This is a genomic window from Escherichia sp. Lx600-2, from assembly GCF_036662595.1.
GTDB lineage: Bacteria > Pseudomonadota > Gammaproteobacteria > Enterobacterales > Enterobacteriaceae > Escherichia > Escherichia coli.
Genome location: NZ_JAYQWM010000008.1, coordinates 1 through 57,671, shown reverse-complemented (window position 1 = coordinate 57,671; position 57,671 = coordinate 1). Strand labels below are relative to the sequence as shown.

Here is a 57,671-nt window from a genome sequence, read left to right as displayed (position 1 = left end):
GTTTGCCGGTCTGGATAAAGTGATTTCCCATCGTGTAGAAACCGGCTCCGGCATTGGTTTTGGCGCGACGGTAAAAGCGAAGTCCGACAAAGCAAGCGAAGGCGAGCTGCTGGCGCAGGTTGAACCGGAAGATCTGATCAAGTTTGGTCTTATCCCTGAGTTTATTGGTCGTCTGCCGGTTGTCGCAACGTTGAATGAACTGAGCGAAGAAGCTCTGATTCAGATCCTCAAAGAGCCGAAAAACGCCCTGACCAAGCAGTATCAGGCGCTGTTTAATCTGGAAGGCGTGGATCTGGAATTCCGTGACGAGGCGCTGGATGCTATCGCTAAGAAAGCGATGGCGCGTAAAACCGGTGCCCGTGGCCTGCGTTCCATCGTAGAAGCCGCACTGCTCGATACCATGTACGATCTGCCGTCCATGGAAGATGTCGAAAAAGTGGTTATCGACGAGTCGGTAATTGATGGTCAAAGCAAACCGTTGCTGATTTATGGCAAGCCGGAAGCGCAACAGGCATCTGGTGAATAATTAACCATTCCCATACAATTAGTTAACCAAAAAGGGGGGATTTTATCTCCCCTTTAATTTTTCCTCTATTCTCGGCGTTGAATGTGGGGGAAACATCCCCATATACTGACGTACATGTTAATAGATGGCGTGAAGCACAGTCGTGTCATCTGATTACCTGGCGGAAATTAAACTAAGAGAGAGCTCTATGAATCCTGAGCGTTCTGAACGCATTGAAATCCCCGTATTGCCGCTGCGCGATGTGGTGGTTTATCCGCACATGGTCATCCCCTTATTTGTCGGGCGGGAAAAATCTATCCGTTGTCTGGAAGCGGCGATGGACCATGATAAAAAAATTATGCTGGTCGCGCAGAAAGAAGCTTCAACGGATGAGCCGGGTGTAAACGATCTTTTCACCGTCGGGACCGTGGCCTCTATATTGCAGATGCTGAAACTGCCTGACGGCACCGTCAAAGTGCTGGTCGAGGGGTTACAGCGCGCGCGTATTTCTGCGCTCTCTGACAATGGCGAACACTTTTCTGCGAAGGCGGAGTATCTGGAGTCGCCGACCATTGATGAGCGAGAACAGGAAGTGCTGGTGCGTACTGCAATCAGCCAGTTCGAAGGCTACATCAAGCTGAACAAAAAAATCCCACCAGAAGTGCTGACGTCGCTGAATAGCATCGACGATCCGGCGCGTCTGGCGGATACCATTGCTGCACATATGCCGCTGAAACTGGCTGACAAACAGTCCGTTCTGGAGATGTCCGACGTTAACGAACGTCTGGAATATCTGATGGCAATGATGGAATCGGAAATCGATCTGCTGCAGGTTGAGAAACGCATTCGCAACCGCGTTAAAAAGCAGATGGAGAAATCCCAGCGTGAGTACTATCTGAACGAGCAAATGAAAGCTATTCAGAAAGAACTCGGTGAAATGGACGACGCGCCGGACGAAAACGAAGCCCTGAAGCGCAAAATCGACGCGGCGAAAATGCCGAAAGAGGCAAAAGAGAAAGCGGAAGCAGAGCTGCAGAAGCTGAAAATGATGTCTCCGATGTCGGCAGAAGCGACCGTAGTGCGTGGTTATATCGACTGGATGGTACAGGTACCGTGGAATGCGCGCAGCAAGGTCAAAAAAGACCTGCGTCAGGCGCAGGAAATCCTTGATACCGACCATTATGGTCTGGAGCGCGTGAAAGATCGAATCCTTGAGTATCTTGCGGTTCAAAGCCGTGTCAACAAAATCAAGGGACCGATCCTCTGCCTGGTAGGGCCGCCGGGGGTAGGTAAAACGTCCCTGGGTCAGTCCATCGCCAAAGCCACTGGGCGTAAATATGTCCGTATGGCGCTGGGCGGCGTGCGTGATGAAGCGGAAATCCGTGGTCACCGCCGTACTTACATCGGTTCTATGCCGGGTAAACTGATCCAGAAAATGGCGAAAGTGGGCGTGAAAAACCCGCTGTTTCTGCTCGATGAGATCGACAAAATGTCTTCTGACATGCGAGGCGATCCGGCCTCTGCACTGCTTGAAGTGCTGGATCCAGAGCAGAACGTAGCGTTCAGCGACCACTACCTGGAAGTGGATTACGATCTCAGCGACGTGATGTTTGTCGCGACGTCGAACTCCATGAACATTCCGGCACCGCTGCTGGATCGTATGGAAGTGATTCGCCTCTCCGGTTATACCGAAGATGAAAAACTGAACATCGCCAAACGTCACCTGCTGCCGAAGCAGATTGAACGTAATGCACTGAAAAAAGGTGAGCTGACCGTCGACGATAGCGCCATTATCGGCATTATTCGTTACTACACCCGTGAGGCGGGCGTGCGTGGTCTGGAGCGTGAAATCTCCAAGCTGTGCCGTAAAGCGGTTAAGCAGTTACTGCTCGATAAGTCATTAAAACATATCGAAATTAACGGCGACAACCTGCATGACTACCTTGGTGTTCAGCGTTTCGACTATGGTCGCGCTGATAACGAAAACCGTGTCGGTCAGGTAACCGGTCTGGCGTGGACTGAAGTGGGCGGTGACTTGCTGACCATTGAAACCGCATGTGTTCCGGGGAAAGGCAAACTGACCTATACCGGTTCGCTCGGCGAAGTGATGCAGGAGTCCATTCAGGCGGCGTTAACGGTGGTTCGTGCGCGTGCGGAAAAACTGGGGATCAACCCTGATTTTTACGAAAAACGCGACATCCACGTCCACGTACCGGAAGGTGCGACGCCGAAAGATGGTCCGAGTGCTGGTATTGCTATGTGCACCGCGCTGGTTTCTTGCCTGACCGGTAACCCGGTTCGTGCCGATGTGGCAATGACCGGTGAGATCACTCTGCGTGGGCAGGTACTGCCGATCGGTGGTTTGAAAGAAAAACTACTGGCAGCGCATCGCGGCGGGATTAAAACAGTGTTAATTCCGTTCGAAAATAAACGCGATCTGGAAGAGATTCCTGACAACGTAATTGCCGATCTGGACATTCATCCTGTGAAGCGCATTGAGGAAGTTCTGACTCTGGCGCTGCAAAATGAACCGTCTGGCATGCAGGTTGTGACTGCAAAATAGTGACCTCGCGCAAAATGCACTAATAAAAACAGGGCTGGCAGGCTAATTCGGGCTTGCCAGCCTTTTTTTGTCTCGCTAAGTTAGATGGCGGATCGGGCTTGCCCTTATTAAGGGGTGTTGTAAGGGGATGGCTGGCCTGATATAACTGCTGCGCGTTCGTACCTTGAAGGATTCAAGTGCGATATAAATTATAAAGAGGAAGAGAAGAGTGAATAAATCTCAATTGATCGACAAGATTGCTGCAGGGGCTGATATCTCTAAAGCTGCGGCTGGCCGTGCGTTAGATGCTATTATTGCTTCCGTAACTGAATCTCTGAAAGAAGGGGATGATGTAGCACTGGTAGGTTTTGGTACTTTTGCCGTTAAAGAGCGTGCTGCCCGTACTGGCCGCAACCCGCAGACCGGTAAAGAGATCACCATCGCTGCCGCTAAAGTACCGAGCTTCCGTGCAGGTAAAGCACTGAAAGACGCGGTAAACTAAGCGTTGTCCCCAGTGGGGATGTGACGAAGTTCAAGGGCGCATCTACTGATGTGCCTTTTTTATTTGTATTCGGTGACTTTCTGTGTCTTGTGGGCTGACAATTGCCCCCGTTTCTTGTCACAATAGGCCTTTGCGCGCATCGATACGTTGCGTGAGGTACACAGTCATCTACAGCGGAGTGTTGTTACACCATGATGGACAGCTTACGCACGGCTGCAAACAGTCTCGTGCTCAAGATTATTTTCGGTATCATTATCGTGTCGTTCATATTGACCGGCGTGAGTGGTTACCTGATTGGCGGAGGCAATAACTACGCCGCAAAAGTGAATGACCAGGAAATCAGCCGTGGGCAATTCGAGAACGCCTTCAACAGCGAGCGTAATCGCATGCAGCAACAGTTGGGCGATCAATACTCCGAGCTGGCAGCGAACGAAGGCTATATGAAAACCCTGCGTCAACAGGTGCTGAATCGTCTGATCGACGAGGCGCTGCTGGATCAGTACGCACGTGAGCTGAAACTGGGTATCAGCGATGAGCAGGTTAAACAGGCGATTTTCGCGACCCCAGCCTTCCAGGTTGACGGCAAATTTGATAACAGCCGCTATAACGGTATCCTCAACCAGATGGGGATGACCGCCGATCAGTACGCCCAGGCGCTGCGTAACCAGCTCACTACCCAACAGCTGATTAACGGCGTTGCCGGTACCGATTTTATGCTGAAAGGTGAAACCGACGAGCTGGCGGCACTGGTCGCTCAACAACGCGTGGTACGTGAAGCGACTATCGATGTTAACGCGCTGGCGGCGAAGCAGCCTGTGACCGAACAGGAGATTGCCAGCTACTACGAACAAAACAAAAATAATTTCATGACGCCGGAACAATTCCGCGTGAGTTACATCAAGCTGGATGCCGCAACGATGCAGCAACCGGTTAGCGATGCGGATATCCAGAGCTACTACGACCAGCATCAGGATCAATTCACCCAGCCGCAGCGTACCCGCTACAGCATCATCCAGACCAAAACTGAAGATGAAGCGAAAGCTGTACTTGATGCGCTGAACAAAGGCGGTGATTTTGCCGCGTTAGCAAAAGAAAAATCTGCTGATATTATCTCTGCCCGTAACGGCGGTGATATGGGTTGGTTAGAAGACTCCACCACCCCAGACGAACTGAAAAATGCCGGTCTGAAAGAAAAAGGCCAGCTTTCTGGTGTGATCAAATCCTCGGTAGGTTTCCTGATTGTCCGTCTGGATGACATTCAGCCAGCAAAAGTGAAGTCGTTAGACGAAGTTCGTGACGACATCGCAGCGAAAGTGAAACACGAAAAAGCGCTGGATGCATACTACGCACTGCAACAGAAAATAAGCGATGCAGCAAGCAACGACACTGAATCTCTGGCTGGTGCAGAGCAGGCTGCGGGCGTTAAAGCTACTCAGACTGGCTGGTTCAGCAAAGATAAGCTGCCGGAAGAGTTAAACTTCAAGCCGGTTGCAGACGCTATCTTTAACGGCGGTCTGATTGGTGAAAACGGCGCTCCGGGCATCAACTCTGACATCATCACCGTAGACGGCGATCGTGCATTCGTGCTGCGCATCAGCGAGCACAAACCGGAAGCGGTGAAACCGTTGGCAGATGTTCAGGAACAAGTTAAGGCACTGGTTCAGCACAACAAAGCTGAACAACAGGCGAAAGTGGATGCTGAGAAACTGCTGGTTGATTTGAAAGCCGGCAAAGGTGCGGAAGCTATGCAGGCTGCCGGTCTGAAATTTGGCGAGCCGAAAACCTTAAGCCGTTCCGGTCGTGACCCGATTAGCCAGGCGGCGTTTGCACTGCCACTGCCAGCGAAAGACAAACCGAGCTACGGTATGGCGACCGATATGCAAGGTAATGTGGTTCTGCTGGCGCTGGATGAAGTGAAACAAGGTTCAATGCCGGAAGATCAGAAAAAAGCGATGGTGCAGGGTATCACCCAGAACAACGCACAAATCGTCTTTGAAGCTCTGATGAGTAACCTGCGTAAAGAGGCGAAAATCAAAATTGGCGATGCGTTGGAACAGCAATAATCCTGAAGCCGCCTCGCAAAAAAATGCTTTGCAGCTGTAACAAGAAAAGGTCGCTTTCGCGGCCTTTTCCATTTCTGAACATTGCCATTTGTTTACTGTTTTCACTGCCGTTAAGGTGATTCCACTGTTAACAAACAAGGAGAAAACAGTATGAAACACGGAATTAAAGCACTGCTCATTACCCTGTCTCTGGCTTGTGCCGGAATGTCTCATAGCGCGCTGGCGGCAGCTCCTGCGGCGAAACCGACAACGGTAGAAACCAAAGCGGAAGCTCCTGCAGCACAAAGTAAAGCAGCAGTACCGGCGAAAGCCAGTGACGAAGAAGGCACCCGGGTCAGCATTAATAATGCCAGCGCGGAAGAGCTAGCCCGCGCGATGAATGGCGTTGGCCTGAAGAAAGCGCAGGCGATTGTCAGTTATCGCGAAGAGTACGGTCCGTTTAAAACGGTGGAGGATCTAAAGCAGGTGCCGGGGATGGGCAATTCGCTGGTGGAACGTAATCTGGCGGTATTAACCCTGTAATTAATTTGCATAGTGGCAATTTTTTGCCAGACTGAAGAGGTCATACCAGTTATGACCTCTGTACTTATAACAGTTTTTATAAAAACAACGTAAGGTTATTGCGCTATGCAAACACAAATCAAAGTTCGTGGATATCATCTCGACGTTTACCAGCACGTAAACAACGCCCGCTACCTTGAATTTCTCGAAGAAGCCCGCTGGGATGGGTTGGAAAATAGCGACAGTTTTCACTGGATGACGGCCCATAACATCGCTTTCGTGGTGGTGAATATCAATATTAACTATCGTCGCCCGGCGGTATTAAGCGACTTGTTAACCATTACGAGCCAGTTACAGCAATTAAACGGTAAAAGCGGCATCTTAAGCCAGGTCATTACACTGGAGCCGGAAGGGCAGGTAGTAGCGGATGCGCTTATTACGTTTGTTTGTATTGATCTTAAAACGCAGAAAGCATTAGCTCTGGAAGGGGAATTGCGCGAAAAGCTGGAGCAGATGGTTAAGTAAACGTTTTGTGTTGCCGGATGCTCAAGCCGCATCCGGCAACACTTGGAATAATTACTTCAACCCGGTTTTCTGCTTCATCGCTGCCATCACCGTCGGTTTATCGGCCAGATAATGATTCAAACCGTTGGCGCGTAAATTACATGCCGCACAATGACCGCAACCGTCGCCTTTAATGCCGTTATAGCAGGTCAACGTTTCGTTACGGACTAAATCCAGTTTGCCGTAATAATCTGCCAGCGCCCAGGTTTCCGCTTTATCAATCCACATCAGCGGCGTTTCAAAACGAATATCTTTCGCCATGCCCAAACTGACGGCATGGTTTAGTGCTTTCACAAACTCATCGCGGCAATCCGGGTAGCCAGAGAAATCCGTTTCGCAGACGCCGGTAATTACGGCTTCTGCTTTTACCTGATACGCATATATTGCCGCCAACGTCAGGAACAAAATATTACGCCCTGGGACAAACGTATTCGGGATGCCATCAGCTTCAGGTTCATAATCAGGCACCGGAATGCTGTCACGCGTCAGGCTGCTGACCGCCAGCTCGTTGAGCAGCGTTACATCAAGAACCTTATGCGCGCGTGCCCCCAGTTTCAGCGCCAGTTCGCGTGCCACGTCGATTTCTGCGCGATGGCGCTGACCGTAATCGAACGTCACGCAATGGACTTCATCATATTGTTGTAATGCCTGCACCAGACAGGTGGTGGAATCCTGGCCTCCACTGAACACAACGACAGCACGTTTCATAGATAATCCTGCTTGAACAATAAAAGCGTTATGGTAACGCCTGCGATTAACCCGGACCAGCTATTCATTGCGACGGCGCGGGAAGCCAGGCTTCGGTAAATTCAAACCAGCCGCGCGGTGTCAGTCGCACACCGTTCACGCCGGGAGGGGCACTAATGCGATAGTGATAGTTGAATAGCGGCGTCAGCGTCGCGTCTGCCATTAACTGGCTAAAAACCGCTTTCAGGGCATTAAATCGGTTTTCCTCATCAGGCATTACTTGCACCGCGTCCAGTGTCGATTGCAAATGGGCATATGCTGGAGCGTCGAAAACATGTGGCCACAGTGGATCGCAACGTAGCCATTGCTCCAGAGTATATTCCGGTGCTTCGCCAATTAATCTGTCGCCCATCATGAGGTCTGCGTGTGCCAGTAGGGTCGTGTCGTCCCAGTTTTTTGCGTTATGAAAAATAATTGTGAGTTCACAGCCTTCCGCTGCCAGTGTCGCCTGTAGGCGTTCTGCCATGGTATGAAGTTCTATCGGTAGGTGATAAACCAGCGTCAAGGTTTTCGGTAGTTTGACTTCATCCGGTACGTGCCAATGCGGAATAGTCCAGCCTGGCAGTAATGCATGACTGGCGGTGATCAGGTTTTCTCCGACTTCTAACGTTTGTAATAAACCGGATTGATGAATAATGGAGATCACTTTTCGCGCCTGCCAGAGGGACAGTCGGGGACTTTTGCGCAACGTTAAATAGCAAAAACCTAAACTGATGCCACTACTGACCTGGCTGACCCGTTGCAGCTCCTCCGGTTTGCCGATGGTGATTTGCACGGGATGCCGACAACTGGTTCCCAAATCTTTTTCGAAAAGCGGCGGAGTTATCCAGTACTCAACCGCTTTAAGCAGCGGATGACGTAAATGGTAATAATCATGGCTTTCCAGGCGCACCAGCTCCGCTGTGAATTGTGTTAAGCGAAAAGGACCCGTGCCGATCAGTGGGAATTGCGGATGCGCCAGATGGCTGCAATAGCTCGCCAGCCGGTGCGCAAGCCAGTAATCAGGGCGATGTAAAAAGAAGGTCAGACACTGCGGATGGGTGACCTCAATACGCTTCACGCTAATAAATAATTGATCCAGTGCTGGCAGTTGTAACAGCATCAATAATCGCTGGTGTAAGTGTGAGGCTTTTACTGCATCGCCGTTATGCCAGTGTAGGGTTGAACGAAGATAAAAGTCCCAGCGTAACCCGTCAGCAGAGGTTTCCCAGTGATGCGCTAAATCGCCAATCGGGCGCTGGGTATTATTATCGAAGCGGGTCAGGCCGGAAAATATCTGTCCGGCGAGATGCTGCTCGGCACGGCCGGGCAAAAAGCCCGGTTGTAGCGGTTCGAGCGGGCGATAGTAGGGAATACGCAACGTGGGTGTATCGTTTTGCCATTGTCCGCCCATAAACGGCTGTAACAGAGTGCGCAGCTCACCTGGGGCCAGTTGCGCCAGCTCCAGCACATCTTGCTGCTTTCCGGTTTCCAGTGCCTTTTCCATCATCGCATTGCGTAGCGATTCTGGCGTGACCAGAAAGCGTAATTGTCCGCGCTTTCCGCGTCCTGACTGCGCCTGCCACTCCAGCCATCCCGCCTCCTGTGCCTGACGCAACAGCGTACGAACATGGCGTTCGCTGCAAAAACAGCGTTCGGCCAGTTCGCTGACGGTGACGGTTTGCGGCTTTCCGGCGGAAGGTTGCCACAGACGTTGATACTGGTTAAGACGGTTGAGCAGTCGCATATAAACCCGGAACAATATTATTTAACTATTCACTATTACTTCCGTATATATCAGGTGATACTCAATCACCATTAACCGTGTCACAGAGTGGAGAAAGAAATGGCTCGTCTGGCAGCATTTGATATGGATGGCACTTTATTGATGCCTGACCATCATTTAGGTGAGAAAACCCTCTCTACTTTGGCGCGACTGCGTGAACGCGACATTACCCTCACTTTTGCCACGGGGCGTCATGCGCTGGAGATGCAGCATATTCTCGGGGCGATATCGCTGGATGCGTATTTGATTACCGGCAACGGAACGCGCGTGCATTCTCTGGAAGGTGAACTTTTACATCGTGATGATTTACCTGCGGATGTCGCGGAGCTGGTGCTGTATCAGCAATGGGATACCCGAGCCAGCATGCATATTTTCAATGACGACGGTTGGTTTACCGGGAAAGAGATCCCTGCGTTGTTGCAGGCATTTGTCTATAGCGGTTTTCGTTATCAAATAATCGATGTCAAAAAAATGCCACTCGGCAGCGTCACCAAGATCTGCTTCTGTGGCGATCACGACGATCTTACACGCTTGCAGATCCAGCTACACGAAGCATTATCCGAGCGTGCACATTTGTGTTTTTCCGCCACGGATTGCCTCGAAGTGCTGCCGGTGGGCTGCAATAAAGGCGCTGCACTGACGGTGCTGACCCAACATTTAGGTTTATCGTTGCGCGATTGCATGGCCTTTGGTGATGCGATGAACGATCGCGAAATGTTAGGCAGCGTCGGTAGCGGATTTATTATGGGCAATGCGATGCCGCAACTGCGCGCGGAGCTCCCGCATTTACCGGTGATTGGACATTGCCGAAATCAGGCTGTCTCTCACTATTTGACGCACTGGCTGGACTATCCACATCTACCTTATTCCCCCGAATAACGAGATCCCTTCCAGCACCGGGCAATTGCCCGGTTTTTTTTGCGTTGAATTTGTCATTTTGTGCCGTGGTGTTTAAACCGCACAGAATAAATTGTCGTGATTTCACCTTTAAAATAAAATTAAAAGAGAAAAAAATTCTCTGTGGAAGGGCTATGTTAGATAAAATTGACCGTAAGCTGCTGGCCTTACTGCAGCAGGATTGCACCCTCTCTTTGCAGGCACTGGCTGAAGCCGTTAATCTGACAACCACCCCTTGCTGGAAGCGCCTGAAACGGCTGGAGGACGACGGTATCCTTATCGGCAAAGTCGCCCTGCTGGATCCGGAAAAAATAGGCCTCGGTCTGACCGCCTTTGTGCTGATAAAAACGCAACATCACAGCAGCGAATGGTATTGCCGCTTTGTCACGGTGGTTACCGAAATGCCAGAAGTGCTGGGGTTCTGGCGCATGGCTGGTGAATACGATTATCTGATGCGCGTCCAGGTTGCCGACATGAAACGCTACGACGAGTTTTATAAGCGTCTGGTAAACAGCGTGCCGGGGCTGTCGGACGTCACTTCCAGCTTCGCGATGGAACAGATTAAATACACCACTTCTTTACCCATCGAATAAATATCCAGAATCAGGTCAGGACACAACGCGTGCGATTATTTGCTCAATTAAGCTGGTATTTCCGTCGGGAATGGCGTCGCTATCTCGGGGCTGTCGCCTTGCTTGTCATTATCGCGATGCTGCAACTGGTTCCGCCAAAAGTGGTTGGTATTGTTGTCGATGGCGTAACAGAACAACACTTTACTACCGGGCAGATCCTGATGTGGATCGCCACCATGGTGCTGATTGCCGTTGTGGTTTATCTCCTGCGTTACGTCTGGCGCGTATTGCTGTTTGGTGCGTCTTATCAACTGGCTGTTGAACTGCGTGAAGATTATTACCGTCAGCTAAGCCGGCAGCATCCTGAGTTTTACCTGCGTCATCGCACGGGTGACCTCATGGCTCGTGCGACTAATGACGTCGATCGCGTCGTGTTTGCCGCCGGAGAAGGGGTGCTGACGCTGGTGGATTCACTGGTAATGGGCTGCGCTGTGTTGATTATGATGTCTACGCAAATTAGCTGGCAGTTGACCTTATTTGCCCTGTTACCGATGCCAGTGATGGCGATCATGATTAAGCGCAACGGCGATGCTTTGCATGAACGCTTTAAGCTGGCACAGGCGGCGTTTTCCAGTCTTAATGACCGCACCCAGGAAAGCCTCACCAGTATCCGCATGATCAAAGCCTTTGGTCTGGAAGATCGCCAGTCGGCGTTATTTGCCGCGGATGCCGAAGATACCGGCAAAAAAAACATGCGGGTGGCGCGTATTGATGCTCGTTTCGACCCGACCATCTATATCGCGATTGGTATGGCGAACTTGCTGGCGATTGGCGGCGGTAGTTGGATGGTGGTGCAGGGCAGTTTAACGCTGGGCCAGCTCACCAGTTTTATGATGTATTTAGGTCTGATGATTTGGCCAATGCTGGCGCTGGCATGGATGTTTAACATTGTGGAACGTGGTAGTGCTGCGTACAGCCGTATTCGCGCGATGCTGGCGGAAGCGCCGGTGGTGAACGATGGTAGCGAACCCGTGCCGGAAGGGCGTGGCGAACTGGATGTAAATATTCACCAGTTCACGTATCCGCAGACTGACCATCCTGCGCTGGAAAACGTCAATTTCGCCCTGAAACCCGGTCAGATGCTGGGTATCTGCGGGCCGACTGGTTCCGGCAAAAGTACCCTGTTGTCGCTCATTCAGCGTCATTTCGACGTCAGCGAGGGGGATATTCGCTTTCATGATATTCCTCTGACGAAGTTACAACTCGATAGCTGGCGTAGCCGCCTGGCGGTAGTTAGCCAGACGCCATTCCTTTTTTCTGACACCGTGGCGAATAACATCGCGCTGGGTTGCCCGAATGCCACCCAGCAAGAGATTGAGCATGTCGCGCGGTTAGCCAGCGTACATGACGATATTTTGCGTCTACCGCAAGGTTACGATACAGAGGTGGGCGAGCGCGGTGTGATGCTTTCCGGCGGGCAAAAACAGCGTATCTCCATTGCTCGTGCGTTATTAGTCAACGCGGAAATCCTCATCCTTGATGATGCGCTTTCGGCGGTGGACGGACGCACAGAGCACCAGATCCTGCATAACCTGCGTCAGTGGGGACAGGGAAGAACGGTAATAATCAGTGCCCATCGCCTTTCTGCACTGACGGAAGCCAGTGAAATTATTGTGATGCAGCACGGACATATCGCCCAGCGTGGCAATCATGATGTGCTGGCACAACAAAGCGGCTGGTATAGCGATATGTATCGCTATCAACAACTGGAGGCGGCGCTCGACGACGCTCCGGAAAATCGCGAGGAGGCCGTCGATGCGTAGTTTTAGCCAACTGTGGCCAACTCTCAAGCGCCTGTTAGCGTACGGTTCACCGTGGCGTAAACCGCTGGGGATTGCGGTCCTGATGATGTGGGTTGCGGCGGCGGCAGAAGTCAGTGGGCCGCTGCTTATCAGCTATTTTATCGACAATATGGTAGCGAAAAATAACCTGCCGTTGAAAGTGGTTGCAGGGCTGGCTGCGGCGTATGTTGGGCTACAACTGTTTGCCGCCGGGCTACATTACGCGCAGTCGCTGCTGTTTAATCGGGCGGCAGTAGGCGTAGTGCAACAGTTGCGTACCGACGTGATGGATGCTGCGTTACGCCAGCCATTAAGCGAGTTTGATACCCAACCCGTCGGGCAGGTGATTTCCCGCGTCACTAATGACACTGAAGTGATCCGCGATCTCTACGTTACCGTAGTGGCAACTGTCCTGCGCAGTGCCGCACTGGTGGGCGCGATGCTGGTGGCGATGTTCAGCCTCGACTGGCGAATGGCGCTGGTGGCGATAATGATTTTCCCGGTGGTGCTGGTGGTAATGGTGATATATCAGCGTTACAGCACGCCGATTGTCCGTCGTGTGCGCGCTTATCTGGCAGATATCAACGACGGCTTTAACGAAATCATCAATGGCATGAGCGTTATCCAGCAGTTCCGTCAGCAGGCGCGATTTGGCGAACGCATGGGTGAGGCCAGTCGTTCACACTATATGGCGAGGATGCAAACCCTGCGCCTCGACGGTTTTCTGCTGCGTCCGCTGCTGAGTCTGTTTTCATCGCTCATTCTTTGTGGCTTGTTGATGCTGTTTGGCTTCTCCGCCAGCGGCACCATTGAAGTGGGCGTGTTGTATGCGTTTATCAGCTATCTTGGGCGACTTAACGAACCCTTAATCGAACTGACCACGCAGCAGGCGATGCTGCAACAGGCTGTTGTTGCTGGTGAGCGCGTGTTTGAGCTGATGGACGGACCGCGCCAGCAATATGGCAATGATGATTGCCCGTTACAGAGTGGCACCATCGAAGTCGATAACGTGTCATTTGCTTATCGCGATAACAATCTGGTGCTAAAGAACATTAATCTCTCTGTGCCTTCGCGCAATTTTGTGGCGCTGGTCGGGCATACCGGCAGTGGCAAAAGCACCCTCGCCAGTTTATTGATGGGCTATTACCCGCTAACGGAAGGTGAGATTCGCCTTGATGGTCGTCCATTAAGTTCGCTAAGTCACAGCGCGCTGCGCCAGGGCGTGGCAATGGTGCAGCAAGATCCGGTGGTGCTGGCGGATACCTTCCTCGCCAACGTGACGCTGGGACGTGATATCTCCGAAGAACGCGTCTGGCAGGCGCTGGAAACCGTGCAACTGGCGGAGCTGGCGCGTAGCATGAGCGACGGTATTTACACGCCGCTGGGCGAGCAGGGGAATAATCTCTCAGTCGGGCAAAAGCAACTGCTGGCACTGGCACGCGTGTTGGTGGAGACGCCGCAAATCCTGATCCTTGATGAGGCAACCGCCAGCATTGACTCCGGTACTGAACAGGCGATTCAACATGCTCTGGCGGCGGTGCGTGAACATACCACGCTGGTGGTGATTGCTCATCGCTTATCGACCATTGTTGATGCCGACACCATTCTGGTGCTTCATCGTGGGCAAGCCGTGGAGCAGGGCACTCACCAGCAACTGCTGGCGGCCCAGGGACGCTACTGGCAGATGTATCAACTGCAACTTGCGGGCGAAGAGCTGGCAGCCAGCGTGCGTGAAGAGGAATCATTGAGCGCCTGAATAGCGCAATATTTCATCGTTGGTGCAAAAATGTAACGCACTGTGCACTGTCATAGTGCGTTTTCATTTTCAAACTTCTTAACTTCCTGCTCTCTTTCTCATTTTTCATTTCTGGCACACCGCTTGCAATATCTTCTTCGTGTAGCAGAACCATTACCGAATTCTGACCGGAGGGGATCTATGAAGCTGGTGACCGTGATAATCAAACCATTCAAGCTGGAAGACGTTCGTGAAGCGTTATCTTCCATTGGTATTCAGGGCCTGACCGTCACCGAAGTGAAAGGTTTCGGGCGTCAGAAAGGGCATGCCGAGCTGTACCGGGGGGCGGAATACAGCGTCAACTTCCTGCCAAAAGTAAAAATTGATGTGGCGATTGCTGATGACCAACTCGATGAAGTGATCGATATCGTCAGTAAGGCGGCTTACACCGGAAAAATTGGCGACGGCAAAATCTTTGTCGCTGAATTGCAACGCGTCATTCGTATTCGTACCGGCGAAGCCGACGAAGCGGCGCTGTAATCTCTGGCACACAGCAACAGGAACGAAAAATGAAGATAGCGACGATAAAAACTGGGCTTGCTTCACTGGCGATGCTGCCGGGACTGGTAATGGCTGCACCTGCGGTGGCCGATAAAGCCGACAATGCGTTTATGATGATCTGTACTGCGCTAGTGCTGTTTATGACTATTCCGGGGATTGCCCTGTTTTACGGTGGGTTGATTCGCGGCAAAAACGTGCTGTCGATGCTGACGCAGGTGACGGTGACATTTGCACTGGTCTGTATTCTCTGGGTGGTTTACGGTTACTCGCTGGCGTTTGGTGAGGGCAACAACTTCTTCGGCAACATTAACTGGTTGATGCTGAAAAACATCGAACTGACGGCGGTGATGGGCAGCATTTATCAGTATATCCACGTGGCGTTTCAGGGATCGTTTGCCTGCATTACCGTAGGCTTGATAGTTGGGGCGCTGGCGGAACGAATCCGCTTCTCAGCTGTGTTGATTTTCGTGGTGGTATGGCTGACGCTCTCTTACATTCCGATTGCGCATATGGTCTGGGGCGGTGGTTTGCTGGCTTCTCACGGTGCGCTGGATTTCGCGGGTGGCACCGTGGTGCACATTAACGCCGCAATCGCCGGTCTGGTGGGCGCGTATCTGATAGGCAAACGCGTGGGCTTCGGCAAAGAGGCGTTTAAACCGCACAACCTGCCGATGGTCTTCACCGGGACTGCCATTCTCTATATCGGTTGGTTTGGCTTTAACGCCGGGTCAGCGGGCACGGCGAATGAAATCGCGGCACTGGCATTTGTGAATACTGTGGTCGCAACGGCGGCGGCAATTCTTGGCTGGATCTTCGGTGAATGGGCGCTGCGTGGTAAGCCTTCACTGCTGGGGGCGTGTTCTGGCGCGATTGCCGGTCTGGTCGGCGTGACGCCAGCGTGTGGCTACATTGGTGTTGGCGGCGCGTTGATTATCGGCGTGGTAGCTGGTCTGGCGGGCTTGTGGGGCGTTACCATGCTCAAACGCTTGCTGCGGGTGGATGATCCCTGCGATGTCTTCGGTGTGCACGGCGTTTGTGGCATTGTCGGCTGTATCATGACCGGGATTTTTGCCGCCAGCTCGCTGGGCGGCGTGGGCTTCGCTGAAGGTGTGACGATGGGCCATCAGTTGCTGGTACAGTTGGAAAGCATTGCCATTACGATCGTCTGGTCCGGTGTGGTGGCATTTATTGGCTACAAACTGGCGGATCTGACGGTTGGCCTGCGTGTGCCGGAAGAACAAGAGCGAGAAGGGCTGGACGTCAACAGTCACGGCGAGAATGCCTATAACGCGTAACAAGCACTGCAAAAAACAGCCGGACGGTTTTCACCTCCGGCTATTTTTTTAATTGTGATTACGCATCACCCCTTCCTGAACGGTCGAGGCAACCAGTACGCCGTCCTGGGTATAAAACTCACCGCGCACAAAGCCACGTGCGCTGGACGCCGAGGTGCTCTCCACGCTATACAGCAGCCATTCATTCAAATTAAACGGGCGATGGAACCACATGGAATGGTCAATGGTGGCAATCTGAATCCCCGGTTCGAGAAAACCGATGCCGTGCGGCTGTAGAGCTACCGGCAGGAAGTTAAGATCAGAAGCGTAACCGAGCAGATACTGATGAACGCGCAGGTCATCCGGCACGCTACCATTTGCGCGGATCCACACCTGACGATGTGGTTCTGCGACGTGACCTTTCAGTGGGTTATGAAACTCCACCGGACGGACTTCCAGCGGACGATCGCAGATGAATTTATCTTTCAGCACTGGCGGCAGCAGGTGCGCCAGCGACTGGGCGATTTGCGTTTCCGAAGGCAGGCCATCAGGCGCTGGCGCGGACGGCATTGTTTTTTGATGTTCGAAACCCGCTTCTGGTGCCTGGAAAGAGGCCGTCATATAAAAAATCGGTTTGCCGTTTTGAATAGCAGCAACCCGGCGGGCGCTGAAGCTGTTACCGTCACGCAGCGTTTCGACATCATAAATAATCGGCTTCTTACTATCGCCAGGGCGAAGAAAGTAGCTGTGAAACGAATGTACCAGCCGCTCTTCAGGGACGGTCTCTTTTGCAGCATACAAGGCCTGACCCACGACCTGGCCGCCAAACACCTGGCGTAAACCTAAATCTTCACTCTGGCCGCGAAAGAGTCCTTCCTCAATTTTTTCCAGATTTAACAATGTCAGTAAATTTTTTAGCGCCTGACTCATATAACTCTCCAGTAACAAAGCTGCCGCAGCAAGCCAAAGTGAGTTGAGTATAACGCAAATTTGCTACTGGTCCGATGGGTGCAATGGTCTGAATTACGGGCTAATTACAGGCAGAAATGCGTGATGTGTGCCACACTTGTTGACGTTACTATTTTGTTAACCACTCTTCCGGCGAGGAAAGTTAGCCCGCTGGTGCATTGATAATAAGGAGAAATGAATGAAACTCGTGCACATGGCCAGTGGTTTAGCGGTTGCGATTGCGTTGGCGGCTTGCGCAGATAAAAGCGCGGATATTCAGACGCCAGCCCCGGCTGCAAATACGTCTATTTCAGCAACACAACAACCTGCTATCCAGCAACCGAATGTCTTCGGTACCGTCTGGATCCGTCAGAAAGTCGCACTGCCGCCTGATGCTGTGCTGACCGTGACACTTTCTGACGCGTCGTTAGCCGATGCACCGTCAAAAGTGCTGGCGCAGAAAGCGGTGCGTACTGAAGGTAAACAGTCACCATTCAGCTTTGTTCTGCCATTTAACCCGGCAGATGTTCAGCCGAACGCGCGTATTCTGTTGAGTGCGGCGATTACCGTGAATGACAAACTGGTATTTATCACCGATACCGTTCAGCCGGTGATCAACCAGGGCGGAACTAAAGCCGACCTGACATTGGTGCCGGTACAGCAAACCGCCGTGCCGGTTCAGGCCAGCGGTGGCGCAACGACTACCGTACCTTCGACTTCACCAACTCAGGTGAATCCGTCTTCGGCAGTTCCAGCTCCTACGCAATATTAAGCGACGTTAACCCTCTCCGCCCGGAGAGGGTTAGTAGTTCCAGCGATAACGCTGCAAGTCGATTTGCCCGCTTCCCGATACCATCACACCTTCTGCCAGTAATGCCTGTCGCTGACGCTGTAAATCCGGTCCGGTTAGCGAAATTGTGCCGTGGCGATTAACCACCCGGTGCCAGGGTAAGGTGCTGCCTTCAGGGAGACGCTTTAACACACCGCCCACCTGGCGCGCGGCGCGGGGCGATCCCGCCAGTTTCGCCACATCACCGTAAGTGGTTACATAGCCTTCGGGAATAGCGGCGACGATTTGCCAGACGCGTTGGGGAAATGAATCTTCTTTTTCCATCTTTTCTTCCTGAGTTAATTTTTCAGCATAATCTGGAAAAACGCCCGAGTGAAGCCGCATTGCGCAAGAAACCAGCATCTGGCACGCAATGGGTTGCAATTAGCCGGGGCAGCAGTGATAATGCGCCTGCGCGTTGGTTCTCAACGCTCTCAATGGGGGCTCTGTTGGTTCTCCCGCAACGCTACTCTGTTTACCAGGTCAGGTCCGGAAGGAAGCAGCCAAGGCAGATGACGCGTGTGCCGGGATGTAGCTGGCAGGGCCCCCACCCATTTCTGCCTCCCACCGTTTCGTCAAAAAATCCCAACATGGCTAAACTTTAACCACAACTGACGTCGCAAGAATTGTCTGGCTGCGCAGTACGCTTCGGAGGTATGTCTGATGAAGTATGTTGATGGTTTTGTGGTTGCCGTTCCTGCCGATAAAAAGGATGCCTATCGGGAAATGGCCGCTAAGGCCGCGCCATTGTTTAAAGAGTTTGGCGCGCTTCGTATTGTCGAATGCTGGGCCAGCGATGTACCGGATGGCAAAGTGACCGATTTTCGTATGGCGGTGAAAGCGGAAGAGAATGAAGAGGTTGTCTTTAGCTGGATTGAATACCCTTCAAAAGAGGTCCGCGACGCAGCTAATCAAAAGATGATGTCGGACCCACGGATGAAAGAGTTCGGCGAGTCCATGCCGTTTGACGGCAAGCGAATGATCTATGGCGGATTCGAGTCAATCATCGACGAATAGGTAGCGTGACGGGCTGTGCGGCGTGCCGTCAGCCCAAAAATTCACAAATGTTGCTCGGCCCAGCGTAAGAAATCTTCTTTCGGTAATGCCTTGCTGTAGAGCCAGCCCTGACCGTAGTGCACGCCATGCTGGCGTAGCCACTCTTCTTGTTTACTGGTTTCGATTCCCTCCGCTACCATTTTCAGTTTCAGTGTTTTTGCCATTTCGATGATATGCGGCGTGACATTTTTATATTCCAGCGCATCAACGAAAGATTTATCGATCTTCAGAATGTCGACATCCAGATCCTGTAAATAACTTAAACTTGAATACCCCGTACCAAAATCATCAAGATAAATTTCATGGCCCGCCTCCCGGTAGCGAGAAATTATCGGGGCGCTGGTTTTCGGATCGGCAAACTCGCGTTCAGTGAGTTCAAGCGCGATCTGTCTGGGATTAACCTGATAGTGATTGATCATTTCACGCAGCAATTGCGGGATTTTTTCCGAGGTGAGCACGGTGGATTCAAGATTGATCGAAATATGCTGCTGTGGATGCTGACGCAGCCAGTCGCCCATATCTTCAAAGACGCTTCTTATAATCAGTAGCGTCAATGGCTCAGAAAGGCCCGTTTGCTGTGCCAGCGGAATAAAACTATCTGGTGACAACCAACTACCGTCTGTCTGCGGCCAGCGCGCCAGTGCCTCAGCACCGACAATTTTGCCATTGGCTAAGGAGACAATCGGCTGATAGTGCACGCAAATATCACGATTTTCGATAGCATCCTGCAGCCGATGATGCGGTGACTGGATGCGGCGCAAAATGCGCAGCACAAACATCGCTGCCAGCAGGCCAATCACCAACCCGAGCGGTAACCAAATAAAGACTTGCCGATGCCAGCCTTTCTGCAACATTTTCGATGAAGCCCAGGTGATAATTGAAATATTCATCTCCGGGAAGGGCAGGATATCGTAAATGATTCCATTATTTTCGATATGCTCACCGGGTGTTTTTTGTAGCCTGGTAATAATTCCCTGACCAATTTCATCGCTGCTGGTTATGACAACGTTATGGGCATTGCCAATAATGGCGGCATCAATTTGCCATGAGCTATAGGGAATGACATCAATAAAGGAAGCGGGGTCGATCATGACGACATAATGTGCCGTTCCCATGGCGACCATGTAACGGATAATGCCTAAATCGTTATGTGATGTTAACCAGACACGATAACCATCTTTCGAAATTTTACCTGGCTCGGGGAAGGTATCGGGCGGACTTTCATGCTCCAGAGACGAACACTGGGGAACGTTGTTATCGATATAAACCACTTCCTGAATATAGCGATAACTGTAAGATACCCGACGCATTTCCATGAGATGGGCTTCGCTACAGGCAGCGCCTTGCCATCTTTCCAGCTCTTGCATCGCATCTTTCCCTTGTGTCGCCACCTTATTGGCCCGAATAGCGACGCGGGAGGAATAGGTATCCAGCTCTTCAATAAACGATGTTTCTACCTGCTGATGGGCCAGCCAGATGCTTAAGCCGACAGGCAGCAATACTGAAAGAATCAGTACTCCCGAAATAAGGCCGACCAGATGTCGTGTTCTCACCAGCATATCCTTATTAACACAGTGTAGGGAAAGTATATCTGATTGTGGAAAAAGGCTGGCAGGAGATAAGGAGGTAGAGCTGGTATTTCATGAAGTGATGGGTGGAAACGATCGTTGTCATTTGACCAGGCGCAGAGCTTTACGCCTGGTATGTAATCCTAACTTAAGATGTTGATTCGGCGCGAGCGAGGGTAAAAATATCGTAAAAAGACAATTCACCTTTACGGACGATCATTTTTTGCAGTTGTTCCTTATGAACATCCGCGACACGCGGAGAGTTCAAGATGGCTTCAACCAGCGCGGCAGGTACAAAGCGCGTGTTGTACCATTCGCCGTTATAGCAAACGCGGAAATCCAACACGTCGATATCTTCATAGCGGTAGCGTGGGTAGACATCGAAAAAGAAGAAACCATTAAGCAGGATAAATAATACAACCAGTAGCCAGACAGAGCCTGAAAGCGTTTCGGACTGCAACATCACCGCCAGGGTGGCAAAAAAAGCAACGTACATACCGATAAACAGCCCCGGATGTTTACGGATAAAACTGATACTAAAGCGGGGTTTGTTGTCGCGTTTTTCGCGGGTATTCAGAGACTCAATCGTTTCGGTCAGCAGGCGTTGTATTTCGGTCATCGTTTGCCTTCGTGGTATCTGCAACTTTCCAGGGAACACCCTATTTTAACGTGGGAATAGTAGAGGGAAAGTAACAGATTTACCACAATTTTGCATAACAGTTGCGAAAAACCGATTACAATTTTTTAATTATTCTGGCTGGATTACCGCCCACGACAACGTTGTCCGGGACATCTTTTGTGACAACTGCACCTGAGGCTACCACGACGTTATCACCAATGGTCACACCAGGGTTAATGACCGCGCGTCCGCCAATCCAGACGTTATTACCGATGGTGACGGGTTTCCCCAGTTCAGCACCGCTATTACGTGCTACAGGGTCGATGGGATGTGTTGCCGTGTAGATATGAACGCCTGGTGCCAACATACAGTTATCACCGATGCGAATAGGGCAGACATCAAGCATCACGCAATCGAAGTTGGCGAAAAAATTATTACCGAGAAAAATGTTATAGCCATAGTCACAGCGAAACGTTGGCTCAATATAAGCCTCTGTCACCTGACCGAATAAATCAGCGAGAATTTGCTGGCGTAATGTGTGCTCTTCCGCCAGGGAATGATTGTATCGGTGAATAAGCTGACGAGCGCGCAGGCGATCGCGAGATAACGTCTCATCTGCCGAGCGATACAACTCACCAGCAATCATCTTTTCTTTTTCTGTGCTCATTACTGACCTCCGGTTGCTGAAAATGCGGCAACACAGTAAGACGAAAAGTCAGTGAAGAGAACGTTCCCATTACATCTGTGTGATAAAGATCACATAGGGTATGTCTTCATGGCGAAAAAGTATAAAATTCTTAATAAACAGCCGGTTATAGCTCCGAAAGCGAATTATTTATTAGCGAATAAATTTCCATACTGAGGAAGGGATCTTGTCGTACAGTTTATTCATGGTCAATTCGGCGAGGCGGTGATCTGCGGCTGAGTAAAATACCGCCAGTTCATTATCTGATAATTCGTATTTATTTTTCTCGATAACACGCTCCAGCGTGTCAATTGTCTGGCAACGACGTAAACGCATTAAATAATCGGTTTTCGTTAAAGGTTTTTCGGACATACTTCTACCCATGGTTGTAATAATTCTAACAAGATAAACTCGCAGGATTCTCTTTCGTCGCATTGACAAAACAACGGAATAGTCGATTACCTGACTTCCGCCATTTCTGAAGATCCTGCATATTAATACCATAACTGCTGAACAACATAAAGGTGTCATCCAGATATTCGTCGATCTGCTCAATGAGCTTATTGTCTTCATTATACTTAATTTTGTAATTAAGTGCGAAGGTCGCAATATGCTCAATCAGTTCATTCAACTGGAGGTTGATCGCCGAGGTTGGGTCGTTAACCCAGCCATGATTGCTTTCTTCAAGGTTTGCAAGGCAGTCATGATACAGAGTTTCACAGAGAAACTTAAGCTGTGCGATATCATGTCTTTTGGGTGAGTATTCATCCATAACGCGTCCCCTTCTTAGCGGTTGAACTAACGGACACCTTTCGGGATGGAAAAAACTTACTGACCTGGACTTGCCCTCTCGTTTGTTAGCTTAACTATAAGCCACTCTTTGCAGGTTTTCATCGCATTATTACGAAAAATTACAATTAGGAAGGAAGCGGGACAGGGCTCACTTTTTCATACTAGCACCAACCCGCAGCAGGTAAAAGCAGTTTGCTCGAACTGTTCATAACATTTCAGGATTATCGCCAGATGAAATTGGTGACACTAATACCAGGATTGCTCTGAATATGACGTAATAACCGAGGAATGAATAAAGAATTACCGCAAATAATTAAGAATAGCCTCTAAATGATTATGGATTATTAAATCTATTAGCGCTACTTAATATAAATTAACTAACAATCAGTATTTTTTATGAATTTTATACGTGGTTAATACTGGTTTTCGTATGAGATCCTGAGTTGGTGGTTCAATTACTCCTTAATGTTCGTAGGTTATGCATAAAAAAGGCCGCTTACGCGGCCTTAGTGATTACACGTTGTATCAATGATGATCGACAGTATGGCTGTGCTCGATATCTTCATTCTTGCGGCTAAAGCGGCGGCGAACCACCACAAAGAATACCGGAACGAAGAAGATTGCCAGTACCGTTGCGGTCACCATCCCGCCCATTACACCGGTACCTACTGCGTTCTGCGCGCCGGAACCAGCACCAGTACTGATAACCAGCGGCATAACGCCGAGGATAAACGCCAGCGAGGTCATCAGGATCGGACGTAAACGCATCCGCACCGCATCAAGCGTCGCTTCAATCAGACCTTTACCTTCTTTATCCATCAAGTCTTTGGCGAATTCGACGATAAGTATCGCGTTCTTCGCCGACAACCCAATGGTTGTGAGCAGGCCTACCTGGAAGTAAACGTCATTGGTCAGGCCACGGAAGGTGGCAGCCAGCAACGCACCGATAACCCCCAGCGGAACGACCAGCATAACGGAGAACGGAATCGACCAGCTCTCGTACAGCGCCGCCAGACACAGGAACACGACAATCAACGAAATCGCGTACAGTGAAGGTGCCTGGTTGCCGGAGAGGCGTTCCTGATAGGACATCCCCGTCCAGTCATAGCCAACACCGGTAGGCAGTTTGCTCGCCAGTTGTTCCATCAGCTCCATTGCTTCACCGGTACTTTTACCCGGTGCCGCCTGGCCTAATATTTCCATGGATGGCAGGCCGTTGTAACGTTCCAGACGCGGCGAACCGTACTCCCAACGAGAAGAGGAGAACGCCGAGAATGGCACCATCTGACCATCAGCAGCACGAACATACCAGTCGCCGATATCATCCGGCAGCATACGGTATTTCGCTTCTGACATGACGTAAACTTTCTTCACACGACCGCGGTCGATAAAGTCGTTCACATAGCTGCCGCCCCATGCAGCGCCCAGAGTGGTGTTAATGTCGTTGATAGAAACACCCAGCGCCTGCGCTTTTTCCTGGTCGATATCAATCTTAAACTGCGGGGTATCTTCCAGACCGTTTGGACGTACGCTGGTCAACATATCAGGGTGCTTCGCTGCTTCTGCAAGCAACTGGTTACGCGCCTGAGTCAGTTTTTCGTGACCAAGGCCAGCCTGGTCAATCAGCTCAAAGTCAAAGCCGGTTGCGGTACCCAGTTCCACGATTGCGGGCAGGTTAAAGGCGAAAACCATCGCATCTTTGATTTGCGAGAAAGCGCGTGTTGCACGCATGGTAATCGCTTCAACTTTGTTTTCTTCACCCGGACGATCGGCCCAGTCCTTCAAGGAAACGAACGCAATACCGGTATTCTGACCACGTCCCGCAAAGCCGAAGCCGTTAACGGCGAACACCGACTCAACGTTGTTCTTTTCTTTGGTCAGATAGTAATGCGTTACCTCATTGAGCACTTTCTGCGTACGCTCCTGCGTTGCACCTGCTGGCAGCTGAACCATGGTCATAAATACGCCCTGGTCCTCATCTGGCAAGAAGGAGCTTGGCAGACGCACGAACAGATAGGCCATGCCGACCACGATGATCAGATACAGCACCAGATAACGCCCCGTACTGCGCAGAATACCGCCTACGCTGTCGGTGTAGTGGTGCGTGCTCTTCTCGAACATGCGGTTAAACCAGCCGAAGAAGCCTTTTTTACCTTCCCCGTGATCGCCTTTGGCAATCGGTTTCAGCATGGTGGCACAAAGAGCTGGAGTCAGGATCAACGCCACCAGTACCGACAGCGCCATTGCTGAAACAATGGTAATAGAGAACTGACGATAGATAGCACCAGTAGAACCGCCAAAGAAGGCCATCGGTACGAATACCGCCGACAGTACCATCGCGATACCGACCAGAGCGCCCTGAATCTGCCCCATCGACTTACGGGTGGCTTCTTTTGGCGGCAAACCTTCTTCCGCCATCACACGCTCAACGTTTTCTACCACAACGATAGCGTCATCCACCAACAGGCCGATGGCGAGCACCATCCCGAACATTGTTAGCGTGTTTATCGAGAAGCCAAAGGCGGCAAGGACGGCAAAGGTCCCGAGCAATACCACCGGTACGGCAATGGTCGGAATCAACGTCGCGCGGAAGTTCTGCAGGAACAGATACATAACCAGGAACACGAGGATGATCGCTTCGACCAGCGTTTTAACCACTTCGTGAATAGAGATTTTCACGAACGGCGTGGTGTCGTACGGGTAAACAATTTTCAGACCCGACGGGAAGAACGGTTCCATCTTCGCCAGTTCAGCACGGATTGCCGCAGCGGTATCCAGCGCGTTTGCACCGGTCGCCAGCTTGATCCCCAGACCGGAAGCCGGTTGGCCGTTAAACTCTGCGATGATGTCGTAGTTCTCACCACCCAGCTCAATCTTCGCCACATCACGCAGCAGCACGCGGGAACCATCCTGATTCACTTTCAGCAGGATTTTGCCAAACTCTTCAGTAGAGGTCAGACGCGTCTGAGCAATAATAGAGGCGTTAAGCTGTTGGCCTTTCACCGGCGGCGTACCACCGAGCTGACCCGCCGCAACCTGGGCGTTCTGCGCTTTGATGGCGGTAATAACATCAACCGGTGTTAGCTGGAATTTGTTCAGTTCATTCGGGTTCATCCAGATACGCATCGCGTACTGTGAACCGAACAACTGAACGTCACCCACGCCAGACGTACGGCTGATGGCATCTTTCATATTCGCCGCCACGTAGTCGGAGATATCCTCCTGCGTCATGGTGCCATCGGTGTTGATAACGCCGACAACCATCAGGAAGCTGCTGGATGATTTCTCAACGCTCACCCCTTGCTGCTGAACTTCTTGCGGCAGCAACGGCATCGCCAGCTGCAGTTTGTTCTGCACCTGAACCTGCGCGATATCCGCATCAGTACCAGACTCAAAGGTCAGGGTGATCTGCACGGTACCCGTGGAGTCACTGTTAGAGGACATGTACATCAGGTTATCGATACCGTTCATATTCTGTTCGATAACCTGTGTCACCGTGTCCTGCACTGTTTTCGCATCAGCGCCGGGGTAGGAGGCGGAGATCGTTACTGCCGGCGGTGCAATCGTAGGATATTGCGCCACCGGCAGTTTGAGGATCGCCAGCCCCCCTGCCAACATGATGATAATGGCGATCACCCACGCAAAAATCGGGCGATCGATAAAGAAATTAGGCATGTCTTAACGGCTCCTGTTTAAGTTAAGACTTGGACTGTTCAGGCTGAGCACCGCTTGCGGCTTGCTGGTTATTATCAGCGGTAACTTCTTGTGCTTTTACCTGGACACCAGGACGCACTTTCTGCAGCCCACTTATTACTACGCGATCGCCTGCTTTCAGACCTTCTGTCACCAGCCACTTATCGCCAATAGCCTGGCTTGCAACGATCGGACGGGTTTCCACTTTGTCATCCGCGCCAACTACCAGTACGGTGGCATCGCCACGCGGCGTACGGGTTACGCCCTGTTGCGGGACTAAAATAGCGTTTGGATTAAGCCCTTCTTCCAGACGTGCGCGCACGAACATACCCGGCAGCAGAGTGTGATCCGGGTTCGGGAAGATAGCGCGTAGGGTGATAGACCCAGTGGTCTGATCAACGGTAACGTCAGAGAATTCCAGCGTACCGTCCTGCGGGAACTTAATGCCGTCACTGGTGATCAGCGACACTTTGGCTTTGCCGTTCTCTTGTTTCAGCGTGCCATTCGCCAGTTCCTGTTTCAGGCGCAGGAAGTCGTTGCTGGACTGGGTCACATCAACGTAGATCGGATCAAGTTGCTGCACGGTTGCCAGCGCAGTCGCCTGACCGTTCTGTACCAATGCGCCTTCCGTCACGTTCGACTTACCAATGCGACCGCTAATCGGAGAGGTGACTTTGGTGTAAGCCAGATTGATCCGCGCAGTTTCAACGGCAGCTTTCGCCGCAGTTACCGCAGCATTCGCCTGTTGCGCATCAGCCAGAGCCTGATCGTACTCTTGCTTACTGATGTACTGAGTACCGAGCAGTTTCTGATAACGATTCACCGTCAATTGCGCGATATTGGCTGCAGCCTGGGCTTTCGCCAGATCACCTTTCGCACTGTCGTATGTCGCCTGATAGGTCGCAGGATCAATCTGATAGAGAGAGACACCTGCTTCGATGTCGCTACCTTCTTTGAAATTACGCTTCAGGATAATCCCGCTAACTTGAGGACGAACTTCTGCGATCCGGTAGGCACTGGTGCGACCCGGAAGCTCGGTTGTGATCTGCAGAGGTTCAGTTTTGACTGTTACTACGCCAACGGCGGGCATCTGCTGGCCACCTTGTTGGGCCTGTTTGTCGTCACATCCTGTTAGGGCTAAGCTGCCTGAGAGCATCAGAACGACCGCCAGAGGCGTAAACCCTCTGTTTTTGTTCATATGTAAACCTCGAGTGTCCGATTTCAAATTGGTCAATGGTCAAAAGTTAATAAACCCATTGCTGCGTTTATATTATCGTCGTGCTATGGTACATACATTCACAAATGTATGTAAATCTAACGCCTGTAAATTCACGAACATATGGCACGAAAAACCAAACAAGAAGCGCAAGAAACGCGCCAACACATCCTCGATGTGGCTCTACGTCTTTTCTCACAGCAGGGGGTATCATCCACCTCGCTGGGCGAGATTGCAAAAGCAGCTGGCGTTACGCGCGGTGCAATCTACTGGCATTTTAAAGACAAGTCGGATTTGTTCAGTGAGATCTGGGAACTGTCAGAATCCAATATTGGTGAACTAGAGCTTGAGTATCAGGCAAAATTCCCTGGCGATCCACTCTCAGTATTAAGAGAGATATTAATTCATGTTCTTGAATCCACGGTGACAGAAGAACGGCGTCGATTATTGATGGAGATTATATTCCACAAATGCGAATTTGTCGGAGAAATGGCTGTTGTGCAACAGGCACAACGTAATCTCTGTCTGGAAAGTTATGACCGTATAGAACAAACGTTAAAACATTGTATTGAAGCGAAAATGTTGCCTGCGGATTTAATGACGCGTCGCGCAGCAATTATTATGCGCGGCTATATTTCCGGCCTGATGGAAAACTGGCTCTTTGCCCCGCAATCTTTTGATCTTAAAAAAGAAGCCCGCGATTACGTTGCCATCTTACTGGAGATGTATCTCCTGTGCCCCACGCTTCGTAATCCTGCCACTAACGAATAACCCTGAATCTGACTCCAGGATTTTTCCTGGACATTTTCGTCGTTGCTATTCTGGTTCACTGCGTCGTGATATTCTTGCGGTTTGACTTTTTCAGGTCGTTCTTCAGGTTCAGAAACCTTCATTCATCATGACTATGTTCCAGTATTACAAACGATCACGGCATTTTGTTTTTTCAGCATTTATTGCTTTTGTTTTTGTCTTGTTATGCCAGAACACGGCGTTTGCGCGGGCGTCATCGAATGGTGATCTGCCGACAAAAGCGGACCTGCAGGCGCAACTTGACTCATTAAATAAACAAAAAGATCTTTCTGCTCAGGACAAACTGGTGCAGCAGGATCTGACAGATACATTAGCCACCCTCGATAAAATCGATCGCGTAAAAGAAGAGACCGTTCAGCTACGGCAAAAAGTCGCTGAAGCGCCGGAAAAAATGCGCCAGGCGACCGCGGCGTTAACAGCACTTAGCGATGTCGATAACGACGAAGAAACGCGCAATATTCTGAGCACGCTTTCGTTGCGCCAGCTGGAAACTCGCGTTGCCCAGGCGCTGGACGATTTGCAAAACGCACAAAACGATCTGGCGTCTTATAACAGCCAGCTGGTTTCGTTACAGACGCAGCCCGAACGCGTGCAAAATGCGATGTATAACGCTTCGCAGCAGCTGCAACAAATTCGCAGTCGTCTGGATGGGACTGATGTCGGCGAGACTGCCTTACGTCCCAGCCAGAAAGTGTTAATGCAGGCTCAGCAGGCGTTGCTGAATGCGGAGATTGACCAGCAGCGTAAAAGCCTGGAAGGGAATACCGTCTTGCAGGATACCTTGCAAAAGCAACGTGATTACGTGACGGCGAACAGCGCCCGTCTGGAGCACCAGTTGCAGCTGTTGCAAGAAGCGGTAAACAGCAAGCGCCTGACTTTAACCGAAAAAACGGCGCAGGAAGCCGTCTCCCCGGATGAAGCCGCGCGTATTCAGGCTAATCCGCTGGTGAAGCAGGAACTGGAAATTAACCAGCAGTTAAGTCAGCGTCTGATTACCGCGACTGAAAACGGTAATCAGTTGATGCAGCAAAACATTAAAGTCAAAAACTGGCTGGAGCGGGCGCTGCAATCGGAACGCAATATTAAAGAGCAGATTGCCGTCCTGAAGGGCAGCCTGCTGTTGTCTCGTATCCTTTACCAGCAACAACAAACGCTGCCCTCGGCGGATGAACTGGAAAACATGACCAACCGCATCGCGGATTTGCGTCTCGAACAGTTTGAAGTTAACCAGCAGCGTGATGCACTCTTCCAGAGCGATGCGTTCGTCAACAAACTGGAAGAAGGTCACACCAACGAAGTCAACAGCGAAGTTCACGATGCGTTATTGCAAGTGGTTGATATGCGTCGCGAATTGCTGGATCAACTCAACAAACAGTTGGGTAACCAGCTGATGATGGCCATTAACCTGCAAATCAACCAGCAGCAGTTAATGAGTGTGTCGAAAAACCTGAAATCCATCCTGACTCAGCAAATCTTTTGGGTGAACAGTAACCGTCCAATGGACTGGGACTGGATCAAAGCGTTCCCGCAAAGCCTGAAAGATGAATTTAAGTCGATGAAAATTACGGTGAACTGGGAAAAAGCCTGGCCCGCCGTTTTTATCGCTTTCCTCGCTGGTTTGCCGCTGCTGTTGATTGCCGGGCTGATCCACTGGCGTCTGGGGTGGCTGAAAGCGTATCAACAAAAACTGGCTTCCGCTGTGGGTTCCCTGCGTAACGACAGCCAGCTCAACACACCAAAAGCGATCCTTATCGACCTGATCCGTGCACTGCCGGTGTGCCTGATTATTCTCGCGGTTGGCCTGATTCTGTTGACCATGCAGCTCAACATCAGCGAACTGCTATGGTCGTTCAGTAAAAAACTGGCGATTTTCTGGCTGGTGTTTGGCCTGTGCTGGAAGGTACTAGAGAAGAACGGCGTTGCCGTGCGTCACTTCGGCATGCCGGAACAGCAGACCAGCCACTGGCGTCGGCAAATTGTCCGCATCAGTCTCGCATTGCTGCCTATCCATTTCTGGTCTGTGGTAGCAGAACTTTCCCCGCTGCATCTGATGGATGATGTGCTGGGGCAGGCGATGATTTTCTTCAACCTGCTGCTGATTGCCTTCCTGGTATGGCCAATGTGCCGCGAAAGCTGGCGTGATAAAGAGTCGCACACCATGCGACTGGTCACCATTACCGTGCTGTCGATTATCCCGATTGCATTGATGGTGCTGACTGCCACGGGTTATTTCTACACCACGCTGCGCCTCTCCGGGCGTTGGATTGAAACCGTTTATCTGGTGATCATCTGGAACTTGCTCTACCAGACGGTATTGCGCGGCTTAAGCGTAGCGGCGCGGCGTATCGCCTGGCGTCGTGCGCTGGCGCGTCGGCAGAATCTGGTGAAAGAGGGCGCAGAAGGTGCCGAACCGCCGGAAGAACCCACCATTGCACTGGAACAGGTTAACCAGCAGACGCTGCGTATTACCATGTTGCTGATGTTTGCGCTGTTCGGTGTCATGTTCTGGGCAATTTGGTCCGATTTGATCACCGTGTTCAGCTATCTCGACAGCATCACGCTCTGGCATTACAACGGCACTGAAGCTGGCGCTGCGGTGGTGAAAAACGTCACCATGGGCAGTCTGTTGTTTGCGATTATCGCCTCAATGGTGGCCTGGGCGTTGATTCGCAACCTGCCTGGTTTATTGGAAGTGCTGGTGCTCTCGCGACTGAATATGCGCCAGGGCGCGTCGTATGCCATTACTACCATCCTTAACTACATCATTATTGCCGTTGGTGCGATGACGGTGTTCGGATCGCTGGGCGTCTCTTGGGATAAACTCCAGTGGCTGGCCGCAGCATTATCCGTAGGTCTTGGTTTTGGTTTACAAGAAATTTTCGGTAACTTCGTCTCCGGTTTGATCATTCTATTCGAACGTCCGGTGCGTATTGGCGATACGGTAACCATTGGTAGCTTCTCGGGGACGGTAAGTAAGATCCGTATTCGTGCGACAACGATTACCGATTTCGATCGCAAAGAAGTGATCATCCCGAACAAAGCGTTTGTTACCGAGCGTCTGATCAACTGGTCGTTGACTGACACTACTACGCGTCTGGTGATCCGTCTCGGCGTGGCCTATGGCTCCGATCTGGAAAAAGTGCGTAAAGTGTTACTGAAGGCGGCGACTGAGCACCCAAGGGTGATGCACGAACCAATGCCGGAAGTCTTCTTTACGGCGTTTGGTGCCAGCACGTTGGATCATGAGCTGCGTCTGTATGTGCGTGAACTGCGTGACCGTAGCCGTACTGTCGATGAGCTGAACCGTACTATCGATCAGCTGTGCCGTGAAAACGACATCAACATTGCCTTTAACCAGCTTGAAGTGCATCTGCACAACGAGAAGGGCGAGGTGACGGAAGTAAAACGCGACTACAAAGGCGACGACCCGACGCCAGCGGTAGGGTAAGGACAATAAAGGGCGACAGTGATGCCGCCCTTTATTTTTTACTCGCTTTGTGAAGCCTCATCGCTCTGTAACTTCTTTTCATAATCACGCTTTACAATATCCAGCGCGCGCAGCACGGTACTGGCAGGGATCTGATTTTCCTCCAGCAGCACAATCAAATCGACAGCCAGTTTGACATCGTCAGGGGCATTTTCCAGTGACATACTCTCTCCATTGCTAGCGGGTTAAACGCGCTAACCTGTTTTCGATTTTTTCCAGCGCATGGCGACAGCGTGCCAGGCGCGCTTCATAGGCTTCCACTTCACGATGCAGCGTTTGCTGTTCCACGAGATCGGTCACCCGCGCCAGGCGGGCTCTGCGTTCGGCAACCATCTCACGTAGCCGCCGCTCAAAATCCTGATGCTGAATACGTTTACGCTGCCAGCGGGCAATTTTCGGTGGCGCACTGTCCCACTCGCGCAATGACCAGGCGGAGGCTTCACGCGCGATGGCTTCCAGTTGCGCCGCCAGATGTTCTGCCAGCCAGGCGACTTGCGGCAGTTGCTGTTGCTCAACTGCATGACGAAGCGCAGCCAGATTATCGCCCGCCTCGTCGAGACAAGCCTGTAGTGTTGTCGCACGAGTCTGAAAAAGATGCCTGTCGAAACGAGCACTTAGCGTGGCGAACTGTGACACCGGGGCACAACGCTGACGCAGCGTAGCGAGCTGTCCTTCCAGTTTTTCCAGCAGCAGGGCGGTTTTCACGATAAGACCTCAATGAAAATGATAATTGTTATGCTAAAGTAGCCACTCTGTAAGCTGACAACACTCAATATGCAACGAATCATTTTAATCATCATTGGCTGGCTGGCGGTAGTGCTGGGTACGCTGGGCGTGGTATTACCGGTATTACCGACGACGCCGTTTATCCTGCTGGCGGCCTGGTGCTTTGCCCGTTCTTCCCCGCGCTTTCACGCCTGGTTGCTGTACCGCTCATGGTTTGGCAGCTATCTACGTTTCTGGCAGAAACATCATGCGATGCCGCGCGGCGTCAAACCGCGGGCGATTTTGCTTATTTTGCTCACGTTTGCCATTTCTCTGTGGTTCGTCCAGATGCCATGGGTGCGCATCATGTTGCTGGTAATTCTCGCCTGTTTGCTTTTCTATATGTGGCGAATTCCGGTGATTGATGAAAAGCAAGAAAAGCACTGAAGCACAACAATCGCAGTTGCAATTATTGCGTACAGCCAGTACATTCTGGCGTTTTCGAGCACAGGCGCAGGCGGTCAAAGGTTAAACAACTGTTACTTTTGATACGTTTAAAACGCGCCGTGAGTACCACCGTAACAAGCAGGCATACACTTATGACCGCGACTGCACAGCAGCTTGAGTATCTCAAAAATAGCATCAAAAGCATTCAGGACTACCCAAAACCCGGCATTCTTTTCCGCGATGTCACCAGCTTACTGGAAGACCCGAAAGCTTACGCTCTCAGCATCGACTTGCTGGTTGAGCGTTACAAAAATGCGGGCATTACCAAAGTTGTCGGCACCGAAGCGCGTGGCTTCTTGTTTGGCGCTCCGGTAGCTCTGGGTCTGGGCGTTGGCTTTGTACCGGTCCGTAAACCGGGCAAACTGCCGCGTGAAACCATCAGTGAAACTTACGATCTGGAATACGGCACCGATCAGCTGGAAATCCACGTTGATGCCATCAAACCGGGCGACAAAGTTCTGGTGGTGGACGATCTGCTGGCAACCGGCGGCACTATCGAAGCGACCGTTAAACTGATCCGTCGTCTGGGTGGTGAAGTGGCTGACGCTGCGTTCATTATCAACCTGTTCGATCTCGGCGGCGAACAGCGTCTCGAAAAACAGGGCATTACCAGCTACAGCCTTGTCCCGTTCCCGGGCCATTAATTATCGCCAGTCTTGTGCTGCCCACGCTACGGACAGCACAAGATGTGCATTCAGCCTCGCCGTTCTGACGGGGCTGTGTTAGCATTACCCCTTCGTGAATCCACCTTCCAGCGTTTCAGAGCCTGCCAATGAGTTATCAGGTCTTAGCCCGAAAATGGCGCCCACAAACCTTTGCTGACGTCGTCGGCCAGGAACATGTGCTGACCGCACTGGCGAACGGCTTGTCGTTAGGGCGTATTCATCATGCTTATCTTTTTTCCGGCACCCGTGGCGTCGGAAAAACCTCTATCGCCCGACTGCTGGCGAAGGGGCTAAACTGCGAAACCGGCATTACCGCGACGCCGTGCGGCGTGTGCGATAACTGTCGTGAAATCGAGCAGGGGCGCTTTGTCGATCTGATTGAAATCGACGCCGCCTCGCGCACGAAAGTTGAAGACACTCGCGACCTGCTGGATAACGTCCAGTACGCTCCGGCGCGTGGTCGTTTCAAAGTTTATCTCATCGACGAAGTGCATATGCTGTCGCGTCACAGCTTTAACGCACTGTTAAAAACCCTTGAAGAGCCGCCGGAGCACGTTAAGTTTCTGCTGGCGACGACCGATCCACAGAAATTGCCGGTGACGATTTTGTCACGCTGTCTGCAATTTCATCTCAAGGCGCTGGATGTCGAGCAAATTCGCCATCAGCTTGAGCACATCCTCAACGAAGAACATATCGCTCACGAGCCGCGGGCGCTGCAATTGCTGGCGCGCGCCGCTGAAGGCAGCCTGCGAGATGCCTTAAGTCTGACCGACCAGGCGATTGCCAGCGGTGACGGCCAGGTTTCAACCCAGGCGGTCAGTGCGATGCTGGGTACGCTTGACGACGATCAGGCGCTGTCGCTGGTTGAAGCGATGGTCGAGGCCAACGGCGAGCGCGTAATGGCGCTGATTAATGAAGCCGCTGCCCGTGGTATCGAGTGGGAAGCGTTGCTGGTGGAAATGCTCGGCCTGTTGCATCGTATTGCGATGGTACAACTTTCGCCTGCTGCACTTGGCAACGACATGGCCGCCATCGAGCTGCGGATGCGTGAACTGGCGCGCACCATACCGCCGACGGATATTCAGCTTTACTATCAGACGCTGTTGATTGGTCGCAAAGAATTACCGTATGCGCCGGACCGCCGCATGGGCGTTGAGATGACGCTGCTGCGCGCGCTGGCGTTCCATCCGCGTATGCCGCTGCCTGAGCCAGAAGTGCCACGCCAGTCCTTTGCACCCGTCGCGCCAATGGCAGTAATGACGCCAACCCAGGTGCCGCCGCAACCGCAATCAGCGCCGCAGCAGGCACCGACTGTACCGCTCCCGGAAACCACCAGCCAGGTGCTGGCGGCGCGCCAGCAGTTGCAGCGCGTGCAGGGAGCAACCAAAGCAAAAAAGAGTGAACCGGCAGCCGCTACCCGCGCGCGGCCGGTGAATAACGCTGCGCTGGAAAGACTGGCTTCGGTCACCGATCGCGTTCAGGCGCGTCCGGTGCCATCGGCGCTGGAAAAAGCGCCAGCCAAAAAAGAAGCGTATCGCTGGAAGGCGACCACTCCGGTGATGCAGCAAAAAGAAGTGGTCGCCACGCCGAAGGCGCTGAAAAAAGCGCTGGAACATGAAAAAACGCCGGAACTGGCGGCGAAGCTAGCGGCAGAAGCCATTGAGCGCGACCCGTGGGCGGCACAGGTGAGCCAACTTTCGCTACCAAAACTGGTCGAACAGGTGGCGTTAAATGCCTGGAAAGAGGAGAGCGACAACGCAGTATGTCTGCATTTGCGCTCCTCTCAGCGGCATTTGAACAACCGCGGTGCACAGCAAAAACTGGCTGAAGCGTTGAGCATGTTAAAAGGTTCAACGGTTGAACTGACTATCGTTGAAGATGATAATCCCGCGGTGCGTACGCCGCTGGAGTGGCGTCAGGCGATATACGAAGAAAAACTTGCGCAGGCGCGCGAGTCCATTATTGCGGATAATAATATTCAGACCCTGCGTCGGTTTTTCGATGCGGAGCTGGATGAAGAAAGTATCCGCCCCATTTGATCGTAAGCACAGCTTACGTTCGTCATCCTTAACGTGATTGAGAGAGAAACCTATGTTTGGTAAAGGCGGTCTGGGTAACTTGATGAAGCAAGCCCAGCAGATGCAAGAAAAAATGCAGAAAATGCAAGAAGAGATCGCGCAGCTGGAAGTCACCGGCGAATCTGGCGCAGGTCTGGTAAAAGTGACCATCAACGGTGCACACAACTGCCGTCGCGTAGAGATCGACCCGAGCCTGCTGGAAGACGACAAAGAGATGCTGGAAGACCTGGTGGCTGCAGCATTCAACGACGCAGCACGTCGTATTGAAGAAACGCAGAAAGAAAAAATGGCTTCTGTATCCTCCGGAATGCAGCTGCCGCCTGGCTTTAAGATGCCGTTCTGATGCAAACCAGCCCGCTGTTAACACAGCTTATGGAAGCACTGCGCTGTCTGCCGGGCGTTGGCCCGAAGTCGGCGCAGCGTATGGCGTTCACGCTGCTTCAGCGCGATCGTAGCGGCGGGATGCGTCTGGCGCAGGCGCTCACCCGGGCGATGTCGGAAATCGGCCACTGCGCCGATTGTCGCACCTTCACTGAACAGGAAGTCTGTAACATCTGTTCAAATCCGCGTCGTCAGGAAAACGGTCAAATCTGCGTGGTGGAGAGTCCGGCGGACATTTACGCCATTGAGCAGACGGGGCAGTTTTCAGGTCGTTATTTTGTGTTGATGGGACATCTGTCACCGCTGGACGGCATCGGTCCGGATGATATCGGCCTTGATCGTCTGGAACAGCGTCTGGCAGAGGAAAAAATCACTGAAGTGATCCTCGCCACCAACCCTACGGTTGAAGGTGAAGCTACCGCTAACTACATTGCCGAGCTTTGCGCGCAATATGACGTGGAAGCCAGCCGAATCGCTCATGGCGTACCGGTTGGCGGCGAGCTGGAAATGGTCGATGGCACCACGCTGTCACACTCCCTTGCCGGGCGTCATAAGATTCGTTTTTAAGCAAACGAGAGCAGGATCACCTGCTCTCGCTTGAAATTATTCTCCCTTGTCCCCATCTCTCCCTCATCCTGTTTTTAACCTTAAAATGGCATTATTGAGGTAGACCTACATGAAAGGACAAGAAACTCGTGGTTTTCAGTCAGAAGTGAAACAGCTTCTGCACCTGATGATCCATTCTCTCTATTCCAATAAAGAAATCTTCCTGCGTGAGCTTATCTCTAACGCCTCCGATGCGGCGGACAAGCTGCGTTTCCGCGCGCTCTCTAACCCGGACCTGTACGAAGGTGATGGCGAACTGCGCGTTCGTGTCTCTTTCGATAAAGACAAGCGTACGCTGACCATTTCCGATAACGGCGTGGGGATGACCCGCGACGAAGTGATTGACCATCTGGGGACTATCGCTAAATCCGGCACCAAATCATTCCTTGAATCGCTGGGTTCTGACCAGGCGAAAGACAGTCAGCTGATCGGTCAGTTTGGTGTTGGTTTCTACTCTGCGTTTATCGTGGCCGACAAAGTGACCGTGCGTACTCGCGCGGCAGGCGAAAAACCAGAAAACGGCGTCTTCTGGGAATCGGCTGGCGAAGGTGAATACACCGTTGCCGACATCACCAAAGAAGATCGTGGCACTGAAATCACCCTGCATCTGCGTGAAGGCGAAGACGAGTTCCTCGATGACTGGCGCGTGCGTTCCATCATCAGCAAATACTCCGACCATATCGCGCTGCCGGTAGAGATCGAAAAACGCGAAGAGAAAGACGGCGAAACCGTTATCTCCTGGGAGAAAATTAACAAAGCGCAGGCGCTGTGGACTCGTAACAAGTCGGAAATCACCGATGAAGAGTACAAAGAGTTCTACAAACACATCGCCCACGACTTTAACGATCCGCTGACCTGGAGCCACAACCGCGTTGAAGGTAAGCAGGAGTACACCAGCCTGCTGTACATCCCGTCCCAGGCTCCGTGGGATATGTGGAACCGCGATCATAAACACGGCCTGAAACTGTATGTTCAGCGTGTGTTCATCATGGACGACGCAGAACAGTTCATGCCGAACTATCTGCGCTTCGTGCGTGGTCTGATTGACTCCAGCGATCTGCCGCTGAACGTTTCCCGTGAAATCCTCCAGGACAGCACCGTAACCCGTAACCTGCGCAATGCGCTGACCAAGCGTGTGCTGCAAATGTTGGAAAAACTGGCGAAAGACGACGCCGAAAAATACCAGACCTTCTGGCAACAGTTTGGCCTGGTACTGAAAGAAGGTCCGGCGGAAGATTTCGCTAACCAGGAAGCGATTGCGAAACTGCTGCGTTTTGCTTCTACCCATACTGACTCTTCTGCGCAGACCGTGTCTCTGGAAGACTACGTTTCCCGCATGAAAGAAGGGCAGGAGAAAATCTACTACATCACCGCAGACAGCTACGCGGCAGCGAAGAGCAGCCCGCACCTGGAACTGCTGCGTAAGAAAGGCATCGAAGTTCTGCTGCTTTCCGACCGCATCGATGAGTGGATGATGAACTATCTGACTGAGTTCGACGGTAAACCGTTCCAGTCGGTGTCTAAAGTTGACGAGTCGCTGGAAAAACTGGCTGACGAAGTTGATGAGAGCGCGAAAGAAGCGGAGAAAGCACTGACTCCGTTCATCGACCGTGTGAAAGCCCTGCTCGGCGAGCGCGTGAAAGATGTCCGTCTGACTCACCGTCTGACCGATACGCCAGCGATTGTCTCTACTGATGCGGACGAAATGAGCACTCAGATGGCGAAACTGTTTGCCGCAGCGGGCCAGAAAGTGCCGGAAGTGAAATACATCTTCGAACTGAACCCGGATCACGTACTGGTGAAACGTGCGGCAGATACTGAAGATGAAGCGAAGTTCAGCGAGTGGGTAGAACTGCTGCTGGATCAGGCGCTGCTGGCAGAACGCGGCACGCTGGAAGATCCGAACCTGTTTATTCGTCGTATGAACCAGCTGCTGGTTTCCTGATGTAATGCCGGATGACCTTCGTGTCATCCGGCATTTTTCTTTTCATCATCTGCACTTTCCGCAAATTATCTCGCCATTAACCGTTTCAGCCTCAGGTGCCTTTCTTGAGGCAATCGCCTGTTGGTGGTATCGTTTATCGCTTTTTCAAAAAAATCGACACATTTTAAGGGGATTTTCGCAATGCGTATCATTCTGCTTGGCGCTCCGGGCGCGGGGAAAGGGACTCAGGCTCAGTTCATCATGGAGAAATATGGTATTCCGCAAATCTCCACTGGCGATATGCTGCGTGCTGCGGTCAAATCTGGCTCCGAGCTGGGTAAACAAGCAAAAGACATTATGGATGCTGGCAAACTGGTTACCGACGAACTGGTGATCGCGCTGGTTAAAGAGCGCATTGCTCAGGAAGACTGCCGTAATGGTTTCCTGTTGGACGGCTTCCCGCGTACCATTCCGCAGGCAGACGCGATGAAAGAAGCGGGCATCAATGTTGATTACGTTCTGGAATTCGACGTACCGGACGAACTGATTGTTGATCGTATCGTAGGCCGCCGCGTTCATGCGCCGTCTGGTCGTGTTTATCACGTTAAATTCAATCCGCCGAAAGTAGAAGGCAAAGACGACGTTACCGGTGAAGAACTGACTACCCGTAAAGACGATCAGGAAGAAACCGTACGTAAACGTCTGGTTGAATACCATCAGATGACAGCACCGCTGATCGGCTACTACTCCAAAGAAGCGGAAGCGGGTAATACCAAATACGCGAAAGTTGACGGCACCAAGCCGGTTGCTGAAGTTCGCGCTGATCTGGAAAAAATCCTCGGCTAATCAAGCCGCAGCAGATCTGCTTTCGGGCAGGTCTGCTCATCCACCTCAGGCAATACCTCTCACAGCAATTAGTTCTTCTTCCTCACTTTTCCGCTACAATTATCAACAAGTTGAATCGATAAGAGGCGGTAATGCGTCAGACTAAAACCGGTATCCTGCTGGCAAACCTGGGTACGCCCGATGCCCCCACACCTGAAGCGGTAAAACGCTATCTGAAACAATTTTTAAGCGACAGACGCGTGGTTGATACCTCACGGTTGTTATGGTGGCCATTGCTGCGCGGCGTGATTTTGCCGCTGCGCTCGCCGCGTGTGGCGAAGCTGTATGCCTCTGTCTGGATGGAAGGTGGCTCGCCGCTGATGGTTTACAGCCGCCAGCAACAGCAGGCGCTGGCACAACGTTTACCGGAGACGCCCGTAGCGCTGGGAATGAGCTACGGCTCGCCATCACTGGAAAGCGCCGTAGATGAACTACTGGCAGAGCATGTAGATCATATTGTGGTGCTGCCGCTTTATCCGCAATTCTCCTGTTCAACGGTCGGTGCGGTATGGGATGAACTGGCACGCATTCTGGCGCGCAAACGTAGCATTCCGGGGATATCGTTTATACGTGATTACGCCGATAACCACGATTACATTAATGCACTGGCGAACAGCGTACGCGCTTCTTTTGCCAAACATGGCGAACCGGATCTGCTGCTGCTCTCTTATCATGGCATTCCCCAGCGTTATGCAGATGAAGGCGATGATTACCCGCAACGTTGCCGCACAACGACTCGTGAACTGGTTTCCGCATTAGGGATGGCACCGGAAAAAGTGATGATGACCTTTCAGTCGCGCTTTGGTCGGGAACCCTGGCTGATGCCTTATACCGACGAAACGCTGAAAATGCTCGGAGAAAAAGGCGTAGGTCATATTCAGGTGATGTGCCCGGGCTTTGCTGCGGATTGTCTGGAGACGCTGGAAGAGATTGCCGAGCAAAACCGTGAGGTCTTCCTCGGTGCCGGCGGGAAAAAATATGAATATATTCCGGCGCTTAATGCCACGCCGGAACATATCGAAATGATGGCTAATCTTGTTGCCGCGTATCGCTAAAGCTGAGCGGTAAAGAACTGAGCGCCGTCGCGAAGAGCCTCGTCGGCGGTTTTCATCATCCGTGAATAATGCAAAAAGGCGTGCAGCGTGCCTGGGTAGAGTTTGAACTCACAGGGCTGCTGATGCGCCGCTAACGTCTGGTAAAGCAGACGGCTGTCATCCAGCAGCGGATCGAACTCCGCCCCGGCAATAAAACAGGGCGGAACTTCGCGAGTGAGATCATTATTAAACAGACAGTAATACGGCGACTCGCGGTCCGCGTCGTTGCTTAAATACGCCTCTTCATACATCTGCAAATCCTGTTGCGTTAAGCCATCCCAGACACCGCCCAACAGACGACGCGTCACGGAATCCCGTAATCCGTAAAGCCCATACCACAGCAAAACACCCGCAATTTTACCGCAATCGATCTGTTTATCACGCAACCACAACGCACTGGCGAGCGCCAGCATGGCACCTGCGGAATCACCGGCAAAGCCAATGCGGGACATATTGATTTGATAATCCTCCGCCTGCTGGTGGAAATAACAATAGGCAGCCACAATTTCCTCTATCGCTTGCGGAAAACGCGCTTCAGGTGAAAGGGTGTAATCAATACCAATCACCGTACATTGGCTGTAGCTTGCCAGCAGGCGCATGATGCGATCGTGGGTATCGAGATTGCCGAGAATAAAACCGCCTCCATGCAAATAAAATAGCGTCGCTGGGCTATCTGGCTGCGGACAAAAGAGACGTGTTTCCACCTGCCCATATTTTGTTGGAACCATGTAAGCTCTGGTTGCCATTTCTGGAGCGCCCGCATTCCAGAATCGGCGCTCAAGCGTGTAATACTGTCGTTGCTCAGCAATCGTTCCTGTTGCGGGCCAGGGCGGTAAATCCGGCTGAAGAGTATTCACAACGGTCTTCATTTCAGCAGAAATAAGGTCCAGAACAGGTAATTTGTTTTCCGGCTTCATACAAAAACTCCTTTCAAATTACGTCATTGTAAGGAACCACTGCCATGAAAATGCGATCCCGCCTGCTGATATTGAAACTGGCTGCGTCTCGCGCGCTCCCGTCAGATTGTGTTAACATTCGCCGCTCAGTTAACCACCCGTAAAAACAACCATGAAATTTCCCGGTAAACGTAAATCCAAACATTACTTCCCCGTAAATGCACGCGATCCGCTGCTTCAGCAATTCCAGCCAGAAAACGAAACCAGCGCCGCCTGGGTAGTGGGTATCGATCAAACGCTGGTCGATATTGAAGCGAAAGTGGATGATGAATTCATTGAGCGTTATGGATTAAGCGCCGGGCATTCACTGGTGATTGAGGATGATGTAGCCGAAGCGCTTTATCAGGAACTAAAACAGAAAAACCTGATTACCCATCAGTTTGCGGGTGGCACCATTGGTAACACCATGCATAACTACTCGGTGCTCGCGGACGACCGTTCGGTGCTGCTGGGCGTCATGTGCAGCAATATTGAAATTGGCAGCTATGCCTATCGTTACCTGTGTAACACCTCCAGCCGTACCGATCTTAACTATCTACAAGGCGTGGATGGCCCGATTGGTCGTTGCTTTACGCTGATTGGCGAGTCCGGGGAACGTACCTTTGCTATCAGCCCTGGACACATGAACCAGCTGCGGGCTGAAAGTATTCCGGAAGATGTGATTGCCGGAGCCTCGGCTCTGGTTCTCACCTCTTATCTGGTGCGTTGCAAGCCGGGTGAACCCATGCCGGAAGCAACTATGAAAGCCATTGAGTACGCGAAGAAATATAACGTACCGGTGGTGCTGACGCTGGGCACCAAGTTTGTCATTGCAGAGAATCCGCAGTGGTGGCAGCAATTCCTCAAAGACCACGTTTCTATCCTTGCGATGAACGAAGATGAAGCCGAAGCGTTGACCGGAGAAAGCGATCCATTGTTGGCATCTGACAAGGCGCTGGACTGGGTAGATCTGGTGCTGTGCACCGCCGGGCCAATCGGCTTGTATATGGCGGGCTTTACCGAAGACGAAGCGAAACGTAAAACCCAGCATCCGCTGCTGCCGGGCGCTATAGCGGAATTCAACCAGTATGAGTTTAGCCGCGCCATGCGCCACAAGGATTGCCAGAATCCGCTGCGCGTTTATTCGCACATTGCGCCGTACATGGGCGGGCCGGAAAAAATCATGAACACCAACGGAGCAGGGGATGGCGCACTGGCAGCGTTGCTGCATGACATTACCGCCAACAGCTACCACCGTAGCAACGTACCAAACTCCAGCAAACATAAATTCACCTGGTTAACTTATTCATCGTTAGCGCAGGTGTGTAAATATGCTAACCGTGTGAGCTATCAGGTACTGAACCAGCATTCACCTCGTTTAACGCGCGGCTTGCCGGAGCGTGAAGACAGTCTGGAAGAGTCTTACTGGGATCGTTAACTCATCGGATGTAACCAAATGGCACCCGTAGGCCGGATAAGATGCGCCAGCATCGCATCCGGCAATGCGATTTATCCAAACAGGGCAATCCCGGCGTCTTTTTTTACTTCTGACATGGACGCATAGAATGAAAAAAGTATGGTATCTGCAACATACGCATTTTGGCGATATGAAAGAAATCGGTATTTACACCCGTTATGAACGGGCTTTGCAGGGCAAAAAGGACGTGGAAAATAAGCCAGGTTTTGTGGATTCCCCGGAAAATTTTCAGTTTATTGAATACATTCTTAACCAGGATCTCTGGGGTGATTTTCCCGTTACACAGGCAGACGATCCCGTCGAGCCGATGGTTTACAGCCTGTGGCACATTCGTGACGATGAGGCTGATGATTACGTCTTCCTCGGTATTTATACCACTGCCGAACTGGCGGAGCAGGCCCGCGAACGAGCCTGCCGCTATTTTCAGGAAGATGCTGCAAATATTCAGCCAGACAAAGGGCTGCTTGATCGTACCTGGTGGGAAGAGGGCTTCATTTCATGGGACGAAGCCTCGGAATTGATTACTCCCAACGCGGTATAAGCATCTGGCATTTGGCTCTCGATGCCTGATGCGACGCTGGCGCGTCTTATCATGCCTACATATTTTTCATATTCTACATTCGGCAACCACCGTTTACCCCGTCACCACCTCACCCGCCGGTGGCGTTTCCAGCAGTTCCAGCATAGTACGGGCAATTTCACGCTCACCCATCACTACCTGATTCGCGCCACGTTCGGTGATATACGCCACTTCATCGTCATAATGGGCGCGGGCGATAATCTCAATATCCGGGTTTTTCGCGCGGGCAGACGCCACAATCTCGCCTGCTTCATAACCGTTGGGAATCGTCAGGATCAGCCATTTTGCACATTCCAGATGCGCCAGTTGCATAATTTCTTCGTTCGCCGCATTGCCCAATACAGCGCGGACCCCACGCTCTCGCAGCTCATCAACACGGGTTCGTGACGTCTCAATCACCACCAGCGGAATATCAGAGGCGAGCAATTTCTCCCCCAGCAGGCTGCCTACACGACCGTAACCAACCAGTAGCGCATGGTTGCAAATATCCACTGGGATCTGCTTCTCTTCTTCGATTGCCTCTTCCAGCGTCTGCTCTTCCAGCGTTTCGGTCTTCGCCAGATATTTCTCCAGCAGCGCAAACAGGACCGGGTTGAGCATAATCGACAAAATCGCACCTGCCAGTACCAGGTTCTGCCCGGCTTGCGGCAACAGATCCAGCGCCATGCCCAGTCCCGCCAGGATAAACGCGAACTCACCAATTTGCGCCAGGCTGGCGGCGATAGTTAATGCCGTACGTTGGGAGTGACCAAACAGTCGCACCAGGAAAAATGCGGCTAACGACTTACCAAACAGAATAATCGCCAGCGTCGCCAGCACTGCCAGCGGTTGCTGAATCAGAATTAACGGATCAAACAACATCCCGACGGAGACAAAAAACAGCACCGCAAACGCGTCGCGCAATGGCAGCGTATCGTGGGCGGCACGGTGACTCAGTTCAGACTCGTTCAGTACCATCCCGGCAAAGAACGCACCGAGTGCAAAGGAGACATCAAACAGCTCTACCGCACCAAAGGCAATCCCTAACGCCAGCGCCAGCACCGACAGGGTAAACAGCTCGCGAGAACCGGTTGCCGCGCTGCGTGCCATAATCCACGGCACCAGACGGCGACCTACCAGCATCATAATGGCGATAAACGCGATCACTTTGCCGATGGTGATCCCCATATCGACTGCAAGAGTGGCAAAGCCCACATCGCCCTGTTCCATCATTCCTGCCACTGCGGGCAGCAACACCAGCGTCAGAACCATTACCAGGTCTTCCACAATCAACCAACCGATGGCGATTTGCCCACGCTGACTGTCAATTAATTGCCGTTCTTCAAGTGCGCGCAGTAACACCACGGTACTGGCGGTGGAAAGACATAAACCGAACACGATACCGGTCATTAACGACCAGCCCAGCACGGCAGAGAGCGCCATACCCAGCAGCGTCGCCACGGCTATCTGGGCGATCGCGCCGGGAATGGCGATGGCCTTTACCGCCATCAAATCCTTCAGCGAAAAGTGCAGACCCACGCCAAACATCAACAGAATGACGCCCAGTTCAGCCAGTTCCGGCGCAAGCTTGGTATCGGCAACAAAGCCCGGAGTGAATGGTCCTGCCAGCACACCCGCTAACAGATATCCCACCAGAGGAGAAATACGTAGTTTATTGGCCAGCATGCCGAGGATAAAGGCGAGCACAAGGCCGCCAACAATGGTGGTGATAAGCGGGGTGGCGTGATGCATTCCGTCTCCTTTTCCTGGTGGTTATTGTCCATTTTTGGCCGGGAAAACCAAAATTACAGGTAATAGTTTATGACAATTTCATTGATGATGTTCATGAATAATTATTGAATTTTGCAGAAAAATGGAATTAGCTGCAAAAAAAGCACGGATCGGAAAACAGAAGGCGGTTTAACAGAGGAAAGGCTTATGGCGACTGTAAAACGATGCAGCCAAAGTTTGCCTTTGGCTGCAATGAAATCAGTCTTTATGCCGGTTATCAGGCAGGAATATGGTCAACATCCCCAATAGTGGCAGGAAAGCACAGATTTTATAGACTAACTCGATGCTGGTGTGATCGGCGATAAGCCCCAGAACTGCCGCTCCCAGACCTCCCATGCCAAAAGCAAAACCGAAAAAGAGTCCAGAAACCATACCGATACGTCCCGGAAGCAGCTCCTGAGCGTAAACCAGAATGGCAGAGAATGCCGAAGCGAGGATAAATCCAATAATCACCGTTAAAACCCCCGTCCAGTGCAGGCTGGCGTAGGGTAAAATCAGCGTAAACGGCGCAACGCCGAGGATAGAGCCCCAAATCACATATTTCCGCCCAATTTTATCCCCTACAGGCCCGCCGATCACCGTACCTGCCGCAACGGCAAACAGGAAGGCAAACAGATGAAGCTGGGCATTCTGGATAGATAATCCGAATTTTTGCATCAGATAAAAGGTGTAATAGCTGCTGATGCTCGCCATATAGAAATATTTCGAGAAAATGAGGATTAACAGAATGCTGACCGCCAGTACCACTTTGTTGCGCGGCAGTGGATTGATAATCGTCGCTTTGGGTTTTCCTTTATTCATTCGGTGCTGTGCCGAGTACCAACGGCTGATTTGCGCCAACACCACGATCGCCAGCAGTGCCGCAAGCACAAACCAGGCAACGTTGCCTTTGCCATAAGGCGCGATAATCACCGCCGCCAGCAAGGGTCCCAGGGAACTGCCAAAGTTACCGCCGACCTGAAAGATAGATTGTGCCAGGCCATGCCGCCCGCCGGAAGCCATACGGGCCACGCGAGAAGATTCCGGATGAAAGACCGATGAACCGGTACCGACCAGCGCCGCCGCCAGCAGAACTGCGCCAAAACTGCCCGCCAGCGCAAGCAGCACCAGACCACTTAAGGTAAAGCACATGCCAATTGGCAACGACCACGGCATCGGATATTTATCGGTCCAGTAGCCGACCACTGGTTGCAGTAGCGAAGAGGCGAGCTGGAAGGTGAGGGTTATCATGCCAATCTGCATAAATGTCAGAGAAAATTCTGACTGAAGCAGAGGATAAATCGCCAGAATCAGCGATTGGATCATGTCGTTCAGCAGATGTGAGAGGCTGATAGCACCTAAAATACCAAACGATGTTCGGGCCTTGGTCGTTGACGCAGCCGCGCCCGCCACAGGCTGGGTTTGTTCACTCATTGCCATAGGAAAGTCACTTTTTCAGGGTTGCGATGTAAAGAATGATCTTATTTGTGATTATTACCCGACTAACATACCTGTATGCGCCGCCTGAAGGAAGTCTCAACGCTGAATACAGAATTTCTAATCTGGATGCAGATTTATCTTCACCGGACGCAGACTTGTCTATGATGTCGCGTCATACTATTTTTCAACACGTTGAAATCAGGTCAGGGAGAGAAGTATGAAATTATTGCAGCGGGGCGTGGCGTTAGCACTGTTAACCACATTTACACTGGCGAGTGAAGCTGCTCTGGCGTATGAGCAGGATAAAACCTACAAAATTACAGTTCTGCATACCAATGATCATCATGGGCATTTTTGGCGCAATGAATATGGCGAATATGGTCTGGCGGCGCAAAAAACGCTGGTGGATGGTATCCGCAAAGAGGTTGCGGCTGAAGGCGGTAGCGTGCTGCTACTTTCCGGTGGCGACATTAACACTGGCGTGCCCGAGTCTGACTTACAGGATGCCGAACCTGATTTTCGCGGTATGAATCTGGTGGGCTATGACGCGATGGCGATCGGTAATCATGAATTTGATAATCCGCTCACCGTATTACGCCAGCAGGAAAAGTGGGCCAAGTTCCCGTTGCTTTCCGCGAATATCTACCAGAAAAGTACCGGCGAGCGCCTGTTTAAACCATGGGCGCTGTTTAAGCGTCAGGATCTGAAAATTGCCGTTATTGGTCTGACGACGGATGACACAGCGAAGTTAGGCAACCCAGAAAACTTCACCGATATTGAGTTCCGTAAGCCCGCCGATGAAGCGAAGCTGGTGATTCAGGAGCTGCAACAGACAGAAAAGCCAGACATTATTATCGCGGCGACCCATATGGGGCATTACGACAATGGTGAGCACGGCTCTAACGCACCGGGCGATGTGGAGATGGCGCGCGCGCTGCCTGCCGGATCGCTGGCGATGATCGTCGGTGGTCACTCGCAAGATCCGGTCTGCATGGCGGCAGAAAACAAAAAACAGGTCGATTACGTGCCGGGTACGCCATGCAAACCGGATCAACAAAACGGCATCTGGATTGTGCAGGCACATGAGTGGGGCAAATACGTGGGACGGGCTGATTTTGAGTTTCGTAATGGCGAAATGAAAATGGTTAACTACCAGCTGATTCCGGTGAACCTGAAGAAGAAAGTGACCTGGGAAGACGGGAAAAGCGAGCGCGTGCTGTACACCCCTGAAATCGCTGAAAACCAGCAAATGATCTCGCTGTTATCGCCGTTCCAGAACAAAGGCAAAGCGCAGCTGGAAGTGAAAATAGGCGAAACCAATGGTCGTCTGGAAGGCGATCGTGACAAAGTGCGTTTTGTACAGACCAATATGGGGCGGTTAATTCTGGCAGCACAAATGGATCGCACTGGTGCCGACTTTGCGGTGATGAGCGGAGGCGGAATTCGTGATTCTATCGAAGCAGGCGATATCAGCTATAAAAACGTGCTGAAAGTGCAGCCATTCGGCAATGTGGTGGTGTATGCCGACATGACCGGTAAAGAGGTGATTGATTACCTGACCGCCGTCGCGCAGATGAAGCCAGATTCAGGTGCCTACCCGCAATTTGCCAACGTTAGCTTTGTGGCGAAAGACGGCAAACTGAACGACCTGAAAATCAAAGGCGAACCGGTCGATCCGGCGAAAACTTACCGTATGGCGACATTAAACTTCAATGCCACCGGCGGTGATGGATATCCGCGCCTTGATAACAAACCGGGCTATGTGAATACCGGCTTTATTGATGCCGAAGTGCTGAAAGCGTATATCCAGAAAAGCTCGCCGCTGGATGTGAGTGTTTATGAACCGAAAGGTGAGGTGAGCTGGCAGTAATCCGAAAGTGCCGGATGTTCGCATCCGGCACAATGCTTAATCGCGGCGGGCGATATCAGCAAATTTGGCATCGAGGATCTTCGCCAGGTCGCCTGCCGCCAGTTCGATATCCAGTCCGCGCTTGCCGCCGGAAACATAAATAGTGGCAAATTCTTGTGCGGGGGCGTCGATAATCGTTGGCAGACGTTTTTTCTGCCCCAGTGGGCTAATCCCCCCAACCAGGTATCCCGTCGAACGCTGCGCGACCATCGGATCGGCCATCTCAACTTTCTTGGCACCCAGCGCTTTTGCTACTTTTTTAAGGTCCAGTTGACCTGCGACCGGCGTAACGGCCACGGCAAGGTGTTTCATATCACCGTTCACTGCCACCAGCAGCGTTTTGTAGACCTGATCCGGATTCAAACCTAATTTTTTGACGACTTCATCGCCAAAATTGGTTTCAGCCGGATCGTGCTCGTAGGTATGGATTTGAAACGAAATCTTGTTTTTTTCGAGTAATTTAACTGCGGGTGTCATGGTAATTTTCCTGCCTTAAACAAAAAAACGAAGCAAGCATACGCCTGATGGCGGTCCAAAAAAAAGAGTCATCTTGCCTAAGAGTATTGGCAGGATGGTGAGATTGAGCGACAATCGACTTACACCGTCGCTTAAAGTGACGGCATAATAATAAAAAAATGAAATTCCTCTTTGACGGGCCAATAGCGATATTGGCCATTTTTTTAGCGCAACATTTGCGGCAAATTCCCTTCTCCATACAGGTGTAGTGCACCGACCGCGACCACATATCGCCCCGGCGGCATGGCGCGTAATTTATCCCGCCAGGCGAGATTTCGCTGATGCATAAGCACATCGTACAGCGACTGACTGAACGTATTGGGCAGCGTTATTTCATTATTTTGCGGCGGCGCATTCAGCCACCAGCTCATCATTTGTTGCAGCAACCGTGCGTTGGTATGCCAGTGGGTCAGCGTATCGTCCAGCAGCGCCAGTCCTTTGTCAGGGAGCTGGAGCAACATGGCAATCTGGTTTTCAGCCCCTTCCAGTTCAATCACGGGTTTATGTTGTTGCTTCGCCGCCTGCAATAGCTGGTAATCGATACCGTATTCTGCCCGCAGCCCCAGTTTTTGTGCCTGCGTCGCCTGAAGAACCATCGCGATTTGCCACAGCGGTTGGGTAGAAAAGAGTGACGGAGAAATGCCCATCTCCTGGCTAATGTGCTGCAGATTTTGTAATTGCTCCTCGCTAATACGCTCTTCCAGCGCCTCGCAGGCAGGCAAATTAGCAAAAGGCGTATCGCTGGTGGAAACATCCGCCTCGACGATCAGCGCATCGGCGTTTTTGAGCTTTTTGAGCAAACGGGTGGGCAGGGGAGCCATATCGTGGCTACCCATATGAATACTGCCAATCAGATGAAAATGGCGATTGCCGGGAAGGGTGATATCGATGGCAGGCCAGGTGTAATGATTACCGCGCAGCGCGGCCCAAAGCGTTTTTACCCGGTACAACAGATCCATACGACCTCCCTTTGTGAAATATCATGCTAGCGCGCGGGGAGGGATGGCGCAAATGGAGTTGGGGACTTGTTTAATGTGTTTGTATGATTCAGTATGTTCTTGTATCGCTATTCACAGGGAAGCAACAGTTAAAAACTATGAAACAGGCAACAAGAAAACCGACGACACCCGGAGATATTCTTCTCTATGAATATCTGGAACCGCTCGATTTGAAAATCAATGAGTTAGCAGAGTTGCTGCATGTTCATCGTAATAGCGTCAGTACACTGATCAATAATAATCGTAAACTCACCACTGAAATGGCATTCCGTCTGGCGAAAGTTTTTGATACCACAGTCGATTTTTGGCTAAACCTCCAGGCGGCAGTTGATCTTTGGGAAGTTGAAAACAACATGCGCACCCAGGAAGAATTGGGACGGATTGAAACAGTGGCTGAATATTTGGCACGCCGTGAAGAGCGTGCAAAAAAGGTCGCGTAAGGCCAAAACATCGCTTCATCTCGTAGGCCGGATAAGGCGTTCACGCCGCATCCGGCATCCGAGTACCATTGCCTGATGCGACGCTTACGCGTCTTATCAGGCCTACAAACCTGTGCCTGAACCGTAGGCCGGAGAAGGCGTTTACGCCGCATCCGGCAGTCATGCGTCGATGCCAAATGCGCCACCCTAAAGCAGCGCATCCGCAATGATGTACTTATTCCTTCGGTTTAAACCGCAGCAACCGGTTGGCGTTACTCACTACGGTAATCGACGAGAGCGCCATTGCCGCTCCGGCAACTACCGGGTTAAGCAACGTTCCAGTGAACGGCCACAAAATACCGGCGGCGACCGGAATACCGATGCTGTTGTAGATAAACGCGCCGAGCAGGTTCTGCTTCATGTTGCGCAGCGTTGCGCGGGAAATAGCGAGCGCATCCGCAACGCCCATCAGGCTATGGCGCATCAGGGTAATCGCCGCGGTTTCAATGGCAACATCACTGCCGCCCCCCATCGCAATGCCGACATCCGCCTGGGCCAGCGCTGGCGCGTCGTTAATGCCGTCGCCCACCATTGCCACCTGACGTCCTTCACTTTGCAGACGTTTGATCGCTTCGGCTTTACCGTCCGGCAGCACTCCGGCGATCACCTCATCAATCCCTGCTTCTTTGGCGATCGCATTGGCGGTGGTTGGGTTATCCCCGGTCAACATCACCAGACGATATCCCGCTTTATGCAGGCGTTGCAGCGCCGCCACGCTATCACTACGCAATGGATCGCGTACTGCCAGCAGGGCTACCGCTTTCCCGTCAACCGCCAGCAGCACAGGCGTTGCCCCTTGCGATGCCTGAGCTGAAATATCTGCTTCAATCGCTTTAGTATCAACTTGCTGGTCATTTAACAGCGCCTGATTGCCCAGCAATAACGCATGACCTTCAGCTTCACCGCTCACGCCCAGCCCGCGCAATGTGCGGAAACCGTTGACCTGCGGCAGCTGCATATCGCTTGCTTTATCGAGGATCGCCCGCGCCAGCGGATGGCTGGAACCTTGTTCCAGTGCCGCCGCCAGACGCAGCGCCTGCGCTTCGTCAAAATCAGCAAATGTTTTCACTGCGACAACCTGCGGCTTCCCTTCGGTCAGCGTCCCGGTTTTATCGAACACGACGGTATCGAGTGTACTGGCGCGTTGCAGCGCGTCGGCGTCCCGCACCAGCACGCCAAACTCAGCCGCCCGCCCGACGCCGGAAATAATCGACATCGGCGTCGCCAGCCCCAGCGCACACGGACAGGCAATAATCAGCACCGTGGTGGCAATCACCAGGGTATAGACAATCTGCGGTGCCGGACCAAAGAAATACCAGATTGCCGCACTGACAAGCGCAATAACCACTACTACCGGCACAAATACGGCTGAGATTTTATCCGCCAGCTGACCGATTTCTGGCTTGCTGCTCTGGGCCTGGCGCACCATACGAATAATCCTTGATAGCGTGGTATGGCTGCCAACCGCACTGGCGCGAAACAGCACGCTACCGTCCTGTACCACTGTCCCGGCATGGACGCTATCGCCTTCGCCTTTTTGCTGCGGGATAGGTTCGCCCGTCAGCATCGCTTCATCCAGCCATGCTTCGCCCTGGGTAATCTCGCCATCTACTGGCACGCGGTCGCCCGTCGTCAGGCGCAGTAGCATGCCTGGCTGAACTTCCGCCAGCGGCACGCTTTTTTCACCTTCGTCAGTAACCAGGCGCGCCGTCGGCGGAGTTAAATCGAGTAATTTCTCCAGCGCCTTTGAAGAACGCTGACGTGCGCGCGCTTCCAGCATATGACCGAGATTAATCAGACCGATAATCATCGCACTGGCTTCATAGTAAAGATGCCGCGCTTCCATCGGGAACCACTGCGGCCACAGGTTGACGCTCATCGAATAGAGCCACGCCACGCCAGTACCCAGCGCCACCAGCGTATCCATCGTCGCCGCACCGTTTAGCAGGCTTTTCCATGCACTGCGGTAAAAATGACCGCCGGCGAAAACCATTACCGCCAGGGTTATCAGGCCGATAACTAACCACAGGCTGCGGTTATCGGGGGTGACCATCATGTTATCGCCGATCATCCCCCAGACCATTACCGGGATACCCACAGCCAGTGCAACAATTGCCTGCCAGCGGAAGCGCTTCATCGTAGCGACGGCGGTTTCTTGCTGGCGCTCGCGGCGTTTAGCGTCATCTTCAATCGCTTCCGCACCGTAGCCCGCTTTTTCCACCGCCTGCACTAAATCTTGTGGGGAGGCACTGCCCATCACCAGCGCAGTACGCTCCGCCAGGTTTACCCGTGCCTGAGTGACGCCCGGTACGCTTTGCAACGCATTTTGTACGCGGGTGACACAGCTGGCGCAGCTCATGCCGCTCAGCAGCAACTGCTGGCTGTCATCGTCATCGGCGGTCGCTGCCGGAAGCGCCTCAGAAACCGCTGTCAGTGCTTCCGACGGGATTGATGACTCCGCCAGCGGTTTAGCCTTTGGGTGGCTTACAGATGCGTCATAACCCGCTTGTTTGATGGTTTCGATCAGCTGTTCTGCACTGGCAGTCCCGGTAACGTGCGCTTCAGTGATAGACACATCCGCTTGTTCCACATCCGGGCGCTGTTCGAGACTTTCTTTCACGCGTTTAACGCAGTGACCGCAGGACAGGCCGTCCAGGGTCAGGTCGATAGTTTGTGACATAAAACACTCCTTTAAGACAGTTTTGACTGGCTGTGATAAAGGTTAAACCTTCCAGCAAGGGGAAGGTCAAGAAATTAATAACCCAGGCGAGTAAAAGTCCGTAAAGATTAAAAAATCGGCTCGATTTGCATCAGGATTAGACATTTATCTCTTTGTTTTCCTGTAGTTAAGTTGCGGGTGCTAAGTTAAATCAGGATGCCTGAAAATCGGCACCGGGGTGAGGAATTACCTCCCGCATCTATAAAAAGGAGTTAACAAAAGATGTTAGATGCAAACAAATTACAGCAGGCAGTGGATCAGGCTCACACCCAATTTCACTCACTTAACGGCGGACAAAATGCCGATTACATTCCCTTTCTGGCGAATGTACCAGGTCAACTGGCGGCAGTGGCTATCGTGACCTGCGATGGCAACGTCTATAGTGCGGGTGACAGTGATTACCGCTTTGCACTGGAATCCATCTCGAAAGTCTGTACGTTAGCCCTTGCGTTAGAAGATGTCGGCCCGCAGGCGGTACAGGACAAAATTGGCGCTGACCCGACCGGATTGCCCTTTAACTCAGTTATCGCCTTAGAGTTGCATGGCGGCAAACCGCTTTCGCCACTGGTAAATGCTGGCGCTATTGCCACCACCAGCCTGATTAACGCTGAAAATGCCGAACAACGCTGGCAGCGAATTTTACATATCCAACAGCAACTGGCTGGTGAGCTGGTAGCGCTCTCTGACGAAGTCAACCAGTCGGAACAAACAACCAACTTCCATAACCGGGCCATTGCCTGGCTGCTGTACTCCGCCGGATATCTCTATTGTGATGCAATGGAAGCCTGTGACGTGTACACCCGTCAGTGCTCCACGCTCATCAATACTGTTGAACTGGCAACGCTTGGCGCGACGCTGGCGGCAGGGGGTGTGAATCCGCTGACGCATGAACGCGTTCTTCAGGCCGACAACGTGCCGTATATTCTGGCCGAAATGATGATGGAAGGGCTGTATGGTCGCTCCGGTGACTGGGCGTATCGCGTTGGTTTACCGGGCAAAAGCGGTGTAGGTGGCGGTATTCTGGCGGTCGTCCCTGGCGTGATGGGAATTGCCGCGTTCTCACCACCGCTGGACGAAGAAGGCAACAGTGTTCGCGGTCAAAAAATGGTGGCATCGGTCGCTAAGCAACTCGGCTATAACGTGTTTAAGGGCTGATCATGATGAACACGGAAGGTAATAACGGTAACAAACCTCTCGGTCTATGGAACGTCGTTTCCATCGGCATTGGGGCAATGGTGGGGGCGGGGATCTTCGCGCTGCTGGGGCAGGCCGCGTTGCTAATGGAAGCCTCGACCTGGGTCGCCTTTGCTTTTGGCGGTATTGTGGCGATGTTTTCCGGTTATGCCTATGCGCGCCTGGGGGCGAGCTATCCCAGCAATGGCGGTATTATCGACTTTTTTCGTCGCGGATTAGGCAACGGCGTCTTTTCGCTGGCGCTCTCGTTACTGTACCTGTTGACGCTGGCGGTGAGCATCGCCATGGTCGCCCGTGCTTTTGGCGCTTATGCCGTGCAGTTTTTGCATGAAGGCAGCCAGGAGGAGCACCTTATTTTGCTCTACGCGTTGGGGATCATTGCGGTGATGACGCTTTTCAACTCCTTAAGCAACCATGCGGTAGGGCGGCTGGAAGTGATCCTCGTCGGCATTAAAATGATGATCCTGTTATTGCTGATTATTGCCGGTGTCTGGTCGCTGCAACCGGCGCATATTTCCGTCTCTGCGCCCCCCAGCTCCGGTGCGTTCTTCTCCTGTATCGGGATAACCTTCCTTGCCTATGCGGGCTTTGGCATGATGGCGAACGCGGCGGATAAAGTGAAAGATCCGCAGGTCATTATGCCACGGGCGTTTCTGGTGGCAATTGGCGTTACCACGTTGCTTTATATATCGCTGGCGCTGGTTTTGCTTAGCGATGTATCGGCATTAGAGTTAGAAAAATATGCCGATACCGCCGTAGCGCAGGCAGCTTCTCCGCTGCTCGGGCATGTGGGTTATGTGATCGTCGTCATCGGCGCTTTACTGGCGACGGCTTCAGCCATCAACGCGAACCTGTTCGCCGTGTTTAACATCATGGACAACATGGGCAGCGAACGCGAACTGCCGAAGCTAATGAATAAATCCCTGTGGCGGCAGAGTACCTGGGGCAACATCATTGTCGTGGTGTTGATTATGCTGATGACGGCGGCACTAAATTTAGGCTCACTCGCCAGCGTTGCCAGCGCCACCTTTTTGATTTGCTATCTGGCGGTGTTTGTGGTGGCGATCCGCCTGCGTCATGATATTCACGCCTCGTTGCCGATTCTTATCGTAGGTACGTTGGTGATGTTGTTGGTGATCGTTGGCTTTATCTACAGCCTGTGGTCCCAGGGCAGCCGTGCGTTGATATGGATTATTGGTGCAATCTTACTCAGCCTTATTGTGGCAATGGTCATGAAGCGCAATAAAACCGTATAACACCTCTCTGCGCGCAGTACTGCCTGTACTGCGCCTTTGTCTTTAATTCAAATTACCTTTCTTATTCCTTTAATAAATAAGTCACAAAAAAATGATATATACGCGATAAATCTGTGATGCTAATCACTTATTACCGTGGATTATTCTTAATGTGTATGATGGTAATCTAAAAGTCGTAGTGTATTCTAAATAAATAACGTATAAGCTTTTTAGCTGTATTTCTTTGCCCATATCAATGATCGACAAAAGAGATGCACAAGTTATTACCCTTCTTAATAAAATGAGACTGGTTATAAAAACCAGTTAAAATAATGACCTGGAAGGAAGTGACTTATCTATGGCGCGATTCCAGTTTAAAAACCGTAAAAATAATGGACTTATTTTTTTAATAAGTTTTATGGTGATGGGAGAAGCTGCAATTGCTGCACCGCTGCCACAATGGGCGAACGCCCCAGCGGTAACGCCAGTTGCCCAATTATCCTTACAGGAAAGTATATTACGCGCCTTTGCGCGAAATCCCGACGTCACTCAACAGGCGGCGCAGATAGGCATTGGCGAAGCGCAAATTGATGAAGCCAAAAGTGCCTGGTATCCGCACGTTGGATTAACCGGCAACGCGGGGCCGTCCCGACAAACGGACTCCAGCGGCAGGCTTGATAACAACGTTTCGTATGGCATAACCCTGACACAACTGGTGTATGACTTTGGTAAAACTAACAACGATATCAATCTGCAAACTGCCGCCCGTGACAGCTACCGCTTTAAATTGATGGCTACCTTAACCGATGTTGCAGAGAAAACGGCGACTGCCTATATGGAAGTCAGTCGTTATCAGGCTTTGTGCGATGCGGCTCAACGCAATATTCACTCGCTGGAAAACGTCTACAACATGGCGGCATTGCGCGCTAACGCAGGCCTGAACTCATCGTCGGATGAATTACAGGCCCAGACGCGTATTGCCGGAATGCGCTCAACGCTGGAGCAATATCAGGCGCAGATGGCGAGCGCCAAAGCGCAACTGGCGGTGCTCACTGGCGTACAGCCGGAGGCGATAGCCGCGCCACCTGCTGAATTAGCCGAGCAGCCGGTATCGCTGAAGAATATTGATTACCAGTCCATCCCACTGGTGCTGGCGGCAGAAAACTTACGCCAGTCAGCACAGTACGGCGTGGAAAAAACGAAAGCGCAATACTGGCCAACGCTCAGTATTCAGGGGGGTAAAACGCGCTACCAGACCAGCGACCGCTCGTATTGGGATGATCAGCTACAACTGAACGTTAACGCGCCGCTGTATCAGGGCGGCGCGGTTTCTGCCCAGGTGCAACAGGCCGAAGGGCAACAAAAAATCTCTGCCTCGCAGGTCGAACAGGCAAAACTGGATGTGCTGCAACGAGCGTCTGTGGCATATGCGAACTGGACCGGCGCACGGGGTCGCGAAGAAGCCGGTTTAGCGCAATCCGAAAGTGCGCACAAAACGCGAGATGTGTACCAAAATGAATATAAATTGGGTAAACGCAGTCTGAATGATCTATTAACCGTCGAGCAAGATGTCTTTCAGGCGCAATCGGCTGAAATAAATGCCAATTATGATGGCTGGGTCGCCGCCGTAAATTATGCCGCTGCGGTGAATAACCTTATTCCATTAGCGGGAATTAAACAGGGCTTATACAACGACTTACCCGACTTGAAATAATCCTGCCATTATTACTAGTGGGCCGTTGTTAAGGAAGGTGCGAACAAGTTCCTGATATGAGATCATCATATTCATCCGGAGCGCATCCCAGAGGGACATCATGAGCCAT

Annotated in this window: 50 protein-coding genes, 1 other RNA gene and 1 other annotated feature (1 of these 52 running past the window's edge); of the genes, 32 read left to right on the top strand and 19 right to left on the bottom strand. The window is 51.8% G+C overall.

Annotation, left to right across the window (positions count from 1 at the left end; all coding sequences use genetic code 11):
• The 6 genes from clpX to fadM all read left to right on the top strand — a co-directional run.
• Positions 1-526, top strand: the final stretch of a protein-coding gene (gene clpX / locus OQV04_RS04855; RefSeq protein ID WP_000130305.1) for an ATP-dependent protease ATP-binding subunit ClpX. It extends 749 nt beyond the left edge of the window; 526 of the gene's 1,275 nt are visible here — the last part of the coding sequence; its start codon lies beyond the left edge, outside the window; its stop codon occupies positions 524-526.
• 187 nt (positions 527-713) lie between these two features.
• On the top strand, positions 714-3,068 hold the full coding sequence (gene lon / locus OQV04_RS04850; protein ID WP_001295325.1) for an endopeptidase La: 2,355 nt from the start codon (positions 714-716) through the stop codon (positions 3,066-3,068).
• A gap of 190 nt (positions 3,069-3,258) precedes the next feature.
• The gene (gene hupB, locus OQV04_RS04845; RefSeq protein ID WP_254892905.1) at positions 3,259-3,549 is read left to right on the top strand and encodes a nucleoid-associated protein HU-beta; all 291 of its coding nucleotides are present in this window, start codon (positions 3,259-3,261) and stop codon (positions 3,547-3,549) included.
• A 191-nt stretch (positions 3,550-3,740) separates the two neighbouring features.
• On the top strand, positions 3,741-5,612 hold the full coding sequence (ppiD, locus tag OQV04_RS04840) for a peptidylprolyl isomerase (RefSeq protein WP_032280402.1): 1,872 nt from the start codon (positions 3,741-3,743) through the stop codon (positions 5,610-5,612).
• Between the two features lie 150 nt (positions 5,613-5,762).
• On the top strand, positions 5,763-6,134 hold the full coding sequence (locus OQV04_RS04835; RefSeq protein ID WP_000680294.1) for a helix-hairpin-helix domain-containing protein: 372 nt from the start codon (positions 5,763-5,765) through the stop codon (positions 6,132-6,134).
• 105 nt (positions 6,135-6,239) lie between these two features.
• The gene (gene fadM / locus OQV04_RS04830) at positions 6,240-6,638 is read left to right on the top strand and encodes a long-chain acyl-CoA thioesterase FadM (protein WP_001194525.1); all 399 of its coding nucleotides are present in this window, start codon (positions 6,240-6,242) and stop codon (positions 6,636-6,638) included.
• A 51-nt stretch (positions 6,639-6,689) separates the two neighbouring features.
• Here the strand turns inward: fadM and queC are convergent, their stop codons facing one another.
• A complete protein-coding gene (gene queC / locus OQV04_RS04825; RefSeq protein ID WP_000817227.1) occupies positions 6,690-7,385 on the bottom strand; it encodes a 7-cyano-7-deazaguanine synthase QueC in 696 nt (231 codons plus the stop codon).
• Positions 7,386-7,449: 64 nt separating this feature from the next.
• Positions 7,450-9,150: an SgrR family transcriptional regulator gene (locus tag OQV04_RS04820; protein ID WP_032280404.1), complete on the bottom strand. Its 1,701-nt coding sequence runs from the start codon at positions 9,148-9,150 to the stop codon at positions 7,450-7,452.
• A 99-nt stretch (positions 9,151-9,249) separates the two neighbouring features.
• Here OQV04_RS04820 and cof point away from each other — a divergent pair, with 99 nt between their 5' ends.
• The 6 genes from cof to amtB all read left to right on the top strand — a co-directional run bounded on the left by cof (position 9,250) and on the right by amtB (position 16,090).
• Positions 9,250-10,068, top strand: coding sequence for an HMP-PP phosphatase (gene cof / locus OQV04_RS04815; RefSeq protein ID WP_032280405.1), 819 nt, complete (start codon positions 9,250-9,252; stop codon positions 10,066-10,068).
• Positions 10,069-10,220: 152 nt separating this feature from the next.
• On the top strand, positions 10,221-10,679 hold the full coding sequence (gene decR, locus OQV04_RS04810) for a DNA-binding transcriptional regulator DecR (RefSeq protein WP_000884589.1): 459 nt from the start codon (positions 10,221-10,223) through the stop codon (positions 10,677-10,679).
• A gap of 29 nt (positions 10,680-10,708) precedes the next feature.
• Positions 10,709-12,481, top strand: a complete 1,773-nt coding sequence (locus OQV04_RS04805; RefSeq protein ID WP_032280406.1) for a SmdA family multidrug ABC transporter permease/ATP-binding protein — start codon at positions 10,709-10,711, stop codon at positions 12,479-12,481.
• Positions 12,474-14,255 carry a SmdB family multidrug efflux ABC transporter permease/ATP-binding protein gene (locus OQV04_RS04800; RefSeq protein WP_032280407.1) on the top strand — a complete coding sequence of 594 codons (1,782 nt, stop codon included), beginning with the start codon at positions 12,474-12,476 and terminating at the stop codon, positions 14,253-14,255. Before OQV04_RS04805 ends, OQV04_RS04800 begins: the two co-directional genes overlap by 8 nt.
• 180 nt (positions 14,256-14,435) lie before the next feature.
• Positions 14,436-14,774, top strand: a complete 339-nt coding sequence (glnK, locus tag OQV04_RS04795) for a P-II family nitrogen regulator (protein WP_000780338.1) — start codon at positions 14,436-14,438, stop codon at positions 14,772-14,774.
• A 29-nt stretch (positions 14,775-14,803) separates the two neighbouring features.
• The gene (gene amtB / locus OQV04_RS04790; protein WP_000685029.1) at positions 14,804-16,090 is read left to right on the top strand and encodes an ammonium transporter AmtB; all 1,287 of its coding nucleotides are present in this window, start codon (positions 14,804-14,806) and stop codon (positions 16,088-16,090) included.
• Between the two features lie 48 nt (positions 16,091-16,138).
• Here amtB and tesB read toward each other — a convergent pair whose 3' ends face one another.
• Positions 16,139-16,999 (bottom strand): acyl-CoA thioesterase II, encoded by an 861-nt coding sequence (gene tesB, locus OQV04_RS04785; protein WP_000075876.1) that lies wholly within the window; start codon positions 16,997-16,999, stop codon positions 16,139-16,141.
• A gap of 217 nt (positions 17,000-17,216) precedes the next feature.
• On the opposite strand from tesB, the gene OQV04_RS04780 reads away from it, so the two are divergent.
• On the top strand, positions 17,217-17,789 hold the full coding sequence (locus OQV04_RS04780; RefSeq protein WP_032280408.1) for a YbaY family lipoprotein: 573 nt from the start codon (positions 17,217-17,219) through the stop codon (positions 17,787-17,789).
• Between the two features lie 30 nt (positions 17,790-17,819).
• Here the strand turns inward: OQV04_RS04780 and OQV04_RS04775 are convergent, their stop codons facing one another.
• Complete coding sequence (locus OQV04_RS04775) at positions 17,820-18,131, bottom strand: MGMT family protein (protein WP_000409911.1); 312 nt, start codon at positions 18,129-18,131, stop codon at positions 17,820-17,822.
• A 162-nt stretch (positions 18,132-18,293) separates the two neighbouring features.
• On the opposite strand from OQV04_RS04775, the gene ffs reads away from it, so the two are divergent.
• Both ffs and OQV04_RS04765 read left to right on the top strand, forming a co-directional pair.
• An RNA gene (ffs, locus tag OQV04_RS04770) (signal recognition particle sRNA small type) lies at positions 18,294-18,390 on the top strand.
• Positions 18,391-18,509: 119 nt separating this feature from the next.
• Entirely contained in the window at positions 18,510-18,863 is a 354-nt protein-coding gene (locus OQV04_RS04765) for a DUF1428 domain-containing protein (RefSeq protein ID WP_000878140.1), read from the top strand.
• Between the two features lie 41 nt (positions 18,864-18,904).
• Here OQV04_RS04765 and pdeB read toward each other — a convergent pair whose 3' ends face one another.
• The 7 genes from pdeB to acrA form a co-directional block, all read right to left on the bottom strand.
• A complete protein-coding gene (pdeB, locus tag OQV04_RS04760; protein WP_112918958.1) occupies positions 18,905-20,455 on the bottom strand; it encodes a cyclic-guanylate-specific phosphodiesterase PdeB in 1,551 nt (516 codons plus the stop codon).
• 163 nt (positions 20,456-20,618) lie between these two features.
• Entirely contained in the window at positions 20,619-21,089 is a 471-nt protein-coding gene (locus OQV04_RS04755; protein ID WP_000136192.1) for a YlaC family protein, read from the bottom strand.
• Positions 21,090-21,204: 115 nt separating this feature from the next.
• Positions 21,205-21,756: a maltose O-acetyltransferase gene (gene maa, locus OQV04_RS04750; protein ID WP_000102564.1), complete on the bottom strand. Its 552-nt coding sequence runs from the start codon at positions 21,754-21,756 to the stop codon at positions 21,205-21,207.
• A 171-nt stretch (positions 21,757-21,927) separates the two neighbouring features.
• Complete coding sequence (locus tag OQV04_RS04745; protein ID WP_001291435.1) at positions 21,928-22,146, bottom strand: HHA domain-containing protein; 219 nt, start codon at positions 22,144-22,146, stop codon at positions 21,928-21,930.
• 25 nt (positions 22,147-22,171) lie between these two features.
• Complete coding sequence (gene tomB, locus OQV04_RS04740; RefSeq protein ID WP_000344800.1) at positions 22,172-22,546, bottom strand: Hha toxicity modulator TomB; 375 nt, start codon at positions 22,544-22,546, stop codon at positions 22,172-22,174.
• A 545-nt stretch (positions 22,547-23,091) separates the two neighbouring features.
• Positions 23,092-26,241, bottom strand: coding sequence for an efflux RND transporter permease AcrB (gene acrB / locus OQV04_RS04735; RefSeq protein ID WP_001132469.1), 3,150 nt, complete (start codon positions 26,239-26,241; stop codon positions 23,092-23,094).
• A 22-nt stretch (positions 26,242-26,263) separates the two neighbouring features.
• Complete coding sequence (gene acrA / locus OQV04_RS04730) at positions 26,264-27,457, bottom strand: multidrug efflux RND transporter periplasmic adaptor subunit AcrA (RefSeq protein WP_001295324.1); 1,194 nt, start codon at positions 27,455-27,457, stop codon at positions 26,264-26,266.
• A 141-nt stretch (positions 27,458-27,598) separates the two neighbouring features.
• Here acrA and acrR point away from each other — a divergent pair, with 141 nt between their 5' ends.
• Positions 27,599-28,246, top strand: a complete 648-nt coding sequence (gene acrR, locus OQV04_RS04725; RefSeq protein ID WP_000101737.1) for a multidrug efflux transporter transcriptional repressor AcrR — start codon at positions 27,599-27,601, stop codon at positions 28,244-28,246.
• Positions 28,247-28,373: 127 nt separating this feature from the next.
• On the top strand, positions 28,374-31,733 hold the full coding sequence (gene mscK, locus OQV04_RS04720) for a mechanosensitive channel MscK (protein ID WP_032288159.1): 3,360 nt from the start codon (positions 28,374-28,376) through the stop codon (positions 31,731-31,733).
• Positions 31,734-31,771: 38 nt separating this feature from the next.
• On the opposite strand, the gene rsmS is transcribed toward mscK, so the two are convergent.
• Together rsmS and priC are read right to left on the bottom strand one after the other, a co-directional pair.
• The gene (gene rsmS / locus OQV04_RS04715; RefSeq protein ID WP_000051151.1) at positions 31,772-31,936 is read right to left on the bottom strand and encodes a pleiotropic regulatory protein RsmS; all 165 of its coding nucleotides are present in this window, start codon (positions 31,934-31,936) and stop codon (positions 31,772-31,774) included.
• Positions 31,937-31,949: 13 nt separating this feature from the next.
• Positions 31,950-32,477 carry a primosomal replication protein N'' gene (gene priC, locus OQV04_RS04710; protein ID WP_000844874.1) on the bottom strand — a complete coding sequence of 176 codons (528 nt, stop codon included), beginning with the start codon at positions 32,475-32,477 and terminating at the stop codon, positions 31,950-31,952.
• A 69-nt stretch (positions 32,478-32,546) separates the two neighbouring features.
• Here priC and OQV04_RS04705 point away from each other — a divergent pair, with 69 nt between their 5' ends.
• The 8 genes from OQV04_RS04705 to hemH all read left to right on the top strand — a co-directional run bounded on the left by OQV04_RS04705 (position 32,547) and on the right by hemH (position 40,578).
• Complete coding sequence (locus tag OQV04_RS04705; protein ID WP_001188905.1) at positions 32,547-32,924, top strand: DUF454 family protein; 378 nt, start codon at positions 32,547-32,549, stop codon at positions 32,922-32,924.
• Positions 32,925-33,076: 152 nt separating this feature from the next.
• Positions 33,077-33,628 (top strand): adenine phosphoribosyltransferase, encoded by a 552-nt coding sequence (gene apt / locus OQV04_RS04700; RefSeq protein ID WP_000127356.1) that lies wholly within the window; start codon positions 33,077-33,079, stop codon positions 33,626-33,628.
• 128 nt (positions 33,629-33,756) lie between these two features.
• Positions 33,757-35,688, top strand: a complete 1,932-nt coding sequence (gene dnaX, locus OQV04_RS04695) for a DNA polymerase III subunit gamma/tau (protein ID WP_032280410.1) — start codon at positions 33,757-33,759, stop codon at positions 35,686-35,688.
• Positions 35,021-35,085 (top strand) — a sequence feature (DnaX frameshifting element). Its footprint overlaps the gene before it by 65 nt.
• Positions 35,689-35,740: 52 nt before the next feature.
• Positions 35,741-36,070 (top strand): YbaB/EbfC family nucleoid-associated protein, encoded by a 330-nt coding sequence (locus OQV04_RS04690; protein WP_000467098.1) that lies wholly within the window; start codon positions 35,741-35,743, stop codon positions 36,068-36,070.
• Positions 36,070-36,675: a recombination mediator RecR gene (gene recR / locus OQV04_RS04685; RefSeq protein ID WP_001195025.1), complete on the top strand. Its 606-nt coding sequence runs from the start codon at positions 36,070-36,072 to the stop codon at positions 36,673-36,675. The genes OQV04_RS04690 and recR overlap by 1 nt, the downstream gene beginning before the upstream one ends.
• 109 nt (positions 36,676-36,784) lie before the next feature.
• A complete protein-coding gene (gene htpG / locus OQV04_RS04680) occupies positions 36,785-38,659 on the top strand; it encodes a molecular chaperone HtpG (RefSeq protein WP_000678201.1) in 1,875 nt (624 codons plus the stop codon).
• A gap of 180 nt (positions 38,660-38,839) precedes the next feature.
• A complete protein-coding gene (gene adk / locus OQV04_RS04675; protein ID WP_001220233.1) occupies positions 38,840-39,484 on the top strand; it encodes an adenylate kinase in 645 nt (214 codons plus the stop codon).
• Between the two features lie 131 nt (positions 39,485-39,615).
• Positions 39,616-40,578, top strand: coding sequence for a ferrochelatase (hemH, locus tag OQV04_RS04670; RefSeq protein WP_032280411.1), 963 nt, complete (start codon positions 39,616-39,618; stop codon positions 40,576-40,578).
• Here the strand turns inward: hemH and aes are convergent.
• Positions 40,575-41,534, bottom strand: coding sequence for an acetyl esterase (gene aes, locus OQV04_RS04665; RefSeq protein WP_032280412.1), 960 nt, complete (start codon positions 41,532-41,534; stop codon positions 40,575-40,577). The genes hemH and aes overlap by 4 nt on opposite strands.
• A gap of 151 nt (positions 41,535-41,685) precedes the next feature.
• On the opposite strand from aes, the gene gsk reads away from it, so the two are divergent.
• A complete protein-coding gene (gsk, locus tag OQV04_RS04660; RefSeq protein WP_000671574.1) occupies positions 41,686-42,990 on the top strand; it encodes an inosine/guanosine kinase in 1,305 nt (434 codons plus the stop codon).
• A 127-nt stretch (positions 42,991-43,117) separates the two neighbouring features.
• Positions 43,118-43,570, top strand: coding sequence for a hypothetical protein (locus tag OQV04_RS04655; protein ID WP_032280413.1), 453 nt, complete (start codon positions 43,118-43,120; stop codon positions 43,568-43,570).
• 93 nt (positions 43,571-43,663) lie between these two features.
• Here the strand turns inward: OQV04_RS04655 and ybaL are convergent, their stop codons facing one another.
• Together ybaL and fsr are read right to left on the bottom strand one after the other, a co-directional pair.
• Positions 43,664-45,340 (bottom strand): YbaL family putative K(+) efflux transporter, encoded by a 1,677-nt coding sequence (gene ybaL / locus OQV04_RS04650; protein WP_000546224.1) that lies wholly within the window; start codon positions 45,338-45,340, stop codon positions 43,664-43,666.
• A 237-nt stretch (positions 45,341-45,577) separates the two neighbouring features.
• Complete coding sequence (fsr, locus tag OQV04_RS04645; protein ID WP_001251634.1) at positions 45,578-46,798, bottom strand: fosmidomycin MFS transporter; 1,221 nt, start codon at positions 46,796-46,798, stop codon at positions 45,578-45,580.
• Between the two features lie 217 nt (positions 46,799-47,015).
• Between fsr and ushA the strand changes: the two genes are divergently transcribed.
• Positions 47,016-48,668: a bifunctional UDP-sugar hydrolase/5'-nucleotidase gene (gene ushA / locus OQV04_RS04640; protein WP_000771725.1), complete on the top strand. Its 1,653-nt coding sequence runs from the start codon at positions 47,016-47,018 to the stop codon at positions 48,666-48,668.
• Positions 48,669-48,704: 36 nt separating this feature from the next.
• Here the strand turns inward: ushA and ybaK are convergent, their stop codons facing one another.
• Positions 48,705-49,184, bottom strand: a complete 480-nt coding sequence (gene ybaK / locus OQV04_RS04635; protein ID WP_000186631.1) for a Cys-tRNA(Pro)/Cys-tRNA(Cys) deacylase YbaK — start codon at positions 49,182-49,184, stop codon at positions 48,705-48,707.
• 203 nt (positions 49,185-49,387) lie between these two features.
• Positions 49,388-50,182: a TraB/GumN family protein gene (locus OQV04_RS04630; protein ID WP_000365177.1), complete on the bottom strand. Its 795-nt coding sequence runs from the start codon at positions 50,180-50,182 to the stop codon at positions 49,388-49,390.
• Positions 50,183-50,319: 137 nt separating this feature from the next.
• On the opposite strand from OQV04_RS04630, the gene OQV04_RS04625 reads away from it, so the two are divergent.
• Positions 50,320-50,661 (top strand): HigA family addiction module antitoxin, encoded by a 342-nt coding sequence (locus OQV04_RS04625; RefSeq protein ID WP_001370330.1) that lies wholly within the window; start codon positions 50,320-50,322, stop codon positions 50,659-50,661.
• A gap of 214 nt (positions 50,662-50,875) precedes the next feature.
• On the opposite strand, the gene copA is transcribed toward OQV04_RS04625, so the two are convergent.
• Positions 50,876-53,380 carry a copper-exporting P-type ATPase CopA gene (gene copA / locus OQV04_RS04620; protein WP_032288161.1) on the bottom strand — a complete coding sequence of 835 codons (2,505 nt, stop codon included), beginning with the start codon at positions 53,378-53,380 and terminating at the stop codon, positions 50,876-50,878.
• A gap of 261 nt (positions 53,381-53,641) precedes the next feature.
• On the opposite strand from copA, the gene glsA reads away from it, so the two are divergent.
• The 3 genes from glsA (at position 53,642) to OQV04_RS04605 (ending at position 57,562) form a co-directional block, all read left to right on the top strand.
• The gene (gene glsA, locus OQV04_RS04615) at positions 53,642-54,574 is read left to right on the top strand and encodes a glutaminase A (RefSeq protein WP_032280417.1); all 933 of its coding nucleotides are present in this window, start codon (positions 53,642-53,644) and stop codon (positions 54,572-54,574) included.
• Between the two features lie 2 nt (positions 54,575-54,576).
• Positions 54,577-55,869, top strand: coding sequence for an APC family permease (locus OQV04_RS04610; protein WP_000982170.1), 1,293 nt, complete (start codon positions 54,577-54,579; stop codon positions 55,867-55,869).
• Between the two features lie 337 nt (positions 55,870-56,206).
• Complete coding sequence (locus OQV04_RS04605) at positions 56,207-57,562, top strand: TolC family outer membrane protein (RefSeq protein ID WP_000090494.1); 1,356 nt, start codon at positions 56,207-56,209, stop codon at positions 57,560-57,562.
• Positions 57,563-57,671 lie beyond the last annotated feature (109 nt).

Excerpts from the sequence above, each read along its gene's own strand:
- lon (WP_001295325.1), top strand. The coding sequence starts at position 714 with ATGAATCCTGAGCGTTCTGAACGCATTGAAATCCCCGTATTGCCGCTG.
- ppiD (WP_032280402.1), top strand. The coding sequence starts at position 3,741 with ATGATGGACAGCTTACGCACGGCTGCAAACAGTCTCGTGCTCAAGATT.
- OQV04_RS04835 (WP_000680294.1), top strand. The coding sequence starts at position 5,763 with ATGAAACACGGAATTAAAGCACTGCTCATTACCCTGTCTCTGGCTTGT.
- fadM (WP_001194525.1), top strand. The coding sequence starts at position 6,240 with ATGCAAACACAAATCAAAGTTCGTGGATATCATCTCGACGTTTACCAG.
- queC (WP_000817227.1), bottom strand. The coding sequence starts at position 7,385 with ATGAAACGTGCTGTCGTTGTGTTCAGTGGAGGCCAGGATTCCACCACC.
- OQV04_RS04820 (WP_032280404.1), bottom strand. The coding sequence starts at position 9,150 with ATGCGACTGCTCAACCGTCTTAACCAGTATCAACGTCTGTGGCAACCT.
- cof (WP_032280405.1), top strand. The coding sequence starts at position 9,250 with ATGGCTCGTCTGGCAGCATTTGATATGGATGGCACTTTATTGATGCCT.
- decR (WP_000884589.1), top strand. The coding sequence starts at position 10,221 with ATGTTAGATAAAATTGACCGTAAGCTGCTGGCCTTACTGCAGCAGGAT.
- OQV04_RS04800 (WP_032280407.1), top strand. The coding sequence starts at position 12,474 with ATGCGTAGTTTTAGCCAACTGTGGCCAACTCTCAAGCGCCTGTTAGCG.
- glnK (WP_000780338.1), top strand. The coding sequence starts at position 14,436 with ATGAAGCTGGTGACCGTGATAATCAAACCATTCAAGCTGGAAGACGTT.
- amtB (WP_000685029.1), top strand. The coding sequence starts at position 14,804 with ATGAAGATAGCGACGATAAAAACTGGGCTTGCTTCACTGGCGATGCTG.
- tesB (WP_000075876.1), bottom strand. The coding sequence starts at position 16,999 with ATGAGTCAGGCGCTAAAAAATTTACTGACATTGTTAAATCTGGAAAAA.
- OQV04_RS04780 (WP_032280408.1), top strand. The coding sequence starts at position 17,217 with ATGAAACTCGTGCACATGGCCAGTGGTTTAGCGGTTGCGATTGCGTTG.
- OQV04_RS04775 (WP_000409911.1), bottom strand. The coding sequence starts at position 18,131 with ATGGAAAAAGAAGATTCATTTCCCCAACGCGTCTGGCAAATCGTCGCC.
- OQV04_RS04765 (WP_000878140.1), top strand. The coding sequence starts at position 18,510 with ATGAAGTATGTTGATGGTTTTGTGGTTGCCGTTCCTGCCGATAAAAAG.
- OQV04_RS04755 (WP_000136192.1), bottom strand. The coding sequence starts at position 21,089 with ATGACCGAAATACAACGCCTGCTGACCGAAACGATTGAGTCTCTGAAT.
- maa (WP_000102564.1), bottom strand. The coding sequence starts at position 21,756 with ATGAGCACAGAAAAAGAAAAGATGATTGCTGGTGAGTTGTATCGCTCG.
- OQV04_RS04745 (WP_001291435.1), bottom strand. The coding sequence starts at position 22,146 with ATGTCCGAAAAACCTTTAACGAAAACCGATTATTTAATGCGTTTACGT.
- tomB (WP_000344800.1), bottom strand. The coding sequence starts at position 22,546 with ATGGATGAATACTCACCCAAAAGACATGATATCGCACAGCTTAAGTTT.
- acrB (WP_001132469.1), bottom strand. The coding sequence starts at position 26,241 with ATGCCTAATTTCTTTATCGATCGCCCGATTTTTGCGTGGGTGATCGCC.
- acrA (WP_001295324.1), bottom strand. The coding sequence starts at position 27,457 with ATGAACAAAAACAGAGGGTTTACGCCTCTGGCGGTCGTTCTGATGCTC.
- acrR (WP_000101737.1), top strand. The coding sequence starts at position 27,599 with ATGGCACGAAAAACCAAACAAGAAGCGCAAGAAACGCGCCAACACATC.
- mscK (WP_032288159.1), top strand. The coding sequence starts at position 28,374 with ATGACTATGTTCCAGTATTACAAACGATCACGGCATTTTGTTTTTTCA.
- rsmS (WP_000051151.1), bottom strand. The coding sequence starts at position 31,936 with ATGTCACTGGAAAATGCCCCTGACGATGTCAAACTGGCTGTCGATTTG.
- OQV04_RS04705 (WP_001188905.1), top strand. The coding sequence starts at position 32,547 with ATGCAACGAATCATTTTAATCATCATTGGCTGGCTGGCGGTAGTGCTG.
- apt (WP_000127356.1), top strand. The coding sequence starts at position 33,077 with ATGACCGCGACTGCACAGCAGCTTGAGTATCTCAAAAATAGCATCAAA.
- dnaX (WP_032280410.1), top strand. The coding sequence starts at position 33,757 with ATGAGTTATCAGGTCTTAGCCCGAAAATGGCGCCCACAAACCTTTGCT.
- OQV04_RS04690 (WP_000467098.1), top strand. The coding sequence starts at position 35,741 with ATGTTTGGTAAAGGCGGTCTGGGTAACTTGATGAAGCAAGCCCAGCAG.
- recR (WP_001195025.1), top strand. The coding sequence starts at position 36,070 with ATGCAAACCAGCCCGCTGTTAACACAGCTTATGGAAGCACTGCGCTGT.
- htpG (WP_000678201.1), top strand. The coding sequence starts at position 36,785 with ATGAAAGGACAAGAAACTCGTGGTTTTCAGTCAGAAGTGAAACAGCTT.
- adk (WP_001220233.1), top strand. The coding sequence starts at position 38,840 with ATGCGTATCATTCTGCTTGGCGCTCCGGGCGCGGGGAAAGGGACTCAG.
- hemH (WP_032280411.1), top strand. The coding sequence starts at position 39,616 with ATGCGTCAGACTAAAACCGGTATCCTGCTGGCAAACCTGGGTACGCCC.
- aes (WP_032280412.1), bottom strand. The coding sequence starts at position 41,534 with ATGAAGCCGGAAAACAAATTACCTGTTCTGGACCTTATTTCTGCTGAA.
- gsk (WP_000671574.1), top strand. The coding sequence starts at position 41,686 with ATGAAATTTCCCGGTAAACGTAAATCCAAACATTACTTCCCCGTAAAT.
- OQV04_RS04655 (WP_032280413.1), top strand. The coding sequence starts at position 43,118 with ATGAAAAAAGTATGGTATCTGCAACATACGCATTTTGGCGATATGAAA.
- ybaL (WP_000546224.1), bottom strand. The coding sequence starts at position 45,340 with ATGCATCACGCCACCCCGCTTATCACCACCATTGTTGGCGGCCTTGTG.
- fsr (WP_001251634.1), bottom strand. The coding sequence starts at position 46,798 with ATGGCAATGAGTGAACAAACCCAGCCTGTGGCGGGCGCGGCTGCGTCA.
- ushA (WP_000771725.1), top strand. The coding sequence starts at position 47,016 with ATGAAATTATTGCAGCGGGGCGTGGCGTTAGCACTGTTAACCACATTT.
- ybaK (WP_000186631.1), bottom strand. The coding sequence starts at position 49,184 with ATGACACCCGCAGTTAAATTACTCGAAAAAAACAAGATTTCGTTTCAA.
- OQV04_RS04630 (WP_000365177.1), bottom strand. The coding sequence starts at position 50,182 with ATGGATCTGTTGTACCGGGTAAAAACGCTTTGGGCCGCGCTGCGCGGT.
- OQV04_RS04625 (WP_001370330.1), top strand. The coding sequence starts at position 50,320 with ATGAAACAGGCAACAAGAAAACCGACGACACCCGGAGATATTCTTCTC.
- copA (WP_032288161.1), bottom strand. The coding sequence starts at position 53,380 with ATGTCACAAACTATCGACCTGACCCTGGACGGCCTGTCCTGCGGTCAC.
- glsA (WP_032280417.1), top strand. The coding sequence starts at position 53,642 with ATGTTAGATGCAAACAAATTACAGCAGGCAGTGGATCAGGCTCACACC.
- OQV04_RS04610 (WP_000982170.1), top strand. The coding sequence starts at position 54,577 with ATGATGAACACGGAAGGTAATAACGGTAACAAACCTCTCGGTCTATGG.
- OQV04_RS04605 (WP_000090494.1), top strand. The coding sequence starts at position 56,207 with ATGGCGCGATTCCAGTTTAAAAACCGTAAAAATAATGGACTTATTTTT.